At 68.2% G+C, this 57,671-nt stretch carries 50 protein-coding genes, 1 tRNA gene and 1 pseudogene (1 of these 52 cut by a window edge); 40 read left to right on the top strand and 12 right to left on the bottom strand.

Annotated features, from left to right (window positions below):
- From Aple_RS27365 to Aple_RS27330, 8 genes are all read left to right on the top strand, one after another.
- Window positions 1-180: the final stretch of a TIGR03960 family B12-binding radical SAM protein gene (locus Aple_RS27365; protein ID WP_155347583.1), read on the top strand. The gene continues 1,731 nt to the left of window position 1, outside the view; only the last 180 of its 1,911 coding nucleotides appear in the window; its start codon lies beyond the left edge, outside the window; the stop codon is at window positions 178-180.
- 159 nt (window positions 181-339) lie between these two features.
- A complete protein-coding gene (locus Aple_RS27360) occupies window positions 340-1,056 on the top strand; it encodes a TIGR03936 family radical SAM-associated protein (RefSeq protein ID WP_246264807.1) in 717 nt (238 codons plus the stop codon).
- A 103-nt stretch (window positions 1,057-1,159) separates the two neighbouring features.
- The gene (locus Aple_RS27355) at window positions 1,160-3,988 is read left to right on the top strand and encodes an Rne/Rng family ribonuclease (protein ID WP_155347581.1); all 2,829 of its coding nucleotides are present in this window, start codon (window positions 1,160-1,162) and stop codon (window positions 3,986-3,988) included.
- A 299-nt stretch (window positions 3,989-4,287) separates the two neighbouring features.
- Complete coding sequence (gene rplU / locus Aple_RS27350) at window positions 4,288-4,602, top strand: 50S ribosomal protein L21 (RefSeq protein WP_155347580.1); 315 nt, start codon at window positions 4,288-4,290, stop codon at window positions 4,600-4,602.
- A 6-nt stretch (window positions 4,603-4,608) separates the two neighbouring features.
- On the top strand, window positions 4,609-4,866 hold the full coding sequence (gene rpmA / locus Aple_RS27345) for a 50S ribosomal protein L27 (RefSeq protein WP_155347579.1): 258 nt from the start codon (window positions 4,609-4,611) through the stop codon (window positions 4,864-4,866).
- A 76-nt stretch (window positions 4,867-4,942) separates the two neighbouring features.
- Window positions 4,943-6,292, top strand: coding sequence for a GTPase ObgE (obgE, locus tag Aple_RS27340; protein WP_155347578.1), 1,350 nt, complete (start codon window positions 4,943-4,945; stop codon window positions 6,290-6,292).
- A gap of 43 nt (window positions 6,293-6,335) precedes the next feature.
- Window positions 6,336-7,424 (top strand): glutamate 5-kinase, encoded by a 1,089-nt coding sequence (gene proB / locus Aple_RS27335; RefSeq protein ID WP_218038528.1) that lies wholly within the window; start codon window positions 6,336-6,338, stop codon window positions 7,422-7,424.
- A gap of 15 nt (window positions 7,425-7,439) precedes the next feature.
- A complete protein-coding gene (locus tag Aple_RS27330) occupies window positions 7,440-8,687 on the top strand; it encodes a glutamate-5-semialdehyde dehydrogenase (RefSeq protein ID WP_155347576.1) in 1,248 nt (415 codons plus the stop codon).
- A gap of 8 nt (window positions 8,688-8,695) precedes the next feature.
- Here Aple_RS27330 and Aple_RS27325 read toward each other — a convergent pair whose 3' ends face one another.
- Window positions 8,696-9,346, bottom strand: a complete 651-nt coding sequence (locus Aple_RS27325; RefSeq protein WP_155347575.1) for a LuxR C-terminal-related transcriptional regulator — start codon at window positions 9,344-9,346, stop codon at window positions 8,696-8,698.
- 129 nt (window positions 9,347-9,475) lie between these two features.
- On the opposite strand from Aple_RS27325, the gene Aple_RS27320 reads away from it, so the two are divergent.
- The 9 genes from Aple_RS27320 (at window position 9,476) to Aple_RS27280 (ending at window position 19,520) form a co-directional block, all read left to right on the top strand.
- On the top strand, window positions 9,476-9,658 hold the full coding sequence (locus Aple_RS27320) for a hypothetical protein (RefSeq protein WP_155347574.1): 183 nt from the start codon (window positions 9,476-9,478) through the stop codon (window positions 9,656-9,658).
- On the top strand, window positions 9,655-10,098 hold the full coding sequence (locus Aple_RS27315) for a DoxX family protein (protein ID WP_155347573.1): 444 nt from the start codon (window positions 9,655-9,657) through the stop codon (window positions 10,096-10,098). Before Aple_RS27320 ends, Aple_RS27315 begins: the two co-directional genes overlap by 4 nt.
- A 53-nt stretch (window positions 10,099-10,151) precedes the next feature.
- A complete protein-coding gene (locus tag Aple_RS27310; protein ID WP_155347572.1) occupies window positions 10,152-11,987 on the top strand; it encodes a serine/threonine protein kinase in 1,836 nt (611 codons plus the stop codon).
- 81 nt (window positions 11,988-12,068) lie between these two features.
- Complete coding sequence (locus tag Aple_RS27305) at window positions 12,069-13,406, top strand: helix-turn-helix domain-containing protein (RefSeq protein WP_155347571.1); 1,338 nt, start codon at window positions 12,069-12,071, stop codon at window positions 13,404-13,406.
- A 157-nt stretch (window positions 13,407-13,563) separates the two neighbouring features.
- Window positions 13,564-14,139, top strand: coding sequence for a TIR domain-containing protein (locus Aple_RS27300; protein ID WP_170321682.1), 576 nt, complete (start codon window positions 13,564-13,566; stop codon window positions 14,137-14,139).
- Window positions 14,127-16,346, top strand: a complete 2,220-nt coding sequence (locus tag Aple_RS27295; protein ID WP_155347569.1) for a hypothetical protein — start codon at window positions 14,127-14,129, stop codon at window positions 16,344-16,346. The genes Aple_RS27300 and Aple_RS27295 overlap by 13 nt, the downstream gene beginning before the upstream one ends.
- Window positions 16,343-17,137, top strand: coding sequence for a hypothetical protein (locus tag Aple_RS27290; RefSeq protein WP_155347568.1), 795 nt, complete (start codon window positions 16,343-16,345; stop codon window positions 17,135-17,137). The genes Aple_RS27295 and Aple_RS27290 overlap by 4 nt, the downstream gene beginning before the upstream one ends.
- Window positions 17,138-17,152: 15 nt before the next feature.
- The gene (locus Aple_RS27285) at window positions 17,153-18,334 is read left to right on the top strand and encodes an OmpA family protein (protein WP_155347567.1); all 1,182 of its coding nucleotides are present in this window, start codon (window positions 17,153-17,155) and stop codon (window positions 18,332-18,334) included.
- Between the two features lie 4 nt (window positions 18,335-18,338).
- Entirely contained in the window at window positions 18,339-19,520 is a 1,182-nt protein-coding gene (locus Aple_RS27280) for a hypothetical protein (RefSeq protein ID WP_155347566.1), read from the top strand.
- Here Aple_RS27280 and Aple_RS27275 read toward each other — a convergent pair whose 3' ends face one another.
- On the bottom strand, window positions 19,521-20,540 hold the full coding sequence (locus Aple_RS27275) for a M48 family metallopeptidase (protein ID WP_155347565.1): 1,020 nt from the start codon (window positions 20,538-20,540) through the stop codon (window positions 19,521-19,523).
- A 76-nt stretch (window positions 20,541-20,616) separates the two neighbouring features.
- On the opposite strand from Aple_RS27275, the gene nadD reads away from it, so the two are divergent.
- The 12 genes from nadD (at window position 20,617) to Aple_RS27215 (ending at window position 33,862) form a co-directional block, all read left to right on the top strand.
- The gene (gene nadD, locus Aple_RS27270) at window positions 20,617-21,240 is read left to right on the top strand and encodes a nicotinate-nucleotide adenylyltransferase (RefSeq protein WP_246264806.1); all 624 of its coding nucleotides are present in this window, start codon (window positions 20,617-20,619) and stop codon (window positions 21,238-21,240) included.
- A gap of 123 nt (window positions 21,241-21,363) precedes the next feature.
- A complete protein-coding gene (rsfS, locus tag Aple_RS27265) occupies window positions 21,364-21,768 on the top strand; it encodes a ribosome silencing factor (RefSeq protein ID WP_155347563.1) in 405 nt (134 codons plus the stop codon).
- Window positions 21,765-22,385 (top strand): histidine phosphatase family protein, encoded by a 621-nt coding sequence (locus Aple_RS27260; protein ID WP_155347562.1) that lies wholly within the window; start codon window positions 21,765-21,767, stop codon window positions 22,383-22,385. Before rsfS ends, Aple_RS27260 begins: the two co-directional genes overlap by 4 nt.
- A gap of 277 nt (window positions 22,386-22,662) precedes the next feature.
- Complete coding sequence (locus Aple_RS27255) at window positions 22,663-24,363, top strand: ABC transporter ATP-binding protein (protein WP_246264805.1); 1,701 nt, start codon at window positions 22,663-22,665, stop codon at window positions 24,361-24,363.
- The gene (locus tag Aple_RS27250) at window positions 24,360-26,180 is read left to right on the top strand and encodes an ABC transporter ATP-binding protein (RefSeq protein WP_155347560.1); all 1,821 of its coding nucleotides are present in this window, start codon (window positions 24,360-24,362) and stop codon (window positions 26,178-26,180) included. The genes Aple_RS27255 and Aple_RS27250 overlap by 4 nt, the downstream gene beginning before the upstream one ends.
- 334 nt (window positions 26,181-26,514) lie before the next feature.
- Window positions 26,515-27,609 carry a carboxylate-amine ligase gene (locus Aple_RS27245; protein WP_155347559.1) on the top strand — a complete coding sequence of 365 codons (1,095 nt, stop codon included), beginning with the start codon at window positions 26,515-26,517 and terminating at the stop codon, window positions 27,607-27,609.
- A 218-nt stretch (window positions 27,610-27,827) separates the two neighbouring features.
- Window positions 27,828-29,018, top strand: coding sequence for a sensor histidine kinase (locus Aple_RS27240; protein WP_155347558.1), 1,191 nt, complete (start codon window positions 27,828-27,830; stop codon window positions 29,016-29,018).
- Window positions 29,019-29,431: 413 nt separating this feature from the next.
- Entirely contained in the window at window positions 29,432-30,067 is a 636-nt protein-coding gene (locus Aple_RS27235; protein ID WP_155347557.1) for a response regulator transcription factor, read from the top strand.
- A 354-nt stretch (window positions 30,068-30,421) separates the two neighbouring features.
- Window positions 30,422-30,775: a hypothetical protein gene (locus Aple_RS27230; protein ID WP_155347556.1), complete on the top strand. Its 354-nt coding sequence runs from the start codon at window positions 30,422-30,424 to the stop codon at window positions 30,773-30,775.
- Window positions 30,772-31,215 carry a hypothetical protein gene (locus Aple_RS27225; RefSeq protein WP_246264803.1) on the top strand — a complete coding sequence of 148 codons (444 nt, stop codon included), beginning with the start codon at window positions 30,772-30,774 and terminating at the stop codon, window positions 31,213-31,215. The genes Aple_RS27230 and Aple_RS27225 overlap by 4 nt, the downstream gene beginning before the upstream one ends.
- A gap of 190 nt (window positions 31,216-31,405) precedes the next feature.
- On the top strand, window positions 31,406-31,672 hold the full coding sequence (locus tag Aple_RS27220) for a hypothetical protein (protein WP_155347555.1): 267 nt from the start codon (window positions 31,406-31,408) through the stop codon (window positions 31,670-31,672).
- 438 nt (window positions 31,673-32,110) lie between these two features.
- Entirely contained in the window at window positions 32,111-33,862 is a 1,752-nt protein-coding gene (locus Aple_RS27215; RefSeq protein ID WP_170321681.1) for a right-handed parallel beta-helix repeat-containing protein, read from the top strand.
- A gap of 130 nt (window positions 33,863-33,992) precedes the next feature.
- Here Aple_RS27215 and Aple_RS27210 read toward each other — a convergent pair whose 3' ends face one another.
- The gene (locus Aple_RS27210) at window positions 33,993-35,252 is read right to left on the bottom strand and encodes an MFS transporter (RefSeq protein WP_155347553.1); all 1,260 of its coding nucleotides are present in this window, start codon (window positions 35,250-35,252) and stop codon (window positions 33,993-33,995) included.
- Window positions 35,222-36,343, bottom strand: a complete 1,122-nt coding sequence (locus Aple_RS27205; protein ID WP_155347552.1) for an ROK family protein — start codon at window positions 36,341-36,343, stop codon at window positions 35,222-35,224. The genes Aple_RS27210 and Aple_RS27205 overlap by 31 nt, the downstream gene beginning before the upstream one ends.
- A 373-nt stretch (window positions 36,344-36,716) precedes the next feature.
- Between Aple_RS27205 and Aple_RS27200 the strand changes: the two genes are divergently transcribed.
- The 8 genes from Aple_RS27200 (at window position 36,717) to yjfF (ending at window position 46,378) form a co-directional block, all read left to right on the top strand.
- The gene (locus tag Aple_RS27200) at window positions 36,717-38,075 is read left to right on the top strand and encodes a CynX/NimT family MFS transporter (protein WP_246264802.1); all 1,359 of its coding nucleotides are present in this window, start codon (window positions 36,717-36,719) and stop codon (window positions 38,073-38,075) included.
- Between the two features lie 252 nt (window positions 38,076-38,327).
- Window positions 38,328-39,365, top strand: a complete 1,038-nt coding sequence (locus Aple_RS27195; protein WP_155347551.1) for a LacI family DNA-binding transcriptional regulator — start codon at window positions 38,328-38,330, stop codon at window positions 39,363-39,365.
- Between the two features lie 141 nt (window positions 39,366-39,506).
- On the top strand, window positions 39,507-40,160 hold the full coding sequence (locus tag Aple_RS27190; RefSeq protein ID WP_155347550.1) for an L-ribulose-5-phosphate 4-epimerase: 654 nt from the start codon (window positions 39,507-39,509) through the stop codon (window positions 40,158-40,160).
- Window positions 40,157-41,638, top strand: a complete 1,482-nt coding sequence (gene araA, locus Aple_RS27185; RefSeq protein WP_155347549.1) for an L-arabinose isomerase — start codon at window positions 40,157-40,159, stop codon at window positions 41,636-41,638. The genes Aple_RS27190 and araA overlap by 4 nt, the downstream gene beginning before the upstream one ends.
- Window positions 41,639-41,659: 21 nt before the next feature.
- Window positions 41,660-42,643 (top strand): ABC transporter substrate-binding protein, encoded by a 984-nt coding sequence (locus Aple_RS27180; protein WP_155347548.1) that lies wholly within the window; start codon window positions 41,660-41,662, stop codon window positions 42,641-42,643.
- 59 nt (window positions 42,644-42,702) lie between these two features.
- Complete coding sequence (locus Aple_RS27175; protein ID WP_155347600.1) at window positions 42,703-44,202, top strand: sugar ABC transporter ATP-binding protein; 1,500 nt, start codon at window positions 42,703-42,705, stop codon at window positions 44,200-44,202.
- Window positions 44,199-45,233, top strand: a complete 1,035-nt coding sequence (locus Aple_RS27170) for an ABC transporter permease (protein WP_155347547.1) — start codon at window positions 44,199-44,201, stop codon at window positions 45,231-45,233. Before Aple_RS27175 ends, Aple_RS27170 begins: the two co-directional genes overlap by 4 nt.
- Window positions 45,230-46,378 (top strand): galactofuranose ABC transporter, permease protein YjfF, encoded by a 1,149-nt coding sequence (gene yjfF / locus Aple_RS27165; protein ID WP_246264801.1) that lies wholly within the window; start codon window positions 45,230-45,232, stop codon window positions 46,376-46,378. The genes Aple_RS27170 and yjfF overlap by 4 nt, the downstream gene beginning before the upstream one ends.
- On the opposite strand, the gene Aple_RS27160 is transcribed toward yjfF, so the two are convergent.
- From Aple_RS27160 to sigJ, 3 genes are read right to left on the bottom strand one after another with little or no spacing between them, the layout of a single operon-like run.
- On the bottom strand, window positions 46,329-47,513 hold the full coding sequence (locus Aple_RS27160) for an NAD(P)-binding protein (RefSeq protein ID WP_155347546.1): 1,185 nt from the start codon (window positions 47,511-47,513) through the stop codon (window positions 46,329-46,331). The two genes, yjfF and Aple_RS27160, sit on opposite strands and share 50 nt — an antisense overlap.
- Window positions 47,506-48,288 carry a DUF429 domain-containing protein gene (locus Aple_RS27155; RefSeq protein WP_155347545.1) on the bottom strand — a complete coding sequence of 261 codons (783 nt, stop codon included), beginning with the start codon at window positions 48,286-48,288 and terminating at the stop codon, window positions 47,506-47,508. The genes Aple_RS27160 and Aple_RS27155 overlap by 8 nt, the downstream gene beginning before the upstream one ends.
- A complete protein-coding gene (gene sigJ, locus Aple_RS27150; protein WP_155347544.1) occupies window positions 48,285-49,172 on the bottom strand; it encodes an RNA polymerase sigma factor SigJ in 888 nt (295 codons plus the stop codon). Before sigJ ends, Aple_RS27155 begins: the two co-directional genes overlap by 4 nt.
- Before the next feature lie 90 nt (window positions 49,173-49,262).
- On the opposite strand from sigJ, the gene Aple_RS27145 reads away from it, so the two are divergent.
- Window positions 49,263-49,335: transfer RNA gene (locus tag Aple_RS27145), tRNA-Ala, on the top strand.
- A gap of 152 nt (window positions 49,336-49,487) precedes the next feature.
- Here the strand turns inward: Aple_RS27145 and Aple_RS27140 are convergent.
- Window positions 49,488-50,549 (bottom strand): radical SAM protein, encoded by a 1,062-nt coding sequence (locus tag Aple_RS27140; protein WP_155347543.1) that lies wholly within the window; start codon window positions 50,547-50,549, stop codon window positions 49,488-49,490.
- Window positions 50,550-50,629: 80 nt separating this feature from the next.
- Between Aple_RS27140 and Aple_RS27135 the strand changes: the two genes are divergently transcribed.
- The gene (locus tag Aple_RS27135; protein ID WP_155347542.1) at window positions 50,630-50,797 is read left to right on the top strand and encodes a hypothetical protein; all 168 of its coding nucleotides are present in this window, start codon (window positions 50,630-50,632) and stop codon (window positions 50,795-50,797) included.
- A gap of 10 nt (window positions 50,798-50,807) precedes the next feature.
- Here the strand turns inward: Aple_RS27135 and Aple_RS27130 are convergent, their stop codons facing one another.
- The 4 genes and pseudogenes from Aple_RS27130 to Aple_RS27120 form a co-directional block, all read right to left on the bottom strand.
- Window positions 50,808-52,301: an alpha/beta hydrolase family protein gene (locus Aple_RS27130; protein ID WP_155347541.1), complete on the bottom strand. Its 1,494-nt coding sequence runs from the start codon at window positions 52,299-52,301 to the stop codon at window positions 50,808-50,810.
- A 481-nt stretch (window positions 52,302-52,782) separates the two neighbouring features.
- The gene (locus tag Aple_RS56380) at window positions 52,783-52,905 is read right to left on the bottom strand and encodes an ALQxL family class IV lanthipeptide (RefSeq protein ID WP_218038526.1); all 123 of its coding nucleotides are present in this window, start codon (window positions 52,903-52,905) and stop codon (window positions 52,783-52,785) included.
- Between the two features lie 81 nt (window positions 52,906-52,986).
- Entirely contained in the window at window positions 52,987-55,680 is a 2,694-nt protein-coding gene (gene lanL / locus Aple_RS27125) for a class IV lanthionine synthetase LanL (protein WP_281361620.1), read from the bottom strand.
- Between the two features lie 296 nt (window positions 55,681-55,976).
- A pseudogene (locus Aple_RS27120) lies at window positions 55,977-56,123 on the bottom strand (IS5/IS1182 family transposase); the annotation flags it as partial.
- 901 nt (window positions 56,124-57,024) lie between these two features.
- Here Aple_RS27120 and Aple_RS52215 point away from each other — a divergent pair.
- Window positions 57,025-57,671, top strand: a 647-nt coding sequence (locus Aple_RS52215) for an SCO6745 family protein (protein WP_373869638.1), incomplete at its 3' end; no start/stop codon positions are given.

Genomic DNA, 57,671 nt, shown 5'->3' with positions numbered 1-57,671 from the left:
CTCGACGCCGGCCTCGACCGGGAATGGCTCTGGCAGGACTGGCAGGACGCCGTCAACGACGTCGAGGTCGAGGACTGCCGCTGGACACCGTGTTACGACTGCGGCGTCTGCCCCACCATGGGGACCGAGATTCAGATCGGGCCCACGGGGCGGAAGTTGCTGCCGCTGACCGTCGTGTGAACGACGCGTGAGAGCGGCATATGCTGAGAGAAGAATTTCTGACTCGAAGAGTATCGATTCAACATCAATAACAGGGATTGACGAGACCGGAAGGACGACGGAGCACTGAAACCCGTTCCCGATGGGCCCCCGCCCGCGCCTGTGGTGCAGCGCCTTCGTGTGCGTTACGCCAAGCGTGGACGGCTGCGCTTCACCAGCCACCGCGACATCTCCCGCGCGCTCGAACGAGCGGTCCGGCGGGCGGGTATCCCGGTGGCGTACAGCGCGGGGTTCAGTCCACATCCGAAGATCTCTTACGCCGGAGCCGCCCCGACCGGGGTGGCGAGCGAGGCCGAATACCTGGAGATCGGGGTGAGCCGCGCGTGCGATCCGCTCCGGCTGCGCGCCGACCTGGACGCCTCGCTTCCGCCGGGCCTGGACGTGCTCGACGTTGTCGAGGCCCGCGCGGAGAGCCTGGCCGACCGGCTGGAGGGGTCGATGTGGGAGGTGCGGCTGACCGGGGTGGACCCGGCCGAGGCCGCATCGGCGGTGACGACGTTTCTGGCCGCCGCGCGTGTGGACGTGGAGCGCCTGACCAAGAAAGGCTTGCGTGCGTTCGACGCACGTCAGGCGGTCCAGACCCTCACCGTGGCGGAGAACGCGGATGGAACGGCAGGTCAGGAGCCGATTCAGTCGTGTGTCATACTTCGCATGGTCGTTCGGCACGAAACTCCTGCCGTCCGGCCCGATGACGTGCTCATGGGATTGCGTCTCGTGGCAGGCCTCGCGCCGCCGTCACCCCCCGCGGTGACCCGGCTGGCGCAGGGGCCGCTCGACGCGATCACCGGTGAGCCCGCCGACCCGCTCGAAGCCGACCGGGTTGGTGACCACCTATAGGACTTGCCGCCGCGGCCCCGTGAGGAGGCCAGGCGGACCGCGAGAGACGAATGCTCCCGCGCGGCGCGGAAACGCGCCCGGGAGCTGACGGGAGAGCGCCCGCATGCTCGACAACGAGCCCACTGTCGGCGATACGACAACAGAGACAACAGAACAGAACACCAACGAGACCAAGACCGTGCGCCGTCGCGCCAGCCGCCCCGCCGGGCCTCCGCCCGAGCCGGACGACATCCCGACGGCTCCGGCGATCCAGGCCGCCGCCGCCCAGGCGCTGGCCGGCCCTGCCGTGGGTACGGCTGTCGCCGAGAAGCCCAAGCGCACGCGGACGAGCAGGCGTGCGGCGGCCGAACCGGCGGAAACGACGGCATCGGCAGAAACGATGGCATCGGGAACGACGGCCGAGGTCGCCGAGAAGCCGAAGCGCGTCACCCGCCGCCGGACGAAGGCCGCCGATGTAGCCGAGGCCGCTGAGACGCAGGAAGCCGCCGTGGCCGATGTGGCTGTCTCGGCGGAGGAGCCGGTCAAGCCGGCCCGCCGTACCAGGACTCGCAAGAAGGCCGAGCCCGTCGAGGAGCCCGTGACTTCGGTCGAGGAGGCTGTCGTCGAGGCTGAGATCGACGCGGTCGTCGAGGCGGCGGCCGAAGCCCCGGTGAAGCGTCGCCGTACCCGGAAGAAGGACGACGACGGAGATCATCGTGGGGAACGATCCAGCGCGATGAGCGCCGCCGAGGCCCAGGTGGCCGCCGCGATGCTGCTGGCCATGCCCGCCGAGGAGCCGCTGGACGACGAGCCCGCCGGGGAGGACCTGGACGAGGATCTGTCCCCGCAGGCGCGGGTCGTGGCCGACCCATTCGGGCTGTCGGCCGCCCGGCAGGCCGATGTGCCGTCGGTGACCTTCCAGCCGCCCGCCGCCGTCTTCCAGCCACTGTTCCAGGCTCCTGACCCGTTCGCGGCCAAGCAGGTTCCGGTGAAGCAGGCGCCGGCCAAGCCCGCCGTACCGGCCGAACCGGTGGCGGAGCCGGAGCCGGTGACCGCCGAGGCCGAAGAGGCCGAGGAGAGCGACGAGGAGGCCGGCGAGGACGGTTCCCGCCGCCGGCGTCGCCGCCGAGGCGGCCGCGGCCGGGGCCGGGCCCGCGAGAACGACGAGGCGGGCGAGGACGAGAGCGGCGAGGAGGAGCCCGCCGAGGAGGAGGACGCGCAGGCCGCGCCCGCCGAGGAGGAGGGCGAGACGACCGGTTCCCGGCGTCGCCGCAGGCGGCGCAGGCGCGGGACCGACGACGCCGAGCCGATCAGCGACGATCCGCCGAACACGGTGGTCCGGATCCGCGCGCCGCGCGCCGGGCGGACCGCCCTGTCCACCACCACCTCCGCGGACGAGGTGCAGGGTTTCCGCGGCTCCACCCGCCTGGAGGCGAAGAAGCAGCGCCGCCGCGAGGGCCGCGAGATGGGCCGCCGCCGCCCGCCGATCATCACCGAGTCGGAGTTCCTGGCCCGGCGCGAGGCCGTCGAGCGGGTCATGGTGGTGCGCAGGCATGGCGGCCGCACCCAGATCGCCGTGCTCGAGGACGGCGTGCTGGTCGAGCACTACGTGGACCGCGAGGCCAGCCAGTCCTACGTCGGCAACGTGTATCTGGGCAAGGTGCAGAACGTGCTGCCGTCGATGGAGGCGGCGTTCGTGGACATCGGCAAGGGCCGCAACGCGGTGCTGTACGCCGGTGAGGTGAACTTCGACACCGCCGGCCTGGAAGGGCAGCCGCGCCGGATCGAGGCCGCGCTCAAGTCGGGCCAGCCGGTGCTGGTGCAGGTCACCAAGGACCCCATGGGCCACAAGGGCGCCCGCCTGACCTCGCAGATCAGCCTGCCGGGCCGCTACCTGGTCTACGTCCCCGACGGCTCCATGACCGGTATCTCGCGAAAGCTCCCGGACAAGGAGCGCACCCGGCTCAAGCAGATCCTGCGCAAGGTGATGCCGGAGAACGCGGGCGTGATCGTGCGCACCGCCGCGGAGGGCGCGTCCGAGGACGAGCTGGCCCGGGACGTGGCGCGGCTGTCGGCGCAGTGGGAGGCGATCCAGCGCAAGGCCAAGTCGGCCAGCCCGCCGGAGTTGCTGTCCGGCGAGCCCGACCTGACCGTGCGCGTGGTCCGGGACGTGTTCAACGAGGACTTCGCCTCGCTGGTGGTCTCCGGCGAGGAGGTCTGGGCGGACGTGGAGGACTATGTCAGCCACGTCGCCCCGCACCTGGCCGAGCGGCTGTCCCGCTGGGACGAGGCCGGCGACGTGTTCGCCGCCTACCGGGTGGACGAGCAGATCTCCAAGGCGATGGAGCGCAAGGTCTGGCTGCCGTCCGGCGGCTCGCTGGTGATCGACAGGACCGAGGCGATGACCGTCGTCGACGTCAACACCGGCAAGTTCACCGGCCACGGCGGCAACCTGGAGGAGACCGTCACCAGGAACAACCTGGAGGCGGCCGAGGAGATCGTGCGCCAGCTCCGGCTGCGGGACGTCGGCGGCATCATCGTCATCGACTTCATCGACATGGTGCTGGAGAGCAACCGCGACCTGGTGCTGCGGCGGCTGCTGGAGTGCCTGGCCCGGGACCGGACCAAGCACCAGGTGGCCGAGGTCACCTCGCTCGGCCTGGTGCAGATGACCCGCAAGCGGGTCGGTCAGGGCCTGCTCGAGGCGTTCTCCACGCCCTGCGACTGCTGTCACGGCCGCGGCCTGATCGTCTCGACCGAACCGGTCGAGGCCAAGCCGGAGCCGCGCGGCACGCAGGGCAAGATGGCCATCGAGAAGGCCGTCGCCGACAAGCTCGGTGGCGACGGCTCGGCGGTCGCCGCCGACGACGGCCGGGAGAGCGTGACCGACAGTTTCGACGAGGGCCAGCCACGTGGGCGGCGACGCTCCAGGCGGTCCAGATCGATGGATTAGTGCCGTATCAGGCCACGTTTGCCCTCTTTGGGGCACACCGACCGAGGTGGGACCTTGATCGTCGTGTCACCCCGAAGCAGGGCAAACACGATCGGTTACGGCACTAGACTGACTTCTCAGAGACTTCCTAGCTCCGGTGTTCCGCCCGGTTCGACCTCGGTCCCGTTAATCCGGTACTCTAGTCAATCGGTGCGCCTGGTGGCGTGCCTGGCTTCGCGCGCTCCCCTGGTCCGCCGGCAAATGTATCCAGCGACCGGGTGTCGGGGCGCAGCATCCAGTAGACAAGAAGGGTTTCCGCGGTGTACGCGATCGTTCGTTGCGGCGGCAGGCAGCAGAAGGTCTCCGTAGGAGACGTCATCGAAGTGGACACGGTCCCTGGTGAGATCGGTTCCACGTTTGCGCTGCCGGCGATTCTCGTCGTCAACGACGGCGATGTCACCACCGACCCGGCCGTGCTCGGCAAGTTCCAGGTGACCGCCGAGATTCTCGGCGAGACCAAGGGTCCCAAGATCCGCATCCTCAAGTACAAGAACAAGACCGGTTACAAGAAGCGCCAGGGGCACCGCCAGCGGTACACCCAGGTGAAGGTCACCGGCATCAACCCTGGGAAGTAGGGAGTCATGGCACACAAGAAGGGCGCCTCGTCCACCCGGAACGGCCGCGACTCCAACGCCCAGCGGCTCGGAGTCAAGCGTTTCGGCGGGCAGCTCGTGAACGCCGGTGAGATCATCATCCGGCAGCGCGGCACCCACCACCACCCCGGCGACAACGTCGGCCGCGGCGGCGACGACACGCTGTTCGCGCTGGTCGCGGGCCACGTGCAGTTCGGTCGCAAGCGCGGTCGCCGCGCAGTGAGCATCATCCCGGTCGCGGAGTAAATCCCGCGCAGTACCGGAGGGCGAGGCGGGTCGGTGAGTCCGATCCGCCTCGTTTCATTTCTAGGGGAAGCAGGCTATGGCTGATTTCGTCGATCACGTCATCGTGCACATCAAGGCGGGTGACGGCGGCAACGGCTGCGCTTCCATCCATCGGGAGAAGTTCAAGCCGCTGGGTGGCCCCGACGGGGGCAACGGCGGCCCGGGCGGCAACGTGATCCTTGAGGTGGACGCCAACACCTCGACGTTGCTGGAATACCACCACCGGCCGCACCGCAAGGCGGGCAACGGGAAGCAGGGCGCGGGTTCGAACCGGGACGGCGCGCGCGGCGAGGACGTGATCCTGCCGGTCCCCAACGGCACTGTGGTGAAAAATGCGGAAACGGGGGAGGTGCTGGTCGATCTGATCGGCGTCGGGACCCGGTATGTGGCCGCGCAGGGCGGTTTCGGAGGGCTCGGGAACGCGGCGCTGGCCACCTCCAAGCGCAAGGCGCCCGGGTTCGCGCTGCTGGGCGAGCCCGGCGATGTCGCCGACATCACCCTGGAGCTGAAGACCGTCGCGGACGTCGCGCTGGTCGGCTTCCCGAACGCGGGCAAATCCTCGCTGATCGCGGCGTTGTCGGCCGCCCGGCCGAAGATCGCCAACTATCCGTTCACGACGTTGATCCCGAACCTGGGCGTGGTCACGGCGGGTGAGGTCATCTACACGGTGGCCGACGTGCCCGGGCTCATTCCCGGCGCGTCCCAGGGCAAGGGGCTCGGCCACGAGTTCCTGCGGCACGTCGAGCGCTGCTCCACGATCGTGCACGTGCTGGACTGCGCGACCCTGGATCCCGGGCGTGACCCTGTCACTGACTTCGAGGTCATCGAGGCGGAGCTGGCGGCCTACGGTTCGCTGCAGGACCGGCCGCGCATGGTCGTGCTCAACAAGGTGGACGTGCCGGACGCGCGGGAGCTCGCCGATCTGGTCAAGCCGCTGCTGGCCGAGCGCGGCCTGCGGGTGTTCGAGATCTCCGCGGCGTCGCACGAAGGGCTCACCCCCTTGGCGTACGCGATGGGGGAGATGGTGGCGCGGGCCCGCGCCGAGAAGCCGGTCGAGGAGCCCACCCGGCTCGTCATCCGGCCCAAGCAGCTCGGCGAGACCGGGTTCACGCTGCGCCGGGTCAACGAGACCACCTTCCAGCTCACCGGCGAGAAGCCGGAACGCTGGATCCGGCAGACCGACTTCACCAACGACGAGGCCGTCGGCTACCTGGCCGACCGGCTGGAGCGGCTCGGCGTGGAGGAGGCGCTCATCGAGGCGGGCGCCGACGTAGGCGTGGAGGTCGTGATCGGCTCCATGGAGAACGGCTATATCTTCGACTGGCGGCCCTCCGAGGCCGCCCAGACCCGCATCGGCGGCCCCCGGGGCTCCGACAGCAGACTGTAGGGGGAGTCTCGTGGCCAGGGAACGGGTCCGCGACGCGGCACGCATGGTGGTCAAGGTGGGGTCCTCCTCGCTGACCACCCCGCAGGGCATGATCGATGTCGACCGGGTGGACGCCCTGGTCGACGTGCTCGCCGCCCGCCGCCAGTCGGGCACGCAGGTCGTCCTGGTCTCCTCCGGCGCGATCGCGGCCGGGCTCGGCCCGCTCGGCCTGCGGGCCAGGCCCAAGGACCTGGCCACCCAGCAGGCCGCCGCCTCGGTCGGCCAGGGCGTGCTGATCGCCCGCTACACCTCCTCCTTCGCGCGGTACGGCTTGCGCGTCGGCCAGGTCCTGCTCACCGCCGACGACATGATGCGCCGCTCGCACCACCGCAACGCCCAGCGCACCCTGGCCCGGCTGCTGGAACTCGGCATCGTGCCGGTGGTCAACGAGAACGACACGGTGGCCACCGACGAGATCAGGTTCGGCGACAACGACCGGCTCGCCGCCCTGGTCGCGCACCTGACCCACGCCGACGCCATGGTGCTGCTCTCCGACGTGGACGCGCTCTACGACGGCGATCCGCGCAAGGCCGGTTCGGCCAGGATCGCCGACGTGCGCGGCCCGGAGGACCTGGACGGGGTCGAGCTGGGCAGCGGCGGCAGCGTCGGTACGGGCGGCATGGTCACCAAGGTGCAGGCCGCCAAGATCGCCACCGGCGCGGGCGTCCCGGTGGTGCTCACCGCCGCAGCCCACGCCGCGCACGCCCTGGCCGGCGCGGACGTCGGCACCTACTTCCACCCGGGCGGGCGGCATCCGGGCACCCGCCTGCTCTGGCTGGCGCACGCCGCCACCGGCCGGGGACGGCTGCACCTGGACACCGGCGCGGTGGCCGCCGTCGTGGACCGCCGCATGTCGCTGCTGCCCGCCGGGGTGCTGAAGGTCGAGGGCGACTTCGCCGCCGGCGACCCGGTCGACCTGTACGGCCCGCACGGCCATCCGGTGGCCCGGGGCCTGGTCAACTTCGACGCCGGGGAGATCCCCGAGCTGCTCGGCCGTTCCACCCGCGAGCTGGCCAGCGCGCTCGGCCCGGAATACGAGCGCGAGCTGATCCACCGCGACGACATCGTCATACTCGAGCCGCACGTCCCTTGACGGAGGTATTCCGCGATGAGTGAGTTTCTGAAGGTCGCCCACGCGGCGAAGGACGCCGCCCAGCTGCTGGCTCCGCTGCCGCGCGCCCCGAAGGACCGCGCCCTGCGCGCCATCGCGGACGCCCTGGTGGCCAGGGCGTGGGAGATCGTCGCCGCGAACGCCGAGGATGTGGACAAGGCGCGCGAGGGTGGCACCTCGGAGGCGATGATCGACCGGCTGCGGCTGGACGTGGCCCGGGTGGAGAAGATCGCGGGTGCGGTCCGCGAGGTCGCCGATCTGCCGGATCCGGTGGGTGAGGTGGTGCGCGGGAGCACCCTGCCCAACGGGCTTGAGCTGCGCCAGGTGCGGGTGCCGCTGGGCGTGATCGGGATCATCTACGAGGGTCGCCCGAACGTGACCGTGGACGCGGCGGCGCTCTGCCTGAAGAGCGGCAACGCGGTGCTGCTGCGGGGGTCCTCCAGCGCCTACGCGTCCAACACGGTGCTGGTGCGGATCATGCAGGAGGCGCTGGCGGAGACCGAGGTGCCCGCCGGGGCCGTGCAGCTGGTGCCCGGTCTGACCCGGGATTCGGTCAAGGAGCTGATGCGGGCGCGCGGCCTGGTGGACGTGCTCATCCCGCGCGGCGGGGCGTCCTTGATCAACAGCGTGGTGGAGGAGTCCACGGTTCCGGTGATCGAGACCGGCGTCGGCACCTGTCACGTCTACGTGGACGCCGACGCCGACCAGGAGATGGCGCTGTCGATCCTGGTCAACGCCAAGGCGCAGCGCCCGTCGGTCTGCAACGCGGCCGAGACCTTCCTCGTGCACGCCGCCATCGCCGAGGAGTTCGTGCCCAAGGCGCTGTCCGCGCTGAAGAGCGCGGGCGTCACCGTGCACGGAGACCCGGCCATCGCCGCCTACAGCTCCGACGTGGTTCCGGCCACGGAAGACGACTTCTACGCCGAATACCTGTCCCTCGACATCGCCGCGGCCGTGGTCGCTTCCCTGGACGAGGCCGTGGCCCACATCCGCCGCTACGGCTCCGCGCACACCGACGCCATCATCACCCGCTCCCAGCCCGCCGCCCGCCGCTTCGTCGCCCTGGTCGACTCCGCGGCCGTCGCCGTCAACGCCTCCACCCGCTTCACCGACGGCGGCGAGTTCGGCTTCGGCGCCGAAATCGGCATCTCCACCCAGAAGCTCCACTCCCGGGGCCCGATGGGCCTGCCCGAACTCACCTCCACCAAGTGGATCTACACGGGCGACGGCCACATCAGGACGTAGCCGAAGCCTTAGACCCCTGCTGCGACCAGCCTGCGGGAGCCCAGGCCCGCGTCGCGAGCTAGCAGGGCCGCGTCCACTCTGCTGGCCGCCTCCAGCTTCGTGAGGACGTTGCTGACGTGGTTGCGTACCGTCTTGGGGGCCAGGTGGAGTTCGCGGGCGATCTCGGCGTTGGAGCGGCCGTCGGCGAGGCGCTCCAGGACCTCGTGTTCGCGTTGGGTCAGGCCGGGAAAGGGGCTGTTCGGGGTTCTGGTGGTCATCCGGGTCAGCACGCTGGCGGCCAGTCCGCGGCCGAACACCATGTGGCCGAGCGCCACCGAGCGGACCGCGGCGGCGATCTCGCCGGGGTGGGTGCCCTTCAGCAGGTAGCCCTGGGCGCCCGCGCGCAGCGCCGTGACCAGGTCGGCCTCGCCGTCGGACTGGCCAAGCGCGAGCACCCGTACGGCCGGGCAGCGGCGCTGGAGGTATTCCAGCGCGTCCAGCATGCCCAGATCGATGAGGACCACGTCAGGATGCAGGCGGACGGCGAGCCGGAGCGCGTCGAGGGCGTCACTGGCGGTCCCCAGCACCGTGATGCCGGTCTCGCGCTCCAGCGCGAAACGCATTCCCTCCGCGTACAGCGGATGCTGGTCCGCCACGACAGCGGTGATGGTGCCGCTCATTTCTCCTCCAACCGACGACGCTCTGATCACAGAGTGGCGCAGCGGTCTTGGGAACGACTTGGCGGTCACTAGCGCATCGGGGCGTGTCGCTCCCAGTGACGTTCTGTGGGGTCACCTTCACTTGTTGTTATGGATATTCTCATCGCGCTGGGTTTCGTGGCGGTGGTGCTGGTCGTGGCCGACCGGCTGTTGCTGCTGCTCGAGAGCCACGGCCATCTGAACTGGCGCAGGTCGGGCCGGAAGAAGCTACCCGCGGAGCCGGGCGTCGGCCTGGAGCACCTGCTCGAAGAACCGGTCAGGGAAGGCCGATGAAACGCGCCCTCTACGACATCGCGGCCCTGGTCGGCCGGCTCGCGCTCGGGGTCATCTTCATCGCGCACGGATGGGCCAAGTACAAGCGGGGCGTGGACGCGACCGCGCAGGGTTTCGCCGAATGGAACATCCCGGCGCCCCGGATCTCGGCCTGGTTCGCGATCGTCGCCGAGCTGGGCGGCGGGATCCTGCTTGTGCTGGGACTGCTGACCATGCTGGCGGGCGCGGCCCTGTTCGTGCTCATGGCGGGGGCGCTCATGTTCGTGCACGTCGGCCACGGCATCCTGCTGGCCAACGGCGGCTTCGAGCTGGTGCTGGCGCTCGGCGCGGTCGCGCTGCTGCTGGCGGTGGCGGGACCGGGCCGGATCAGCCTCGACTACCTGCTCTTCGGGCGTCGCCGGGAGGTCAAATCCGTGCCGTCCGTGCCGCAACCCGTCTGACACGGCGTGCCTCCCGCGAATTGTCGGGGGGGTCCACTAACGTGGGCCACCCTATGGGTGGACGTCTGGGGCGGGTCGGCCCGTACGCGCTGCTGGAGCGGCTGGGCCGCGGCGGCATGGGCGAGGTCTACCTCGCGGCCACCCGGCGCGGGGAGCAGGTGGCCCTGAAGATGCTCCGCGACCCGATCGAGGATGACGCGGAGGCCCGATTACGCCTCGACCGCGAGGTCCGTGCCCTGCGCCGGGTCGAGAGCCCCTATGTCGCCCAGGTTCTGGACGCCGATCTGTCCGGCGATCGGCCGTACCTGGTGATGGAGCACATCAAGGGGGAGACCCTGCTCGACGCGGTACGGCGTCGCGGGCCGCTGGCCCAGGCCGAGCTGGTCCTGGTCGCCCAGGGGCTGGCCACGGCGCTGGCCATCATCCACGCCGCCGGGGTGGTGCACCGGGACCTCAAGCCGGCCAACGTGCTGATCGGCGAGGAAGGCCCGGTCCTGATCGACTTCGGGATCGCCCAGGTGATGGACGCGACACGGGTCACCAGGACCGGCACCTTCCTCGGCACCCCCGGTTACGCGGCCCCCGAGCTGTTCGCCGACGAGGTCGTGGGGGAGCCCGCCGACGTGCACGCCTGGGCGGCGACGGTGGCGTTCGCCGCGACCGGGCGCCCCACGTTCGGGCGGGGCACGGTCGAGTCGCAGATGTACGCGATCCTGCACGGGCAGGCCGATCTCAAGGGTGTTCCGGCGGCGCTGTTGCCGCTGATCAGGGCGGCACTCAACCGGGAGCCAGCCAAGCGCCCGACCGCCGCGCTGCTCGCCGACCGCCTGCACCGCCTGGCCCGGGCGATCGCCCCCGCCGAGCCGGATCAACCGCAGGCCGAGGAGCCCCCCGAGGAGGAGCCACGGCGGGGTCTGCGCCTGTTCGGGAGGAAACCGAAGGACACCAAGAAGGCGTCAAGAGCACGCCAAGTCACGGTCGACGAGCCCCGGCAGCGCGGCGCGGAGGAGGTCGAACCGGCGGAGGACGATCGGAAGCGCACCGACGATCTTAAGAAGGCAGGCCGAACGGCCGGGGAAGCGAGCCGGAAGCCCCCGGCGGGTGGTGACGCGGGGCGGAATTCGCCTTCCTCGGAAGCAGGCCGGAAGTCCCCGGCGGGTGGGGAATCGGGGCGGAAGCCAGCTTCTGTGGAAGTGGGCCGGAAGTCTGGGGAACGAAAGTCTTCCGGGGAAACCGGCCGGAGTTCGTCCCCGGGTTCCGGGGAGAGGCGGAGAGCCTCGCGCGGTCAGGTGGCCGCGGAGGCGGAATCCGCGCTGGCCGCGGAGGCGGAATCCGCGCTGGCCGCAGAGGCGGTCGTCGGAGCGGGATCAGGGATTCCGACCGGAAACGCGGCGCTTGCCCTGCTGGCCACGTTCGCCGTGCCGTGTGTGGTGATCTCGGTCGTGTACCCGGTGGCCACTTTCGCGATCACCGGGGCGTTCGTGGTGCTGGCCAGGGCGTTGTGGAGTGGTCACTGGCTGGTGCGCAAGCGGCGTTCCGCGAAGGTCCGCAGCGTGCTCCGGGTGGTGTCGTTCCCGCTGACCCTGGCCGGATCGCTGATCGCCGCCCTGGCCTGGCCGGGAATTCCCGCCGGGCTGGCCGCGTTCGCGACGCTCTGGGCGACCGGGGGCGGCCGGCTGGCGCCCGACTGGTGGAATCAGCCGGTGCCGGTCACGGTCGCGGGCGTGGTGTTCGGCGTGGTGTGCGGCGCGATCATCGGCCGCGAGGTGGAACGCATCGGGGCCGAGTTGCCCGATCTTCGCAGGGAAGGACTGCGGGCACTCGCGGTTCTGGGCGGATTTGTGGCTTTGTGTGCGGTAGCCGTACGCGCTATATCGCTCTTTGTCTAAACTTGTAGCGTATTAGAAGCATAGCGGTTGCGGTAGGACATTTTTGAAGATGGTATACAGCCTGATATCGGGCCTGTTGTCATGGTGCGGAGAGGTATGGTGCCGTGCGTCTGTCGAAACCGACGGGCGATCGGACGCTTAGGATGTGATCCACGGATGGATTCTGAGACTTCCTTCGGCTCTACGGTTCGTCGCATCCGTAAGACCCACAAACTTTCGCTCACCGGGCTCGCCCGGCGGACCAACTACAGCGTCTCCCATCTCAGCAAGATAGAAAACGATAAAAGGGTGCCCAGCGTCGCATGCGCCCGCACATTAGACAACGTGCTCAACGCGTCCGGCGAGCTGGTCGCGCTGGCGAGGCCCCGGGCCAGCCGCGGCGTCACGATGGCCATCGCCCCGCAGGGCAGGGCGCAGGGCATGAGCATGGCGGTGGATGGGCACGGGCGCTTCCACGTCGTCAACCGTCGGGGTCTGGCGAACCTGTCCGCCACCGCCCTGCTCACCTGGCCCGTCCCGCCGCCCGAGTTGGTCGCGGCCGACGCGCCGCTGGACTTCTTCCGGGAGAGCTTCGCGGTGCAGCGCCGGCTGGGTCAGAGCAGCCATCCGGCCGTGGTGATCCAGGTGATGGTCGGGATGGACCACGGGCTGTGCGCGCTGGCCGCGAGCGCGCCTCCGCAACTGCGGCAGGAGGCCTACCGGCTGGCCGCTCGGTACGCCGAGTACATCGGCTGGATGGCGCAGGAACAAGGGGACGCCACCATGGCGGCCTGGTGGACCGAGCGGGCCCAAGGGCTCGCCGACGCCGGGGGAGACAACGATTTCGCCGCGCACGCCCTGGTCCGGCTCGCGGGCCTTGCCATGTACCGCAACGATCCGGACGAGACGATCGCCTTGGCCCAAGCGGCGGGCGAGATTGCGCGTAGTCCCAGGACCTGGTGGTTCGCCGCACAACGCGAGGCACAGGGGCATGCTCTCGCGCAGGACCAGGACGCCTGTCGGCGCGCGCTCGACCAGGCTACGGAGCTCCGCGAGGCGGCCCACGCCGAAGGCGCGGACGACCTCGCGCTGGGCAGCGTGACGATGCCCGATCCGCTAGCCTTCGCCACAGCCACCTGCCTCCTGGATCTGGTACGCCCAGACCAGGCGGCGGCCATCCTGGCGGCCGAACTAGAACGCGTACCAGCCCACGCGCTCCGCACCCGCGCGCGGTACGGCCTCAAGCTCGGACTCGCGCTGGCCATGAACGAGCAGATCGACTCTGCTTGTGAAACGGCCACTACGGCCCTCCAGCTGGCTCGATACCTTGGTTCCGCCACGATCCGGGTGGACGCGCGGCGACTCAACGCGGTATTGAACCGCAGGAGCTCGAATCCGCGGGTGCAGCACATCAGGCCATTACTGAAATCGGTTCTCTGACCGCTCACCCGCCTCGATGAGGGCGCAGGCAACCCCTTCCCGGAACTAGCACCCCCTGTCAGGGTGGAACGCGGGGATTTGCCGCATTCGACGACCTCGTCACATTTCACGCCAGGCGTGCTATTTACGCATGCGTGCTTTTAGGAGGAAACCACCTGTGATCGACATTTTTATCAATTATCGCAAGGACGACAGCGCAGCTTCGGCCGAGCTCATCGACAAGAGCATGTGCGACCGGTTCGGCGCTGATCGGGTATTCCGCGACTGCCGTTCCATGGAGCCGGGCGCCATGTTCACGAAAGAGCTGGAGATCGCCCTCCGGCAGAGCCGCGTCATGCTCTCCGTGATCGGGCCGCAATGGCTGAGTCTTGCCGACAGCAGCGGCCGTCCCAGGATCGAGAACCCGAAGGACATCCTGCGGTTGGAGCTCAAGCGGGCCTTCAACTGGCATATCACGGTCATCCCGGTGCTCGTCGGGGGAGCGAAGCTGCCTCGCATGGACGAGCTCCCGGACGACATCAAGGCCCTGAACACTCAGCAGTACGTCGAGATCCGCCACCGCTACGTCGAGAACGACACCAAACCGCTGATCGAGGCTGTGGCCCGACGACTGGGCGGCGGGAAACAGGCGAACGAGGCCACCGGCGGGTCAGACGCCACTCGGCAGATACGGGTCAAGGGCAACAGAAACATCATCGGAGATCACACAACCTACAACGAGTGGAACTCGTGACCAGCCCTGGGGAGGCGTCCGACCCGCAGGAGGGCCACCCCGATCCAGGTGGCGCGCCCGATCCGCCGAGACCCGACACTGAGGATCCCCACGGCCCCGGGGTCGCCGACGCCGTCGGCCAGATCCGCGGGCCGGCCGCCGATCCCCTGACAGAAGAAGACCAGGACGCTCATTTCCGCGAAGGCCGTGACGAGCGGCGCAACGCCAGTGTGTTCGACGTCCGGAGCAAACGCGGGGCCGTCGCGCCCAATGGCACCGCGATCTACAACGAGGTCAACTACCTGGGCGCCTCGGACGAGGTCCAAGTTCAGTCGGGCTTCTTCGACGAGCGAGTCGTCGAACAGGAGATGCACACGTACCAGCCGGGCGAGAACGACCGGGACGCGTCCGCCATGCTCCACGACTTGAACGTACTCCGCCTGTGCGCCGATCCGGGCGAAGGCCCGCGGACCACCGCGATCGTGCTGCTGGCCGAGATGTGCGCACCCGGGCGCATCGGCGTGATCACAGTCACGGGCTCCGGCTCGCTCGCCCTGCTCCCCGGCAAGTTCGGCTTCCTGCGGAGGTTCGACGGTTATCTGTTGGTGCTCAACGGCAGACCGCTGTCGGCCACCACGCTCGATGTGATCCGGACGGAGTTCTCCGCCGCTGGGGCTTTCCTGGTCGTGATCGACCGCTCGACCAGGGATCAACATGATCGGTACACCGTCCGGCACGTGCCCCCACCGCGCCTGCAGGTGCTCGCCGCCCATCTTCGGGCCCGTTTGGAAGACCACCGCGCCGAGTGCCGCCCCGAGGACGGTTCGTCGTGCACCGTGGTCCCGGATGACCAGGTTCGCGCCTGGCTGGACAACCCGGAGGTGGGCAAGCAGGCGACCGTCGTGGCGCATATGTGCGACGTGGTGGAACTGGCCAGGGAGCTCGCGGCGAACGTGCACACGGGGGAGGACGTCGCCCTTCTGGTGCGACGCTGGGACCAGCGCCTGTATCGGCTGGCCAGGAAGTTGCTGGACCAGGAGGACGAACCTGGCGAGGAACACCTGAAGCTCCGCAAGCAGGCGTTCCGGATCGCGTACGTGCTCTTCTTCGACCACACCTATGCCGATGTGTTCACCGTGGCCGAGATGCTCAGTCTGAAGATCTTGCCCAGGTTCGAGGTGCGGGATTCGGTGCCGCAGTACCTGATCACGGACGGCAGCCTGAGCAAGCTGATCCATCCGGAGATGTGCGCGCCGGAGGCCAGGACGCCGAACGGCAACGGCGATCATCCGCGCCGGGCCAGGATCGTCGACGAGAAGCTGGTGAGGACGCTGCTGGAGGTGGCTTGGCACGAGTACGACACCTTCCGCGATCCGCTGCTCGCCTGGCTTGTCGTCCTGCTCGGGCACAGCGGTTTCCGGATCCAGATCCGGGCCGCGCAGATCGCCGGGCTGCTGGCCACCTTCGACTTCGATCACGTGTACGCCACGTTGCTTCGGGTATGGGCGCGCGGCAACGTGGCGCACCGGTCGGCTGCCGCATTCGCCCTGGAGATCGCCCACTCCGACGACCGGCTCGCGTCGCGCGTCAAATCCCAGGTGCTGAGCTGGGCACACAGCCCCGACTGGCGGCTTAAGGACAGCGCCGCCCGCGCCTATGGCACCGCGATCGGCGCGGAGAACGTGGACGCGGCGATCGGCGCGCTCGAAGGGCTCGGCTGGGGCACGGCCCTGGTCGGCCGGAACTCGATCGCCTATTCGCTGGCCGCGCTGTTCGAGATCGCCCCGCACCGGGTGGCGGAGAAGGTGGCCGACTGGGCCCACAGCGACAGCGAGAGCCTGGCCGATCACGCGGTGCGTACTCTGCTGCTGATCGCCCGGTTCCAAGGGGGCGAGCCCGGCACGGAGGACTGGCCGACGCTCCTGGCCCTGACCAGTGACGGGAAGCCTCGCGAGCGGCTGGCCGGACTATGGCGGCGCGCGCTCGGCAGCCGGTTGGCCCGCCGGGCCTGGGAGTGCCTGCGCCTTTGGCTGCACTGCGCCGACCGGGACAAACACCTGGCCGACGTGCTCGAACCGGTGGTGCTGGCCGCGATGGCCGGTCCTCTGAATCGGCCCGCTCTGTTTTACATGCGGGTCTGGAGCAGCCAGCACGGCACCGCCGAATTCATCCCCCGGATTCACGCGCTGCTGCGGCAGCCCCCGGACCAAGGAGACACACTGTCGTGAGCATCTGGACCCGCCTGCGGCGATTCTTCGCCGCGCCCGATCAACCGTCTCACCTCGTGACATACGACCCGTCAGCGATGACCGGGACGGCCTCCGACCCGGTCATCCTGTCCAGCGCGGGCAACGTCTTCTCGTTCCACGTCATCCCGCACTTCATCTGGGCCGGACGGATGAGCATGGACCGGCTGAAGAACTTCAGCGACCAGTGGCAGGCCCAGGCGCGCAGCGATCTCCTGCGCCGGATCTGGCCGATCAGCCGGGACTTCCAGCCGATCGATCTGGCCGGAGTGGAGCTGAAGATCAACGAAAGTCTCGCGCCCTGGTGCTACGACACCGAGCACGGGGAGCTGAGGTGCACACCGTCGGTTCGGGTCCTCCTCGACCCGGCTGTCCGGGAGCGGGTGCTTCCCTTGGAGGGCCGGCGGCTCGAACTCGCCGTCGAACACAGTCTCGGCCTGCTGAAGGCGGGCCACGTGCGGGAGCGAGTCGAAGCCTGGCTGGAGGTCGTCCGGAGCCTGGAGCACCTCGCCACACTCGGGCCCGACGAACGGCGACTGCTCGCCCCGGCCGTGGCGGCGCTCGTCGACGGCGAATTCGCCCGGGTCATGCAGTCGCTGGCCGCCACCCGCGAACAGCGTTCGCTTGACCTGATCACGGTGCTGACGCAGGCCAGTGGAAACCACGGGCAGCTCGGGCTCTACGAGTTCGCCGACGCTTACGACAAGGCGGTCCGCAGCTTCTGCAAGCAGGCCGGTATCTCCTACGGCTCATTGGTCGACGACCGGACCTAGAACGGACCCAAGAACGTGAGATCTCACCGAAAAGCGGCTGTCGTCGTCCTGCTGTCGATCAGCTTGGCCGGATGCGAGGGGCCGAAGACGCGCGAGGCCTGCGACTGGATGAAGACGACCTCGCCCGTGGCCGGGGGAAGCTTTTACCTGATCGACGTGTCCGGATCCACCACGGCGGCCCAGCCGGGCGCGGCCGCACCGCTCTACCCGGCCGCGCTGAAACCCCTGGCCGAGCAGGACATCGCCGCCCGGGCCAACGTCTCGATCGGGAGCTTCAGCGGCACAGAGACGGGCTGGCGGGCCGCCGACGGCGTGCTGTCCACCGACTGGCTGACCGGAAACGACAACGAGGAAAACCAGGAGTCGCGCCGGAAGACCGCCCTCGGCTGCCTCACCGAACGATTCGCCGACACGGCCAAGACTCCGCCCGGGTCCCCGCAGAGCGACCCGCTCAAGGCGCTGAGCGTGGCCGGGGCCGGTCTGGCCGGACTGACCGGCCCCAAACGGCTGGCGATGGCCACCGACGGGCTGGTGACGATCGGCTGCGCCGACCTCACCTGGGCCGGATTCGGCACAGAAAGCGAGATCGACGAGATCGTCAAACTCTGCCTGGACCGTCATGAGATCACCCCGGGACTGCTCAGCGGCGTCCAGGTGACCCTGGTGGGCGTGGGCAGCCCAGGCTCCGGGCGGCCCTTCCCCACGGCCGCGCAGCAGGATTGGCTTAAACGGCTCTGGACCAAACTCTGCTTGGCCTTCGAGCCCGAGAAGTGTTCCGTCGATACGCCGGTGAACTCCGGCGATCAGCTCTCCGGTCCGCTGCCGCTCGCCGACCGGGAGGTCAACTTCGGCAACGATCGGCGCACTGTTTACAGCGTGCCCGCCGCGGCCCTCTTCGATCACGCCTCGGCGAAGATCAGGGATCCGTACGATCCTCGGCTGATCGGGCTGTCGGTCCGTATCCGGACGACCGAGGGAGCCCGTGTCGAGGTCCGCGGGTACGCGGACACCACTGGTCCGAGCCAGTACAACCAGCGGCTGTCCAAGTTCAGGGCCGAGGCGGTCCGTGACGTGCTGGCGGCCAACGGCGTACGAGGGATAACAGCCCGGGGCATCGGGGAGAGCGACGCTCCGTGCCGGGAGCGAGACGGGCTCGCCTGCAACCGCCGGGTCGACATCGTCGTGATCAAGGATTAGGCAGATGGCGGACACGAACCACCGCACAGTCAACGGGGCGGGCTACCGGTCGAACGCGGCCAAGCAGTGCGACCAGCTCCGGCTGGAGCCGATCAGCGGCCCCCGGACCCTGACGCCGGAGCAACTCGACGACCGGGAGGCGGCCCAGCTGGCGCAGGCCTTCCTGGCGGCCAACTCGGGGCTCGCGGGCGCGGGCCCGGCGATCGACGACACCTGCCGCCAGCTTCTGCGCCGACTGCGGGAAACGCAGGCGCGCATAGCCGAGCTGCGCAGGTACACCTGTTTCCGAGCGATCCACGTGGCCGCGGCCATGCGCGCGCTCGTCGTCGACGAGCGGACCAAGGGCCGCCCCGATCGCCTCCGCAGGGTGTTCCCGTCCTGGGTGCCCTTGGTGGTGTTGTTCCTGAGCGCACTCTTCGACGCGACCTTCGTCGGGAAGATGGCCCAGCGGGTGCTGGGCGTTGGCTCCGGCGACTGGGTCTACTGGGGTGCCTACCTGATCGGCGTGGGGCTATCCATCTGCCTGTACGTCTCCGGGATCATGCTCGCACGCACGCTGCGTGGTCCTGACGGCTTGGCCGGGATAGGGGCGAGGATCCGCCTGGCGGGGGCGGTGGTGGCCGCGCTCGCGGTGCTCATCATGCTGGGCCTGGTGGCGTACATCGCCGCGGCGTCGGGGTCGCAGCAGTTCCAGGATCTAGGTGACCTGAAATGGGCCTTCATCGCCCTGCTCGTCTTCCTCGGCCTGGCCGTGATCTCCACCGAGGTGCTCGCGCACGATCCGCACGCCGACGCTGACAGGCACACCCGGCGGCTCCGCAAGGCGGTCCTGAAGGAGCTCGGGAAGCTGGAGGCGAGTGCGCGGACCGCTCTGGACGGCTACGTCGAAAGCTGGCTGCTCCTGGACCGGATGGTCGGAACGGCGCGTTCCCAGGCCCATCACGTGGTCGAGCAGGCCTGCGTCGAGATCATGGAAGAGAGGTCGCGCCGGGGAGCCAGGGGCGGCCTGGAACTCCCACTGGCGCACCTCCAATGGCCTCGTGAGCGGGCACCCGCAGGTGATCGGCCCAGGCTCGATCTCGAGCTGGTGACCAGTCCGGCGGACACGTTCCGGTTATCTGATCCCAGGGACCTCGCTGACGAGCTGGCCGAGGAGATCGCGAAGGCGACCGCTCAGTTCGGATGATCAGTTTTCGCGGCGGGCGAAGCGGTTGAAGATGCGCTCGCCCGCGTTCACCGCGCCCTCGGCGACGTCGCGGAGCACGCCGATGAACGGGTCCTGGGACTGCGCCCACGACTCGCGGTAGGAGTTGGCGGCCGCCTTGACCTCCTCGGAGATCTTGGCGTTGGCGTCGTCCTCGCGGCGCGGGTAGTTTCCGGCCAGGATCGCGTCGTATTCGCCGCTCCGGCGCCAGCGGTCGAGCTCGGCCACCCGGGTGACCGCGAACGGGTGGGTGGTGCCGAGCAGGTTGAGGACCTTGAGCAGGCCGTCGCGGACGTCGCCGGCGGTGTCGTACTCCCTGGCCTGGTCCAGGAAGGCCTCGATGTTCATCTCGTGCAGGCGCGAGCCGCCCGCCAGCTTCATCAGGGCGCGGAGCGCGGCGTCGGGGTCCTGACCGGCGAGCAGGCCGCCACGGTCGGCGGACATCTCGGCCTTGCGCGCCCATTCCTCCAGGGCGGCGACGATCACCCGCAGGCCGATGTAGCCGAGCGGGATCCAGGCCACGCGGGTGGCGAGCTGGGTGAGGATCTGCAGCATCGTGCCGTAGACGGCGTGGCCGGAGAGGATGTGCGAGGTCTCGTGGCCGACGACGAAGCGGAGCTCCTCCTCGTCCATCAGGTCCAGCAGGCCGGTGGACACCACGATGAACGGCTCGTCGAAGCCGATCGCCATCGCGTAGGCCCGGGGGCTCTGCTGGACGTAGACCTCGGGGATGCGGTGCAGGTCGAGGATGTAGGCGCTGTCGCGACCCATGTCGTAGAGCGCGCGGAACTGGGTGTCGGACGTGCGAACCGCCGAGGCCAGGAACATCAGGCGCAGGCGGCGCTCGCTGAACAGCCCGGACATGCGCTTCAACACCGAGTCGAACCCGGACAGCGAGCGCATCGCGACCAGGGCGGACCGGTCCGCGGGATGTTCGTACGCGCGGGAGCTGATTCCGGGCAGCTGGACGCGGTTGCGATCGGGAGTGGTCATGCTGGGCATGCTACGTCGGTGTTTCCCCTGATGCGCATGAACCCGCTTTCAGGTCGGTCCCAGCCCGCGCGTTATGGTCCGTCCTATGAGGAACGGGGCCGCCATCAGGCGGCTGGGCATCATGGGCGGCACCTTCGACCCGATCCATCACGGGCACCTGGTGGCGGCGAGCGAGGTCGCCCACCATTTCGAGCTGGACGAGGTGGTCTTCGTCCCGACCGGGCAGCCCTGGCAGAAGGCCGACAAGACGGTCTCCGCCGCTGAGGACCGGTATCTGATGACGGTCATCGCGACCGCCTCCAACCCGCGCTTCTCGGTCAGCCGGGTGGACATCGACCGGCCAGGGCCGACCTTCACCATCGACACGTTGCGCGACATTCTCGGCATCTACGGGCCGGAGGTGGAGCTCTACTTCATCACCGGCGCCGACGCGCTGGCCCAGATTCTGAGCTGGCGGGACGTCGAGGAGCTCTTCACGATCGCCCATTTCGTCGGCTGCACCCGCCCGGGCCACACCCTGCACGACCCCGGCCTGCCCGAAGGCATGATCAGCCTCATCGAGATCCCGGCGCTGGCCATCTCCTCCTCCGAGTGCCGCGACCGGGTCGAGGCGGGACAGCCGATCTGGTATCTCGTGCCCGACGGCATCGTCCAATACATCGGCAAGCGCGGCCTCTACCACTCCGGAACTGTCGGTGGCGGGAAGTAGGGTCATGCCTCGACCGGGTACGGCCATGCGGCTAATAGGCTTGAAGAGCCGCCATCCGGTGGGCACCCTGGGGAGGGGATCCGAACCTGCCCCATCCCTGTCAATGGAGGACAGAACCGCATCGTGACCGCATCCGAGAGATCAATCCAGCTGGTCCAGGTCGCCGCCGAGGCCGCGGCCGACAAACTGGCCGACGACATCATCGCCTACGACGTCAGCGACCGCCTCGTCATCACCGACGCGTTCGTCGTCTGCTCGGCCGGCAACGACCGTCAGGTCCGCGCCATCGTGGACGAGATCGAGGAGCGCCTGCGGGTGGACGCCGCGGCCAAGCCGGTCCGCCGCGAGGGCGAGCGGGAGGGCCGCTGGGTCCTCCTCGACTACATCGACATCGTCGTGCACGTGCAGCACGAGGAGGAGCGCACCTTCTACGGGCTTGAGCGCCTCTGGAAGGACTGCCCCGCCATCGCCCTGCCCGAAAGTGTGACCAAGGTGGCGGCCCAGCGCGCCCGCGGGGCGGTTGAGTGACCAGAAGGATCGTCTGCCTCCGGCACGGGCAGACCCGCTGGAACGTCGAACACCGCTTTCAAGGCCACACCGACATCCCCCTGGACGAGGTCGGCGTGGCCCAGGCCGCGCGGGCGGCCTCGCTGCTGGCCGCCTTAAAACCCACGATGATCGTCTCCTCGGACCTGCAGCGCGCCCACCAGACCGCGCTTCCGCTGGCCCGCCTCACCGGGCTGACCGTCACCGTCGACAAGGAGCTCAGGGAGCGCGGCGGCGGCGACTGGGAGGGCCTCACCCGGGAGGAGATCCGCGCCGGCTGGCCCGCGGAGTTCAGGAGCTGGGAGGCGCCCAACGGGGAATCGGTCACCGATGTGGCCCACCGGGTCAACGCCGCGGTCCGCCGCTGGGCCGCGAGCCTGGCGGAGGACGGCCTCCTGGTGGTCGCCTCGCACGGCGCGGCCATCCGCCTGGGCATCGCTGCCCTGCTGAACCTCCCGGAGCCGCTGTGGCCCATTCTGGGCGGCTTGGGGAACTGTTCCTGGTCTGTCCTGGAGGAGTCTTCCCGGGGCTGGCGGCTGACCGAGCACAACGCGGGCACCTTGCCGACTCCGGTCAGCAGCGACGACATCCAGGCGTGATCGCCCGTTTCTTGGGCCGGACTATTAACTAGAAAGTCGTGATCTGGACAGCCGCGACGGTGAATCGCCTGGTCGGCGGCTATGCGGCTGTCTATGGGACGGGTTTCTGGTTAATAAATGCGGATTTGGTGTGGGCGCTTTGAGGTCCGCTGGAAAATCGGTTGAAGTGCATGCTTACGCTGGTAGGGGTCCCCAGCCGTGAGGAGTTGCTTGCCTGACGATGTCTGCAGACGGCGAACGATCTGGTCCTCAGTCAGTCTCTAACTCGCTTTGGCGGTTGAAGTCCTACCTTCGGCCGTACGTTGGCACCACGATTGTCGTGTGGGTCGCCGCGGTCGTGGGGATCGCGGCGGGGATCGTCGTCCCGCTGGTGAGCGCGCAGGTCATCGATGACGCGGTCGTTCGTCGTGATCTGGGGGCTTTGCTCGGTCTTGGGCTGCTGGCGCTGGCGCTCGGGGTCATCGAGGCGTTCCTGACGTTCCTGCGGCGCTGGTGCCAGGGGTCGGTGGTCTTCGGGGTGGAGACCGCGATCCGCAACGATCTCTACGCCCACCTGCAGCGGCTGCCGATGAGCTTCCACGACGAGTGGCAGTCGGGGCAGCTGCTCTCCCGGGCCACGACCGACTTATCCACGATCCGCAGGTTCTTCGGCTTCGGCGCGCTGTTCCTGGTCATGAACATCCTCCAGCTGATCACGGTCACCATCCTGCTGCTGCACATGTTCTGGCCGCTCGGCCTGCTGGTCGCCGGGTCGGCGCTGCCGATCGTGTACGTCTCGATCAAGTTCGAGCGCCGTTACATGGTGGTCTCCCGGCAGGTTCAGGACGAGCAGGGCGATCTCGCCACGACCGTTGAGGAGTCGGCGCTCGGGATCCGTACCATCAAGGCGTTCGGCCGGGGCCGCCACGTCTTCGACGGCTACGACGAGGTGGCCGTGAAGGTGCATCGCACGTCGATGACCAAGGTGCGGCTGGCCTCGCGGTTCTTCACCTTCCTTGAGGTGATCCCCAACGTCACGCTCGGGCTGGTGCTGCTGCTCGGGGCGACCGCGGTCGGCGGGGGCGCGCTGACCGTGGGCACGCTGGTGGCGTTCACCACGTTCGTCCTGCAACTGGTCTGGCCGGTGGCCTCGCTCGGCTACATCCTGGCCATGGCGCAGGAGGCGATGACCTCGGCCGACCGGGTGATGGAGGTGCTCGACACCCCGCCCTCGATCGTCGGGGGCGCCGCGGTGATCGATCGGCCGCGCGGGCATCTGCGGTTCGAAGGGGTGGAGTTCCGGTTCCCCGGCGCCGCCGAGCCCGTGCTGCGGGACGTCTCCCTTGACGTGCGGCCCGGGGAGACGGTGGCGATCGTCGGGGCCACCGGCTCGGGCAAGACCACGCTCACCGCGCTGGTGCCCCGGCTGGTCGACGTCACCGCCGGGCGGGTCACGATCGACGGGCAGGACGTGCGGGATCTCACGCTGCCCGCGCTGCGGTCGGTGGTCGCGACCGCGTTCGAGGAGCCGACGCTGTTCTCGATGAGCGTGCGGGAGAACATCACGCTGGGTCACGGCGACGCCGACGACGCCGAGGTCCGGGCGGCGCTGGAGATCGCCCAGGCCACGTTCGCGTACGAGCTGCCGTGGGGCCTGGACACCAGGATCGGCGAGCAGGGCATGTCGCTGTCCGGCGGGCAGCGGCAGCGGCTCGCGCTGGCCCGCGCGGTGCTCGGGCGGCCCAAGATTCTGGTGCTCGACGACACGCTGTCGGCGCTCGACGTGGAGACCGAAGCCCTGGTCGAGGAGGCGCTGCGGCGGGTGCTGGCGGACGCGACCGGTCTGGTGGTCGCGCATCGGGCCTCGACCGTGCTGCTGGCCGATCGGGTGGCGATGTTGCGGGACGGGACGATCGCGCACGTAGGCACCCATCAGGAGCTGCTCGGTGGGGTGCCGGAATATCGGGCGCTGCTGGCCGCGGAGGAGGTGTTGCGATGACGGTTCGGGAGTGGCGTGGGGTCGCCGCCGAAAACCAGGACGATATGCCGGAGCGGATCTCGCTGCTGTTGCGTGATCGGTCCCGGCGGCTGCTGGGCGACCTGATGCGGCCGCATCGCCGTGCCATCGCCGGGATGATCGCGGTCATCGTGCTGTCCAACGCCGCGGGGCTCGCCATTCCGTACCTGGTGAAGGTGGGCATCGACGACGGCATCCCGCCGATGGTGCGCGGGGAAGGGCCGCGCACGCTGGTCCTGATCGTGGCGGCGATTCTGGGTGCGGCGCTCGCGCAGGCGCTGACCCGGCAGGCGTTTCTCCGCACCTCCGGGCGGATCGGGCAGGACATCCTGCTGGAGTTGCGGCGGCGGGTCTTCGTGCACTTCCAGCGGCTGTCGTTGTCGTTTCACGAGAAGTACACCTCCGGGCGGGTGATCTCGCGGCTGACCTCGGATGTGGAGGCCATCGCCGAGTTGCTCGCGGCCGGGTTCGACGGGTTGGTGACGGCGGTGCTCACGCTGGTCGGGACCGCGGCGGTGCTGATGATCCTGGATGTGCAGCTGGGTCTGGTGGCGCTCGCGCCGTTGCCGGTGTTGCTGCTGATGACCCGGTGGTTCCGGCGCGCGTCCAGCGTCGCGTACAGGCGGACTCGGGAGACGGTCGCGCTGGTCATCGTGCATTTCGTCGAGTCGATGACCGGGATCAGGGCGGCTCAGACGTTCCGCCGTGAGCCGCGCAACCAGGAGATCTTCGAGGAGCTCAACGAGGACTACCGGGCTGCCAACCATCGCAGCATGCAGCTGGTCGCGATCTTCATGCCGGGGATCAAGCTGATCGGCAACGTGACGATCGCGCTGGTTCTGGTGTACGGCGGGTGGCTGGCCTTCCACGGTGAGGTCACGGCCGGGGTGATGGCGGCGTTTCTGCTGTACCTGCGGCAGTTCTACGAGCCGATGCAGGAGATTTCGCAGTTCTATAACGCGTTGCAGTCGGCGGGGGCGGCGCTGGAGAAGCTGTCCGGGGTGCTGGAGGAGCCGCCGGAGGTCGCCGAGCCCGCGCAGCCGATCCCGCTGACCGCCGCCCGGGGTGCGGTGCGTTTTGACGGGGTACGGTTCGCTTATCAGGCCGATATTCCCGTACTGCATCGCCTGGATCTGGATATTCCGGCTGGGCAGACGATTGCCGTGGTCGGGGCTACCGGGGCGGGCAAGACCACTTTGGCGAAGTTGATCTCCCGTTTCTACGACCCGGTCGCGGGCCGGGTGCTGCTGGACGACGTGGATCTGCGCGATCTTGACGAGGCCACGTTGCGGCAGGCGGTTGTCATGGTCACGCAGGAGAACTTCCTGTTCAGCGGGACGGTGGCGGACAACATCCGGTTCGGGCGGCCGGGTGCGCCGATGAGTGACGTGATCGCCGCGACTACGGCGATCGGGGCGCATGATTTCGTGTTGAGCCTGCCTGGGGGATACGACGCCGAAGTGGGCAAGCGTGGGGGGCGGATGTCGGCGGGGCAGCGGCAGTTGGTCGCCTTCGCGCGGGCCTTTCTCGCCGATCCGGCGGTGCTGATCCTTGACGAAGCCACGTCCAGTCTTGATGTGCCGAGCGAGCGGCTGGTGCAGCGGGCGTTGCGGACCATCCTGGCCGGGCGGACGGCGTTGATCATCGCGCACCGGCTCTCCACGGTGGAGATCGCCGATCGGGTTCTGGTCATCGACGACGGGCGGGTGGTCGAGGACGGGCCGCCCGATCAGCTGATCTCAGCGGCGGGGCGGTTCGCGGGGCTGCACAACGCGTGGTTGGACAGTCTTTCGTCTTAGATCTGGTATTGGCCCAGTTGCGCCGGGTGAACTCGGACTAGGCCGCCGGATGCCTTCTCGGAAGACCAAATTCCCAAATTTTCGTAAATCCGAAATATCGTGTTCACATGCGGAAGATTGGGGTGGAGCATCTTCCGGGGTTACGGCGGGTAGATGGCGGCGTCAGATGGGGCTGAATCCCATGCGAGAGGCTTGGTGTTGAACGGCTCTACTGCCCGTTTCCTCCGATAGATAGCCCCCACTCCTTTGAGTCGGGGGAAGTGTGAAATGTTTCGTTTGTCGGTTGAGGGAATTTGGGCGCTGTTATACCGGGACAAGTGGGTAAGTCCCCTTCATGACTCACAAGGTGGCACTAGGCGTCGAAGAGGAGTTCCACGTCGTCGATCTCGTGAGCCGGAGGCTGACCCCACAGGCGCACGTAGTGCTGGACGGGCTACCCGAGGCCGGATTCTCCGCCGAGTTGCAACGGGCCGTGGTGGAGACCAACAGCGAGCCCACCACCGACCTGGCCACGCTCCGCGCCGGCCTGGTCGATCTCCGGCGTCGCCTCATCGCGTCCGCCGAACCCCACGGGCTGGGCATCGCCAGTGCGGGGACCTCACCCTTGCACGGGGCCAGTGGTTTCGTGATCACCGCTGACGATCGGTATCAGTACCTGCACGACACCTATCAGTTCATCGCCAGGGAACAGCTCATCTGCGGAGCCCAGGTCCATGTGGACATCGACGATCGCGATCTGGCGGTTCTGGTGGCGCAGCGGGTCGAGCCGTGGCTGCCCGCGCTGCTCGCGTTGAGCGCCAGCTCGCCGTACTGGTTCGAGGCCGACAGCGGGTATGCGAGCAGTCGCGCGGTGGCCTGGCAGCGATGGCCGACGGCCGGCATGGTCGGGCCGTTCGCGGGGGCCGCCGAGTATGACCAGGCGGTCGCCGACCTGGTCACCTCCGGGGTCATCGACGACGCGGGCATGGTCTACTTCGATATCCGCCTGTCCGCGCACGTGCCCACCATGGAGTTGCGGATCTGCGACGCCTGCCCGCTGGTCGACGACGTCATCCTGCTCGCGGGCCTGTTCCGGGCTCTGGTCGTCAGGGAGACGGCCGCGATCCAGGCGGGTTCACCGCCGCGGGGCGACATCCGTCCTACTTTGCTCCGCGCGGGCCACTGGCGCGCGGCCCGATCCGGGCTGGAAGGCGACTTGATCTCTCCCGTGGACGGCAAACCGGTGCCCGCCCCCGGCTTGATCGAGTGGCTGCTGGAAGATCTCCGCCCAACCCTGGAACAACTCGACGACTGGCCGACCATCGCGGGCCTCGCCGCCGACGCCTTGGCCCGCGGCAGCTCAGCCGCCCGCCAACGCGCCGCCTTCAACAAACGAGGCCAACTCAGCGACGTAGTCGACCTCCTCCTCAAGGAAACCGCCGGAGACTGACCACCCCTGGCTCCCACACCTCGGAGTCCCAGCGTCTCCGCAGAGTCCCAGCGTCTTGGAGTCCCAGCGTTTCGGAGCCCCGAGAGTCTTGAGCCCTGAGCGTCTCGGAGTCCCAGCGTCTCGGCTAGGTCTCGGGATCAGCTTTCCCCCGTGGTTTCCGCGTGGTCTCCTCCAGGTGGAGGAGGTTTCTGTCGGGGGTGGAGTTTACGCTTCGTGGCGTGGCGTGGATCGAGCGCATCTTCGAGCCGGACTACATCCTGGTCCGGCTGGCGATTCTGCTCGCCGCACTGGTGGGCGATCTGCTCTGGATTGTGCCAGGAGTAGGCACGCGTGACTGGGTGCTCGCGCTCGTCGCGCTGGTGCTCAGTGCGGTCTGCCGCTGGTCGCAACTGTGGGCTCTGCTCATCCAGTCGGGCCTGCTCCTGCTCGCCGATGGGTATGCCTTCGCGGCTGCGCCCGTGCTCAAGGTGCTGGCCTGCGTGCTGCTGTTCGAGCTCGCCGTACGGGGGCGGGGGCGGCAGGTCGCGGCCGGGGCGACCGTGCTCGGGGTGGTCGTCTGCTTCAACCTGCTCGACAAGCTCCCCGCCACCATCGGCGCGGCCGGATTCCGCATGGTCATCGTGGTCGGCGTGCCGCTGCTCCTAGGCGGATATGTCCGGCTCGCCCGCGACGCCGCCCGGCGCGAACGAGACAGCGCCGCCGAACGCATCGCCGCCGCCCGCGCCGCCGAACGCACCGCCATCGCCAGGGAACTCCACGACCTGGTCGCCCACCACGTCTCCTCCATGGTCCTGCGCGTGGGCGTCGCCCGGCACGTGCTGTCCGCCGGAACCGATCCCCGCATCACCCAGGTCCTCGACGACCTGCACACCTCCAGCACCGCCGCCCTCGCCGACCTCCGCAAACTCGTCGGCGTCCTCCGCGACCCCGCCCCCTTCCCCACCACGGCGTTCGTCGACCCCGGCGGCCTCCCCGACGCCCTCACCGTCGTCATCGACCGAGCCAGAGCCACCGGCCTCCACGTCAAGGCCACCATCGACCCCTCCGCCACCCACCTGGACCCACTCCGCGGCACCACCGTCCTCCGCCTCACCCAGGAAGCCCTCGCCAACACGATCCGCCACGCCGGCCCCGCAGCCCAGGTAACCCTCAACCTCACCTTGGATACAGACAACTCAGTCCACATCCAAATCGAGGACGAAGGCCGCCCCCCACAAGAAAACCCCGAACCACCCACCGCCCGTGGAACCGGACCACACGAAGGCCACGGATTGATCGGAATGCGCGAACGAGTCGACTTACTGGGCGGCGCACTCTCCGTCGGCCCAGTAGGAAAAGGCTGGCGCCTCAGCGCCGTACTACCCGCCGAACAAAAGAACCCCCGAGAAAGACGGGAGGCCACAGTGTGATGTCGGTAACGCCGCACTGGCGTGAAAATTGGGACAAGCTGCCTGCCGATGCCGATGCCGATGTTGTACGACTACCTGGGGTTGTCATCCTCCGGTCAGAACGGCGCTGCCGCTCTTGGCGCCGGTGCGGCGAGAGCCACCACCTGTGTGAACGGCGCCGGATAACGGTAGGCGGTCCGGCGACTTGCCTTTTCTGTCGGGCGGGCCGGCGTGCTCGCCGTAGATCTCGCGGTGGACGCGGTGCGCCTTGCCATGGTGGGGCTTGGGGGCTGTGTGCTCAGCAGGAAGGGACTTAGCGTCGTGTCAGTTCGCCGACCAAGGGATTTCAGGGGGTGGCGCCCAGAGCGTGATCTGTGGGGATGGGTTGGTGACTTGGAATGGGTTGTCTGGGAGAGGAGACGGGAGGTTGAGGGGTGATTCGGGTTCTGCTTGTGGATGATCAGCATTTGGTGCGGATGGGGTTGCGGATGTTGTTTGATTCCGCGCCGGATATCGAGGTGGTGGGGGAGGCGGCGAACGGGTCCGATGCGGTGCGGCTCGTGGATGACACCGTGCCTGATGTGGTGCTGATGGATTTGCGGATGCCGGGCTTGGACGGGGTGGCCGCGACCAGGCGGATCATGTCGGCGAGGCCGTCCACGAGAATTCTCGCGCTCACCACATTCGACGACGACGATCATCTCTATCCGGTGCTCTCCGCTGGAGCCTGTGGCTTCCTCGTCAAGGACACCGCTCCCGCCGACCTCCTGGACGCCGTCCGCCGCGCCGCCGAAGGCGATCACGCCTTCAGCCCCAACGCCCTCGCCCGCCTCGTCGACCAGGCCCTGACCACCCGATCAACCACCTCTCCACCCCCGCTCCCTTTGACCCGCCGAGAACACCAAATCCTCGCCCTGATCGGCGAAGGCCTCTCCAACCCCGAAATAGCCGACCGCCTCAACGTCGGCGTCACCACCGTCAAAACCCACGTCTCCAGCGTCATGATCAAAACCGGCTGCCCCAACCGCATCCGTCTGGCCATCCTCGCCTCCCAACACAACCTGACCTAGCCAAGCCTTGGACCTCGCCCGCCTGGGCCGCCGACGGTTATGCAGGCCGAACGCTGAGGGCCGATGGTGGTGGCTGGATGGAGCCATGCAGGTTCGGGCCTGAGGGCTTGAGAGCGGTCATCAGGGAACCCAGGCGCGCGGCCACGTGGCTCGCGCCAGGCGGACACGCGGTTCCGGGTCGGCGGTCGGCGGTCACCCGTCTGGAGGGACAACTCCTCAGCGCCGTGGTGAAGGCGGTCGTGACGATTGCAAGCGGTGGCTGGATGGTCGCGGTCGGGTTCGGGGATGACCGGAAGTGGGGGCGGGTGGGGTGAGCGGTAGCCTGCTGGCCATGTCTGCTAGGGATGGTTGGCGGTGACCGGGGCCTACTCGGGGTGGGTTATCGGTGGGGCGTTGGTTTTGGCTTTGGGGTGTCTTGTCGCGGCTGCGCGTGATCGTCGTATGGGGATTGGGCTGCTGGTCGGGCTTGTGGTGCTGGAGATCGCTCTGGTCGTTCAGGCGGTGATGGCGTTTGCTCAGGTGGAGAAGGTGACTGAGCGGGCGACTTTCATTGGTTATCTGGTGGGGACGCTTGTTATTCCGCTGGCGGCGTTGTGGTGGGGGAAGGTGGAGCGTACTCGCTGGGGGCCTGGGGTTATCGCGGTTGGGGCGTTCACCGTCGCGGTCATGACCGGGCGGTTGCTGCAGATCTGGAATGGCGCCGCATGAATCGTGTCGGCGGGTCTGACGGGGCTAATCGGCATGCCGAAGGTGACGCCAAGGCGCCAACGCTGGGCGGTGGTCCTGGGCGGGTGTTGGTTGCGGTTTATGCGGTCTTCGCCATAGCCGCCACATCCCGGGCAGGGGTGCAGATCGCGACGCGATTCGCTGAGGCGCCGCTCGCCTACCTGCTGTCGGCGTTTGCGGCCCTTGTGTATATCGTGCTGACGGTCGCGCTGGCGAGAGGGCATCGGCGACTCGCGTTTCTTGCCTGCGGGATCGAACTGGCAGGCGTGCTGATCGTCGGAACGCTCAGCCTCCTGGATCCGGAGGCGTTCCCGCACGCGACCGTGTGGTCGGGATACGGCAGCGGTTACCTGTTCATCCCACTCGTATTGCCGATCATCGGGCTCGCCTGGTTGCTGAAACATCGAACCCGGCGCACCTGAGCTCCCGTAGATCCATCGCACCGTATACCCGGCAAGGGCTTGTGCTCGCCCTGCGATCCGCTGAGGGCCTCCATCGTCGCGGGACGGCCCTCGGGACTGGTAGAAGTCGATGATCGAGTGATCTTGATTTCGGTTCGGTGACGTGCCCGTTATGCCTGGTCAGCGGGCTCTACGTTCCTCGGCATGCCTGTTGAGTACCTGTCTGCTGAGCAAGAGGCCCGCGGCGGTCGACGTGCTGATGACGACGCCGCCGGCGACCGAGACGGGCGAGGTGGTCTCCGTGGTGGACGCGTGGTCGGCGATCGAGCAGGTCGTCCCGCGCGATCAGCTGGCCGAGGCGCTGGCCACGATCGCCGCGGTGGCCCCCGGACACCGACGGGGACGACGACGCGGAATGGCGGGCCGAGCCGGTCGCCCGCTACGGCACGGTGCGCGGCTTCATCCGCCTGTTGGTTGAGGTCATCGACTCGGCCTGCGGTACAAACGCGCAACGTGGTCAACGACCAGGTGATGGGGGTCGTGCCGGGCACGCTGTGCGACTCAGGCGGAGGTGATCGGCGCGTGCGCAGGTCCCAGCGAAGATCAATCCGGGCTCAAGGAGACCCTCTAAGCAGTCATATGTGCAGTAGTACGCGGTCAGCGTGCGTAGCAGGACATGTTTCCCCTCCATACGCGGCAGCACAATTCGGTGATGCACGGACCGGGTGGGTCTGTGCCATGGAGAGGAAACACCATGATGGCATCGATTCGGCTGCGGTCGGCAGGCTTTGTACACAGGGCGAGGGTGATCGGTCCGAGAAGGCGCGGAATGGTGGCGCTGTGGCGGGCGACGATTGTCGCGTCCAGCGTGGCAGGGGCGGCGGCGCTGGCCCCGGCGGCACCCGCTTTTGCAGCCGTGAGAACTTACATCGTCATCAACACCGACGACGCCGGGATCGGCACCTTACGCGACGCGATCACGCAGGCCAACGCCACCAAAGGTAAGGATGAAATCGTCTTCAGGATTCCGGGGGCGGGCCCGCACGTGATCGCCCTGGGACGCGCCAAGCTTCCGGCGATCACCGATCCCGTCACGATCGACGGCTACACCCAGTCCGGAGCGGTTCCCCCGAGCGCCATCGCGCCGGCGACGCTGCAGGTCGAGATCGACGCCTCGAATGTGGCCGGTGGGGTCGGACTCGAGGTGCGGACCGACGACAGTCTCATCACCGGGCTCGTGGTCAACGGCGCGCCGTCAGCCGGCGGCGCGCTCCACACCGACATTCAGATCACGGGTCACCGGAATCGGATCACCGCCTCGCACATCGGCACCGACGTCCCCGGCAGCACACCGGTTACCGCCGGTTACGGCGTCCAGATAGACGGCAACGACAACGTCATCGGCGGCTCGCCGACCACGCGCAATCTGATCTCAGGCTATTACGGCGTGCGTGTGACAGCGGGAAGCCGCAACCTGATCACAGGCAACCGGATCGGCACCGACGCCGCCGGATCTGGCGGTCTCGGCGCCGGCGTCGCAGTCAGGTGCGTCTCGATCGAGGAAGCCGACACCAACACCGTGAGCGACAATCTGATCTCAGATTGTGGCACCGGGGTGTATGTCTCGGGAGACCAGAACACGCTGCGGGGGAACCTGATCGGCACCGATGCCACTGGCACCAAGGCGATCGGCAACGGTGAGGGGATCTGGGTCCACGGAGGCGATGGCAACCAGATCGGCGGCACCGAGTCCAGTGACGGCAACACCGTCTCCGGCAACGACTGGTTCGGGATCGAACTCTCGCGGAACAACCTCGATCCGGCCGACGCGAATGTGATCCAGGGCAACAAGATCGGCGTCGATGTCTCCGGCGCGGTGGCGATGCCCAACGGCAGAGCCATCGGCTCCGGCAAGGGCATTGCGGTCTTCGTGGGCAACGACAACGTCATCGGCGGCACCGAACCCGGCGCGGCCAATGTGATCTCGGCCAACGCGGGAGACGGTATCGACATCCCATCGACCTCCTCCCGAACCCGCGTCCTGGGCAACCGGATCGGGACCGACCTGACCGGGACCGCCAACCTGGGCAACACCGAAAGCGGCATAGAAATCGGTGGCAGCGGCAACCAGGTGGGCGACGGCAGTGCCGCCGGCCTCAACGTCATCTCCCACAACGGCCATGACGGCGTAGAGATAACCGGCGGGACGCGCAACTCCATCCTGGTCAACTCGATCTTGCGCAACGGCGGACTCGGCATCGACCTCGCCCCGGACGGGCGCAACACCGACAATCCCGTGCTCGACCCACGCGACGCCGACGCCGGCGCCAACGACCTGCAGAACGCCCCGTCGCTCACCAGCGCCGTGCGGACACCCACCGCCACCACGGTCACCTGGACCCTCGACAGCCTGCCCCGGACCCAGATGCGCATCGAGTTCTACTGGAGCAGCGCCTGCGATCCGACCGGGTTCGGCGAGGGCCTTCTCTTCCTCCCCGGCGGCCTGACCACGGTCACCACCGGAGCAGCCGGCCACGCCGACGGCGCCGTTCAACTAGCCGCACTGCCGCCCTCCGGCGTGATCACCGCCACCGCTACCCCGCTCGCGACCGACGGCACCCCGACATCCACATCAGAGTTCTCTGAGTGCATGGCGATCCGGGGGTGAACCCGACCACGTCACAACGATCACGCCGGGACTCGGGCCGAACGTTGACCCAGGTTGTGTCTCCTGGCGGATCCTCGGTATCGAGACGGTGCCGGCGCTTTACGCCGCGTGGTTCCTGATCTAGTGCTGGTCAGTGCGGTGATTCCGTGGTTGTCCCGCCGATGGACCTCGCGCGCCGTGATGCCCGGGTGGTGGTGGCGGCCAGGACGGTGAGGGCGGGCAGGACCAGCAGGCCGAGGCGAAGGTCGGTGGTCTGGGCGAGCGCACCGGCGACGAGAGGACCGGTGATCTGGCCGATGCCGGCGACCGTGAGGATCTGGCCGAGTGCCTGGTCGGCGGTGCGGCCGCTGGCAGCGACGTGTAGTGAGGACGCGAGCGGGAAGGTGCCGCCGATCCCGATGCCGGTCACGGCGAGGCCGACCGTCACCAGCACCGGATTGTCGGCGGCAAGCATGACCGGCGTGCCGGCGAGGGCGGTGGCAAGCGACAGCCGGAGCACGGTCGTCGGCGGTAGCCGCCGAACCAGTCGGCTGGCGAGTACGCGGCCGGCGAGGTTTGCGGCGTAGAGGGCGCTCACGAGGGCGACCGCGGTATCTTGCGTGATGCCGACGACGTCGTGCAGGTAGCTGGCGGCCCAGAAACTGAGGGTGAACTCCAGGCCCACCACGGCGAAGATCGTGGTGAGGGTGCGCAGGTGTGAGTGTCGGTGCTGACCTGCAGGTTCGGCGTTGTGATGCTCGGTGGTGTCGACGCCCGTTCGTGGAGCTGAATCGGGTAAGCGCGTGGCCCGCACGGCGATTGCTGTGGCAATGACGAGGGCGAATGCGATCACGAAGGAGAATCGCCAGCCGAGCGCCGTGGCGGCGCAGGCGCTGACCACCGCCGGTGTGACGATTCCGGCGAGGCTGACGGCGACTTCCCCCTCGGTCATCGCCACGGCACGGTAGCGGTGATGCATATCGGCTAGCGCTGCCCAGACCCGGATGAGCGCTGCGGTGGCGAAGGCGCTGACTAAGAATGCGGCGGTCATTGTCAGTGGGAACACCTGGCCGTAGCCAAGCAGCAGACCGGTCACGGCGGCGCCGCTAAGGCCGACAACGATCGTGCGTCTTCGCGGCGCATGGGACCGGCTTGCCTGAATACCGGCCGCCATGCCGCCGATCGCGAAAGCGACCTGGTGTAGCGCACCGGCGAGGTAGGAGGTGTGTTCGGTCTGCCGCAGATACGGCAATACCGGTCCGAGTGCTGCGTTGAGGATGCCAAAGGCGAACAGGGCAGCGAACGCCACCCAGGTGGCAACGTCACGCTGGTAGCCCGGCTGCACATGCCCTTCGGCAGGAGCTCGATATCGGCGTCCGATCATGTCGTCACCGGTCCGCGGGTCGCCCACCGCGCGAGCATCTCGGCGTCCAGGACGCGGTCGAACACCGAGAGGCCTACGCCGACGAGCGGCGCGTTCTCCCCCGCGAGGGCCGCGACGACGCCGGGTGGCCGGTCTCGGTGCACCTTCATCAGACCGATGTGGACGGCACGCTCGAAGCCGGCAGGTGACGCATCCCGCACCTGCGCCGCCAGCCCGCCGAGGGTGACGAGATCCGGGTCCAGGGCATTGACCAGTCCAGCGATCCCGCGCCCCAGGTCGGCCGCCAGTGCCGTTCGAGTCTCGCGGGCCTCCGGTGACGGGTCAGGGTCGGTGAACAGACGGTGCAGCCACGCGCGGGAATCCGGCTCCGCACGGAGCTTGGCGCGAAGGGCGACCGCCGGCACGTCAAAGGCGGCGGCCCAGCAACCACGCGCGCCGCACGGACACATGACGCCGGGATCGCCGAACGGAAGATGCCCGAACTCGCCGTGCAGACCGCGAGCGCTGGGCGTGGGCCTGCCGTCCACGATGAAGGCGCCGCCGACACCGACTTCGACCACCACGTGCAGCAGGGTGTGCGGGTGCGGCGTGTGCAGGCGGGCTTCGGCCATCGCGGCCATGGTTGCGTCGTTGCCGACGACAACAGGGACGTCCGGGGTGGGCGCGACGCGGGCAACCTCCAGATCGTGCCAGCCGAGCATGGTGGCGTGCACGAGCCGGTTGTCGGCCGTGGGGCCTGGGACGGCCACGCCGATTCCGGCGACGCGGCCGTCAAGACTACGCATGAGGTTGCCGACCCGCGCCTGAAGCCGGGCGAGGAGCTTGCCGGGCGTCATGCCGCCGTGCTGACCGGTGGCGATGACCCTAACCGTCCCATCGAGGTCGCACGTCCCGAGCCGCCAGTCACCGTGTCTCACGTCCACGACGACGGCGACCGGTCCGGACGGGTGAGCGTGCACGGTAGTCGTCGGACGTCCGCGTCGATTCGATGTCGTACGACGTTCGCAGATCAACTCGGCGGCGGACAGCCGCTTGACGAGGTCTGACGTCGGGCCGCTTTCCAAGCCGAGCTGGCGGCCCAGCTGCGGCCGGGTGACTCGCGCCTCGCGCCGAAGCATGGCGAGCGCATCGGTTGCCGAGCGCCAATGTCGTGCCTGACCGGAACTCACATCCCCGAATATACTCGCTCCACGAGTATATTCGGGATAGTTGGCGGCGGGACATGGAGCCGCTACGCCCAAACGATCACGCGGAGTGAACAGAGGCAGAGACCGAGACGGGAATTCGGATCACACGATCATCGATCTTTACCGGTCCCGAGGGCCGGGACCGCCCGGATATGGGGCCACCTGGTCCGTTGTCGAAGAGCCTTGATTGCGGTGGCGGGTGCGTGAAGTGGACTACTCGGGAGTTCTTTGGTGTTTTCTCCCATTATGGGTGGGGTGGGTGGTGTAGTGGACTCATCCGATGATCTGGTGAGTGGAGGTTTTGGTGAGTGGGGTTGGGCGGGGGCGGTGGGTGGCCTGGCTGGTTGTGGTGGGGGTGGTGCTGGCCGCGCTCAATCTGAGGGCTGCGGTTACGAGTACGGGGGCCGTGCTGCACGAGATCAGTGCGGGCCTGGAGATGCCGGGGGCGTTGTCGGGGTTGCTCACGACGTTGCCGGTGGTGTGTTTCGCGGTGTTTGGAGCGGGGACGCCGTGGCTGGCCAGGCGGGTGGGGGAGCAGCGGCTGCTGGTGGTGGCGCTGGGGCTGATCGCGGTGGGGCTGCTGGCGCGGGCGGTGGTGGGGTCGGCGTGGCCGTTCCTGGCCTTGAGCGTGGTGGCGCTGGCGGGGATCGCGCTGGGGAACGTTCTCCTCCCGACGCTGATCAAGCGGCACTTTCCCGCCAAGACCGGCGTCATGATGACCGTCTACGCCACTTCGCTCGCCGTGGGGACGATGCTCGGGGCGGCGCTCACCCTGCCGATCGAGCGGGCGGCCGGCGGGAGTTGGCGGGTGGGGCTCGGAGTCTGGGCGTCGATGGCGTTGATCGCGGCGGTGCCATGGATCGCCGTCCTCCGCGATAACCCGAAACAGGACCACGAGGGCGCGTACGCGGGGCCCCGCACGCTGGTCCGCAGCCGGTTGGCCTGGGCGATAGCCGGATATTTCGGGACTCAGGGTCTCCTCGCCTACGTGCTGTTCGGCTGGCTCCTCCAGGTGCTCCTGGACGGTGGCTACACCGAGGATCAGGCGGGCCTGGTCCTCGGCGTGTTCACCGCGCTCTCCATCCCGAGTTCGCTTGTGATCCCGGCCCTGACCGCGAGGATGAGAAACGTCCGCAAACTCGTGGCCCTGTTCTGCACCCTGTACGCCGTGGGCTTCGCCGGGCTACTCACCGATCACGCGCTCTGGGGATCGGCGATCGTGGTCGGGATCGCGATGGGCGGTTTCCCGATGGCGCTGGCGCTGCTCCCGCTGCGCACCCGCACCGCCGAGGGCACAGCCGCGCTGTCGGGGTTCGCGCAGAGCGTCGGATATCTCATCGCCGGGGTCGGCCCCCTCATGATCGGCCTGCTCTACGACGCCACCGGCGGCTGGACGTGGCCGTTCGCCGTGCTGTTCGCCGTCGTCGCGGCCCAGCTGGCCACCGGCTGGTACGCGGGCGCCGACCGGGTCCTCGAAGACGAGATCCACGAGGAAGAGATCCACGAAAAAGAGATCCACGAAAAAGAGATTTACGAGGAAGAGATCCAGGCGCACGCCGTACCAGACGAAATCGGCGAGGAGCCGGACAAGGACCGGTCTCAGACAAAGGTGGCCACCCGAGGCGACCTGACCTCGCCTCGGGCGACCACAGATCAAGAGTAGGCCATCTCGCCTCAAACCGGTGAAGCGCCCCACCCTGCACCAGGTAAAAGCTCGGTCATAAGTTGAAGCTGTTAGCGCTATCAGCCGGTTTGGTCAAGCCATGGACCCCATAACGATCCGGTTTCAGCTGTGGGATCGTGGGTTCTTCGTGATAGGCAGTACCGAGGTATTGACAGAGCCAGTGTTATCGCAAACACTCGGAAATCTCCCCGCAACACACCTACGACCCAGCACAAGGACGGATCGCGGCCGATGATATCGAGCAACCCGACGGCTGACCCCCCGGCCGACCGCCCCAGGGCGGCGGTCATGGAGGACGTCGCCGGGCTCGCCGGAGTGTCGGCGATGACCGTCTCCCGCGTGCTCAACGCGCCGGAGAAGGTGCGGCCGGAGACCAGGGCGCGCGTGCTCGCGGCCGTCCAGGAACTCGGCTACCGCCCCAACTTCGCCGCCCGCTCCCTCGTCACCGGCCGGTCCGGCGTGCTCGGCGTGGTCAGCTTCGACACCACGCTGTACGGCCCGGCCTCCACCCTCTACGGTATCGAGCGCGCCGCCAGGCAGCACGACTACCTGGTGAGCATCGCCAGCCTGGAGGCTCTCACCCGCCGATCCATCGCCGAGGGCGTCGAACGCCTGCGCTCCCAGTCGGTGGACGGCGTCATCGTCATCGCCCCGCACGAGTCGGCCGCCGAGGGCCTGCGGCACCTGCCGAAGGACCTGCCGGTGGTGGACGTGGGCGGCGGTGAGGGCGTCCCGGTCCCGGTGGCCGCCGTCGACCAGCAGTCCGGGGCCGCGCGCGCCACCCGGCACCTGCTCAGCCTCGGACATCAGACGGTGTGGCACCTGTCCGGGCCCGCCAACTGGATCGACGCCAACGGCCGCGTGCGCGGCTGGCGGTCGGTGCTGGAGGCGGAGGGCCGCGCGATCCCGGAGCCGCTGGCCGGCGACTGGAGCGCGCAGTCCGGTTACGAGCACGGGCGACGGCTGGCCCGCGACCCCGAGGTCACGGCCGTGTTCGCCGCCAACGACCCGATGGCGCTCGGCCTGCTGCGCGCGCTGCGCGAAGCGGGCAAACGAGTGCCGGAAGACGTCAGCATCGTCGGGTTCGACGACGTTCCGGAGGCCGCGTACTACTGGCCGCCGCTGACCACGGTCAGGCAGAACTTCGGCGAGGTCGGCGGGCAGGCCCTGCAACTTCTCCTGGACCGCATCGCCGGGGTCGAGGGGGATGTCCGGCGGATGGTCGAGCCCGAGCTCGTCGTCCGCGAGTCCACCGCGCAACGCCTATAACCGCGCAATGCCTATAACCGCACAACGCCGATAAACGAAGTCGACTCGAACGACAGCACTCTGAACCACGAAGTAAGAGCCTCCTGGGTTCTCTGAGGTCCAAGATGTTAACGCAATCACGAACTATCGCTAGGTTGGGAAATGATCGAACTCCGGCAGGAACTGGCTGACCTGCACCGGTTACTCGTGACCGCCGGTCTTGTGGTCTGGACGGCGGGCAACGTGTCCGCCCGGGTCCCTGGGGCCGACCTTCTGCTGATCAAGCCGAGCGGCGTGCCGTACGAGGAGCTGACGGCCGAGTCGATGGTGTTGTGCGATCTGGAGGGGAAACCCGTACAGGACGGGTTGAAGCCCTCCAGCGATGTGTTCGCGCACGCGTACGTGTACCGGCAACGTCCGGATGTGTCCGGAGTCGTGCACACCCATTCCACGTACGCGACCGCCTGGGCCGCGCGCGGGGAGGCGATTCCGTGCGTGCTGACGGCGATGGCGGACGAGTTCGGCGGGGAGATCCCGGTCGGCCCGTTCGCGCTGATCGGCGGTGACGACATCGGCCGGGGCATCGTGGCGACGCTGGAGGGCCACCGTTCGCCCGCCGTACTGATGCGCAGCCACGGGGTCTTCACCATCGGCGGCACCCCGCGCGAGGCCGTCAAGGCCGCCGTGATGTGCGAGGACGTCGCCAGAACCGTGCACATCGCCCGCCAGCTCGGCACGCCCGAGGAGATCGCGCCGGCCGACGTCGACCGGCTGTACGACCGCTACCAGAACGTCTACGGGCAGGGAGTCCGATGAAGCACGTGTGGTTCCTCACCGGAAGCCAGGGGTTGTACGGCGAGGACACCCTGGCCCAGGTCGCCGACCAATCCCGGCGCATCGCCGAGACCTTGGACGGCTCCGGCCTCCCGGTCCGCATCGTCTGGCAGCCCGTGCTCACCGACGCCGGCGCCATCCGGCGGATCTGCCTGGACGCCAACGCCGACGACGACTGCGTCGGGGTGATCGCCTGGATGCACACCTTCTCGCCCGCCAAGATGTGGATCGCCGGCCTCGACGCGCTGCGCACCCCGCTGCTGCACCTGCACACCCAGGCCAACGTCGCGCTGCCCTGGCACTCCATCGACATGGACTTCATGAACCTGAACCAGGCCGCCCACGGCGACCGCGAGTTCGGCTACGTGCAGTCCCGCCTCGGCGTGCCCCGCAAGACGATCGCCGGGCACGTCACCGACCCGGCCGTGGTCGCCGGCACGGCCGCCTGGGCGCGGGCCGCGCTCGGCCTGGCCGAGATGCGCTCGCTCCGGCTGGCCCGCTTCGGCGACAACATGCGCAACGTCGCCGTGACCGAGGGCGACAAGGTCGAGGCGCAGCTGCGGTTCGGCGTCTCGGTCAACACCTACGGCGTGAACGACCTGGTCACGGCCGTGGACGCGGTCGCCGACGCCGAGGTGACGACGCTGGTCAAGGAGTATGCCGACAGTTACCAGGTGGCGCCCGCGCTGCTGGGGGAGCGCCTGGACTCGCTGCGCTACGCGGCCAGGATCGAGCTCGGCCTGCGCGGCTTCCTCACCGACGGCGGCTTCGGCGCGTTCACCACCAACTTCGAGGACCTCGGCGGCCTGCGCCAGCTGCCGGGCCTGGCCGTGCAGCGGCTGATGGCCGACGGGTACGGCTTCGGCGGCGAGGGCGACTGGAAGACCGCCCTGCTGGTCCGCACCCTGAAGGCGATGGCGGTGGGCCTCCCGGGCGGAACCTCGTTCATGGAGGACTACACCTACCACCTCGAACCAGGACAGGAACGCGTGCTGGGCGCGCACATGCTGGAGGTCTGCCCGAGCATCGCCTCCGCCGTACCGTCCTGCGAGATCCACCCGCTCGGCATCGGCGGCCGGGAAGACCCGGTGCGGCTCGTCTTCGACGCGGCGCCCGGGGACGCCGTCGTGGTCGGCCTGTCCGACATGGGAGACCGGTTCCGGCTGGTCGCCAACCGGGTGGAGCTGGTCGCGCCCACCGAGCCACTGCCGAAGCTGCCGGTGGCCCGCGCGGTGTGGAAGCCGCTGCCGGACTTCCGTACCTCCCTTGAGAGCTGGCTGATGGCCGGCGGCCCGCATCACACCGCGCTGTCGGCGGCGATCGGGCCCGAGGAGCTGACCGACCTCGCCGACATGGCGGGGACGGAGCTGTTGCTCATCGACGAGACCACCACGACCAGGCAGTTCACCAAGGAGATCCGCTGGAACCAGGCGTACTACCGCCTGGCCCAGGGCCTCTGACATCCCCCAAGGAGAACACTCATGTTGAAGAAACTGTCGGCGGCGCTGGCCGCCGGACTGCTGGCTTCCGTCCTCACCGCTTGCGGTGGCGGCGGCGCGGACACCGCGACCGGCGGGGACGCCGGATCCGACAAGATCGTCCTCGGCTTCTCCCAGGTCGGTTCGGAGAGCGGCTGGCGTGCCGCCAACACCAAGTCGGTCAAGGATTCGGCGGCCACGGCCGGGATCGACCTGAAGTTCTCCGACGCCCAGCAGAAGCAGGAGAACCAGATCGCCTCCATCCGCTCCTACATCCAGCAGAAGGTCGACGTGATCGCCTTCTCGCCGGTGGTCGTCACCGGCTGGGACGCGGTGCTCAAGGAGGCCCAGGCCGCCAAGATCCCGGTCATTCTGACCGACCGCGCGGTCGACTCCGACGCCTCCCTCTACGCCACCTTCATCGGCTCCGACTTCGTCAAGGAAGGCGAGGAGGTCGGCAAGTGGGCAGTGGAGGAGTTCAAGTCCGCGACCGGGCCGGTCAACATCGTGCAGTTGGAGGGCACGGTCGGCTCGGCGCCCGCGATCGACCGCAAGAAGGGCTTCGAGGCCACTATCGCGTCGAACCCCAACCTGAAGGTCATCGCCTCACAGAGCGGGGACTTCACCCGAGCTAAGGGCAAAGAGGTCATGCAGGCGCTGCTGCAGGCCAACCCGAAGATCGACCTGCTTTTCGCGCACAACGACGACATGGGCCTGGGCGCCATTGAGGCGATCAAGGCCGCCGGTCTCAAGCCGGGTGTCGACATCAAGATCGCCACTATCGACGCGGTCAAGGACGGCATGACCGCGCTGGCCGCCAACGAGATCAACTTCATCGCCGAGTGCAGCCCGCTCCTGGGCGATCAGCTGATGGAACTCACCAAGCAGGCCGCCGCCGGGCAGCCCATGGAGAAGCGCATCGTCACCAAGGAGACCACCTTCACCCCGAAGCAGGCCGCCGAGGTCCTGTCCACCCGCCAGTACTGACCCCTGTGCCGGGCGGCTTCGCGCCGCCCGGCCCCGAAGGAGGGCCCGCCGTGTTGCGAATGACGGGCATCACGAAAGACTTCCCGGGGGTACGGGCGCTGAACGGCGTCGACTTCCGGCTGCTCCCCGGCGAGGTGCACGCGCTGATGGGGGAGAACGGCGCCGGCAAGTCCACGCTCATCAAGGTGCTCACCGGGGTCCACTCCGCCGACTCCGGCGAGGTAAGCCTGGACGGCGCGCCGCTCACGATCGGCAGCCCCAAGCAGGCCCAGGCGGCCGGGATCAGCACCGTCTACCAGGAGGTCAACCTCTGCCCCAACCTCACGGTGGCCGAGAACGTGTTCATTGGGCGGGAACCGAGCCGGCTGGGCCGGATCCGCTGGAAGGAGACCCGGCGCCGGGCCGCCGAACTGCTGGCCCGCTTCCAGCTGGACATCGACCCGGCCGCGCCGCTGGCGTCCTATTCGCTGGCGGTGCAGCAGCTGGTGGCGATCGTCCGGGCAGTGGACATCTCGGCGAAGGTGCTCGTCCTGGACGAACCCACCTCCAGTCTGGACCGCGAAGAGGTGGAACGGCTGTTCACGGTCATGCGCCGGCTGCGGGACGACGGGGTGGCCGTGCTGTTCGTCTCGCATTTTCTCGACCAGGTGTTCGATATCTCGGATAGGATGACGGTGCTCCGCAACGGGCGGCTGGTCGGGGAGTTCGAGACGCGGGCGCTGAGCCGGGTAGAGCTGGTCGGGTATATGACGGGGCGGGTGCTGCGCACGCTGGAGGAGTTGCACGCGCCGCGGGAGGACGTGCGGGAGGCGATCGCCAGCCGGGAGCCGGTGCTGGCGGCGCGCGGGCTGGGGCGCAAGGGCGGGATCGCGCCGTTCGATCTGGATGTGCATCCGGGGGAGGTGGTGGGCTTCGCCGGGCTGCTGGGGTCCGGGCGGACCGAGGCGGCCAGGTTGATGTTCGGGGCCGACGGGGCCGACAGCGGGACGGTGGAGGTCGGCGGGTCGGTTTCGGCGCTGCGCACGCCTGGTGCGGCCATCGGGCGTGGTGTGGCGTTCTGCCCTGAGGATCGTAAGACCGAAGGGCTGGTCGGGGAGCTGACCGTAGGCGAGAACATCGTGCTGGCGCTGCAGGCGGCTCGGGGCTGGCTGCGGCCGCTGTCCGCCGCGCGGCGCGCCGAACTGGTCGGGAAGTACATCACGGCGCTCAGCATCAATCCGCCGGATCCCGATATTCCGGCTCGCAACCTCAGCGGGGGCAATCAGCAGAAGGTCCTGCTCGCCCGGTGGCTGATCACGCAGCCGCGGCTGCTCATCCTCGACGAGCCAACCCGGGGGGTCGACGTCGGGGCCAAGGCCGAGATCCAGAAGCTGGTCGTCTCGCTCGCCGGTGACGGCATGGGCGTGGTGTTCATCTCCGCCGAATTGGAGGAGGTCCTGCGCATCAGCCACAAAATCGAGGTGCTCCGGGATCGCGCCGTAATCGCGGAGATCGCCAACGAGACCGACGTCACCCCCGAACGGCTGCTGGAGATCATCGCCAACGGAGTCGCGCCATGACCACCATCACCAGACACCGCCTGTTCTGGCCGTCCGCGATCCTCGCCGTGATGCTGCTGGCCAACCTGATCTTCACGCCGACCTTCTTCCGGATCGAACTGAAGAACGGCCACCTGTACGGGAGCCTCATCGACATCCTCCTGTACGGCGCCCCGCTGATCCTCATCGCCCTCGGCATGACCATGGTCATCGCCACCGGGGGCATCGACCTGTCGGTCGGCGCGACCGTGGCGATCTCCGGCGCCCTCGCCTGCTCGATCATCGCCGACCAGTCGGATCAGGAGGCGGTCGGCGGGGTGCTGACCGCGGTCGCCCTCGCCCTCGGACTGTCCCTGGTCCTCGGCCTGTGGAATGGATTACTCGTCGCCCGCGTCGGCATCCAGCCCATCATCGCCACCTTGATTCTCATGGTCGCCGGCCGCGGCATAGCCCAGCTGATCACCGACGGCCAGATCATCACCATCAACAGTGCCCCCTACGAACTGATCGGTGGCGACTACCTGTTCGGCTTCCCGTTCGCCGTTCTCATCGCCGTCTTGGTCTTCACCGCAGCAGCCGTCCTCACCCGGAGAACCGCCCTCGGACTGCTGCTGGAGGCCGTCGGAGGCAATGCGGAGGCATCGCGTCTGGTGGGCATCCGGGCTCGGCGGTTGCTGGTGCTCGCGTACGTTTTCTCCGCGTTCTGTGCCGGGATCGCGGGACTGATGATCAGCTCGAACATTCGCGCGGCCGACGGCAACAACGCGGGCCTGTGGATCGAGCTGGACGCCATCCTCGCGGTGGTCATCGGGGGGACCTCCCTGATGGGAGGCCGCTTCTCACTCGCCGGGACGGTCCTCGGGGCCTTGATCATCCAGACCCTGTCGACCACGATCTACACCACCGGGGTTCCGCCTCAGGTGACGCTGGTGTTCAAGGCCGTGGTGGTGACTGCGGTGTGTTTGATCCAGTCTCCCGCGTTCCGGGCGAAGGCGTTCCGACGCCGACGACCATCTACTCCCGCTCCGGCTGAAGCGGAGGTGCCGGCATGAAACGTGGTCCGAGAGAAACCGAGCAGCCGATGGACCGCATCCGGAAACGAGACGAGGCCACGGTGGGCGATAACCTGCCGGGCGGTGAGCAGCGTGAAGTCGTGGCGATCGATGCCCGCGAGGACCGGGGCGGGGCTCCAGTGGGCGGCGGAGTCCGGGTGGGCGGGAGAGTCACCGCCATCTTCGAAGCCCGCCTGCGGAGAGAGTATCTGCCGGTCCTAGTGACCCTGGCGTTGTTCGTGGTGCTCTTCGGGACGGGTTCCGCGATCTATCCGGCCTTCGGATCGGGTCAGGTCATCATCGATCTGTTCATCGACAACGGCTTCCTGCTGGTCGCCGCGATCGGGATGACGTTCGTCATCCTCACCGGGGGGATCGATCTCTCGGTGGGCGCGGTGATCGCCTTGTCGGCGATGTTGTCGGCTTCGCTGGTCGAGCACGTGGGCTTGGCGAGCATTCCGATCGTGCTGGCGGTCGGCGCGACACTCGGCTTCCTGATGGGCTACATGATCCACCACTTCGAGATCCAGCCCTTCATCGCCACTCTGGCCGGAATGTTCCTCGCCCGAGGCCTCTGCTTCGTCATCAGCATCGACCAGATCTCGATCAAGCACCCCCTCTTCGCCGAATGGCCCCACATCCCCATCCCGCTCCCCGGGGACATGTTCATCAAGCCGACCGTCTTCGTGGCCATCGCCGTGCTGGGGCTCGCCTTCTGGACCCTGCACTACACCAGATTCGGCCGCGGGATCTACGCCATCGGCGGCAACGAACAGTCCGCGCTCCTGATGGGCCTCCCCGTGGCGCGCACCAAGATCGGCGCGTACGTGGTGAGCGGCACCTGCTCCGCGCTGGCGGGCATGCTCTTCGCCACGTACACGCTGTCCGGAACCGGCGTGCACGCGGTCGGCATGGAACTCGACGCGATCGCCGCCGTGGTCATCGGCGGCACCCTGCTGACCGGCGGCTCCGGCTACGTCCTCGGCACCCTGCTGGGCGTGCTCCTGCTCGGCTCCATCCAGACGCTGATCCGTTTCGAGGGCACCCTCAGCTCCTGGTGGATCAAGATCGTAACCGGAGCCCTGCTGTTCGTCTTCATCGTCCTGCAGCGGGCGATCTCCTCGAAGCGGTCCCCGGACGGCTGACCGAGGCCACCGCCCGCTCGGCGGCGATGAGCGCGCTGCGCATCGACACCTCACTGAGCAGGCCGGGGGCGGCGACACTGTCCCCGGCCAGCCAGACCCCGTCACCCCGCTCGATGGCCGGCCGATCCCGCCAGCTCACCCCCGGCAGATCCAGAGCCCCCGTTCGCCCGTTCGCGAGCGCCTCCCGCCGCCAGGTGACCCGATCCCGCCACCCCGGCAGACCGAGATCGGCCACCCGCTCCAGCCGTGCCAGCGTGTCGGCCTTCGACTCGCCGGGCCGCATCGGCATCTGCATCTGGACGAGGCTCTCCCCGTCCGGAGCCAACGACGGATCGGGGGACGAATAGCGCTCGAGGAAGCCGCCTTCGTCCAGGTCGGACAGGAGGAACAGGTCGCGCGGGTCCCGCCGTACCCCGAGGTCGAGAAGGACGGCGCGGCCGCTCTCCCAGCGCAGCGATTCGTCGGCGAGTAACCGGCGAGCGGCGTCGAGCGAGGTGGCGACGATGGTGGGTCCCGCGGGCAGCGTGTCCGCGTGGGTTCCGGTCTCGATGCGTACGCCCAGGTCGCGCGCGTGAGCCGCCATCCGGTCGACGACCCGGCCCCAGCCGCCCACGATGTACCGCGGCGCCGGGAACTGGGGCGCGGTGGCCCGCCTGAACCGCTCCCACACGAATGCCGCCGACAGCCGCCCCGGATCCGCGTCATAGGTGACGACTCCGAGTATTCCGGCCACCGCGTCGGTGGCGTCGGCCCCCAGCCGCCTGACCCCCCAGGAACGGAAGTCCTCATCCACCGGCGCGACCAGCCCGCGCCTGACGATCGCCGCGAGCAACGGCCGCGGAACCCGCGCCTTCAGCTTGCCCCGATGCCGGACCCGCGCCTTCCGCCCCTCTTTGAGCCCCAGCCGCCGGTACGGCTGCGCCAGCCCGCGCCGCGCCAGCCACTGGAACGGCTCCCCATCCGCGTAGAAGACGCGCGTCCCGTCATTCGCGATGTACGGCGCCGCGGACGACCGCGCCCGCCCGCCGAGCGTGTGGTGCCCCTCGTACAGGACGACCCGCGCGCGCTCTTCCGCACAGGCGATGGCCGCCGTCAGCCCGGCGAGCCCGCCTCCGATTACCGTGATTTCATCCATGCACCCCAGGACGTGGGCCATCCTCAGAACGTGACATCAGCTCATCCAGCGACGTGGTCGGAACCGCGATCCACCCCTCCGTACGGGCCGCCTCGGCCTGCCCGGGCGACGGCACCGTGACCAGACCCATCGCGGCCGCCCGCGCGGTGAGCGCGGCGACGACGGCGTCAGCGGCGTCATCCGAAGCCCGGCAGACTCCCTCAAACGCCCCCAGCTCCAGCCAAGGCGCGGCCCTGCCCAGCCCATCGACCAGCCGGTTCAGCTCACCCACATTCGCGGCCCGCTTGTAACCCGTGAACGGCAACCCCCACCGCTTGAGCGACGCGGCCGGATACACCTCGACCACCACCCCGCCCCCACGCCGGTCGACGACCTGGCCACGCCTCGCCAGCTCCGCCATCAGCCCAGCACACCGCATGGCGACATATCCGATACGGTCAGCCGCCACGCTCAACGGCCGCTGCCCCGTCAGCTCCCGCACCACCAGATCGGTGACCCGATTCGCCAGATCCCTGCGCCAAAGCCGCCCGACACCGCCCAGCGGCAAGGCGACCTCCCCACCCCGATGCGCGACGAGAAAGTCCACGAATCGATTCGGCCACCCGAGCGGACAGTCGACGCCGGCCTTCCCCGCGGCCAGGATCGCCTCAACCACGAGCGCGTCATCCGCCCGAGTCTCCACCCTGCTGACCCGCGCCCGGCCCTGCGACCACTCCACCCAGGCGACCGCCGTATCGACCGCCTCGGCCGCCAGATCAATCCCAACCGTGATCACACATGCGCCATCTTCTCGGGGTTCGCCATCAGATAGATGGTCTCGATCATCCCATCGACGACCAGCAACGACACCACCGTGAGCACCGCACGCTCTACCGAAACCACGATCGCCGGCGCGCCGTTCACATCCGAGATCTCCATCTCGTACGCAGCCCCCTCCGGAACTCCCGCATGCGCCAGGAACGACGCGACCCCCGCCTCCGAAGCGATCGCGACCAGGAACCGCGCCACCCGATCGGCCCCCACCACGACCCGCCGGGGCGCCCGAACCTTGCCCCCACTGTCCGACACCAAGGTCACATCCTTGGCCAGCAGCTCCATCAACCCGCGCAGATCCCCACCCGCGCACGCCCCGATGAACCGTTCGGTGACCTCCCGCCGCTCCCGCCGATCGACATCGAACCGCGGCCGCCGCTCCCGCACATGCTCTCGCGCCCGCCGCGCCAACTGCCGCACTGCGGGCTCCGCCCGCCCGATCGCCTCCCCGACCTCCGCGTGCGAGAACCCGAAGACCTCCCGCAACACGAACACCGCCCGCTCCAACGGCGACAAGGTCTCCAGCACCACCAACATCGCCACCTCCACACTCTCCGCCAGCTCGGCCCGCTCCGCGAGCTCCGGCCCCGTACTCACCGGCTCAGGCAGCCAATCCCCCACATACGACTCCCGCCGCACCTTCAACCGCCGCAACCGATCGATAGCCAGATTCGTCGTCACCCGCACCAGAAACGCCCGCGCATCCTCCACCTCCCCCTCCGCCACCGCAGCCCACCGCACCCACGCCTCCTGCACGATGTCCTCCGCATCGGCCGCGCTCCCCAGAATCCGGTACGCCACCCCAACCAAGATCTCCCGATGCTCCAGAAACGTCTCCACACCCATAAACCTCCAGACGCACGACGCCACCCCAACGTGACATCCCGACGGTTACCTCTTCACTCCCGAGGTCCGATACACTCAACACCACCGCAAGGGGCTATAGCGCAGCTGGTAGCGCACCTCCATGGCATGGAGGGGGTCTGGGGTTCGAATCCCCATAGCTCCACAGGCGAAATGAATGGCTCGTGGTTGTTGCCCCTTCGGGGCACCTGCCACGAGCCATTCGCCTTTCTGCACACGGGGGGACGACCCCCCGAACCCCCGATACGAGAGGGCTTCGCCCCCTCGCGCTCCCTGGTAAGGCCTCGCTTCGCTCGGTTACTGGCTTTTGTTCCTCGAACTGCTCGGCAGGGGGAATTCGGGGCGGCGGCTGATTCGTTCGCGGACGACGGTGGAGCCGAAGCGCTGGTCGATGAGGCGTGCTGCCTCGGCCCACTGCTTCATGGTCTTAGCCGGGCCCAAGGCGGTTGTGACGAAGGGATCGCTCCATCGCGCCTTCGCGCGCTTCCACAGCACGTCGGGGGGATCGGCGAGAATGTTTCCCACCGTTCCCTCGTAGATGGGCATCGCCCGCACCTCTCCGTCCGGTTCGATTTGCAGGACATTGAAGACGATGCCGCGGGCGATCAATTCGGGGTGCATTTGCAGGATACGGTTGTCGGTCGTGCCCACCATCACCGAGGCAGGTGCGAGGGCTCGCAGCCGCTGGGCGTGGGCCGGGTCGTTCAGCCGGTTGATCTGTTCCTCGGTGAGCAGCTCGTGCTCGTCGAATCGTGGGCGGCTTGCCAATCCCCCCGGTACGGCCGCCCCGAAGGCAATGAACTGAAGATGGCCGAACCGGGACGCGATGGCCTCGCAGAACAGCTCCATGTGCTGGAAATTGCTCTGCAGCAGGATGCAGTCGATGCCGAAGTTGAGGGGCGGTTGTCCGTTGGACTTTCGCTCCGCGCTGACCTCGTCGAGAATCGTCAGCGCCCGCATCGCGCGGGAGAATGAGCCTTGCCTGCCGCGAATGCGGTCATGCACCTCGGGGGTCGCACCGTCCACGCTGACCACGACCTTGTCGCAGACGTCGGCCAGCTTCCGGGCGGTGTCGTGATCCATCAGCCAGCCGCTGGTGTAGACGGCGACTTTCAGGCCGGCGTCAGCCATGCGTTCGATGACCTGGATCAGGTTCGGGATCAGCAGCGGCTCGCCTCCGGCGATCGCGACCCCTTCCGGCTGCATGGCGGCGATGGCCTCGGCGACGCGCAGCATGCCGCCCTCGCTCAATCGTCGTGCGGGCCGCCTGCCCGACTCCGAATAGCAGTGAACGCACCGGAGCGGGCATGCGTAGGTGATGTCCCAGATCACCTCGTCCGGCCCTTCGTGACTTGCCATTTCGTATCTCCTTTGAGCTGCAGTCGTTTTGATCGCTGGGCGTGCGTGCTACTGAGGCGCCTTGACCCTGGGGCTTCCCAATGGCCGACCAGGTCGGCGTAGAGCGGGGAGTTCCTCACCAGTTCGTCGTGCGTGCCGATCCTCGTGCCGGTGCCGTCGAACAGCAGGATGCGGATCGCGCGCCCACCGCGATCAGTCCGCACACCGTGTCGATCGTGGTGTCGCCCGGCGCAAGCCGCATGACGTGAAGGATTGTCCTCATGCCGGGGCTGCCTGCGTGGCGAGCGCGAGGTTGTCCCTCACAGGGCTGAGCAGGAAGTCCACGACCTCGTCGAGCAGCGCCCTGCCGCCCCGGCCGCTCAACGGGTAGTGCTCCCCGCCAGCTATCTCCCGGTAGATAAACCTGCGGTCTGCCGTCAGCCTCTGGGCCAGGGCGCGCGAGTGCTCCACAGGGATGACGTTGTCCTGCTCGCCGTGGATGACCATCAGGGGCGCCTGGATCTGGGGGCACAGGCGGAGCAGATCTCGTGGGCCAAGGTCGTCGTCGAGGTCGGTAGAGCCGCCCAGCCGGTCGAGGAGCGACCGCACCGCGGGCGAGCCGTCGGCGTACAGTCGGGAGCCGGACAGGAAGGGGCCGACCACCACGCAACTCGACCACATCAGTGGGTCCGCCGCAGCTGCCAGCAGGGCCAGGAACGCGCCGTACGATGCGCCGAACAGCATGGGCGCCGGGTGCCGCGGGTAGCGGCGCGCCGTGTTGACGGCGGCGAGGAGGTGGCGGATGTCGGCTAGATCGGGGCCGCCCCACTGATCCACGATGGCGGCTCGATGCGCGGCCCCGTAACCGGTGCTCCCGCGCTGGTTGGGCGCGATCACGCTGATTCCCGCCTGGGCAAAACGCTGGAGGGTGGGGTCGAAGCTCAGGTCCCAGGCGGCTTCGGGGCCGCCGTGCAACGCGATGAGCACATGTTTGGTTTGCCGCCAGTCCGGACCGTAGACGACGGCCTCCATCGTCCCGGCGGGCCCATCGAAGCGCTCAAGCCGGGCATCGCACCAGGGCAAGGTGTCCGGCGTGTCGTGTCCCTCCGCCCACTCCGCGGCGGTGCCGGACGGGTCGACGGCGAGCACGCCGGAAGGATGCGTGGGGGCGGAGTAGCTGAAGCGCAGCGCGCCCTCGGTCCAGGCGCTCGCGAACCCGATCACTCCTGGCGGAATTGGCTGCTCGCGCACCTTGTCGGTGCGCCGCTCGTGGATCAGCAGGCGGGAACGCGCTCCGTCGGTGACCTTCAGCGCGAGTCGATCCCCGGCCGGGTCGACGGCCAGCGGCAGCACGACACCCTCGATGTCGTTCAGTTCGCCCGGCAGGCGAGCATGCGCGTCACCGGGGGTGAGCCAGCCCAACTTCACGCCATCCGGGGTGTCGACCGCGACCAGCACGTCTCCCGTCGCGGGGGACGACAGCAGGACCGCGCCTACGTCGTGGGCGAACGGTGTCACCGCGTCGTTCGTCAGATCCAGTGCGACGGCTCGGCGTTCGCCGTCCACGATTTGATTGGCCGCGAGCTGGCGACCGTCAGGCGTGAGGCGGCACTCCTTCGTGATCATCCCCGGTAGGCCCACGACCGGCTCGAGGCCCTCGTCGGTGAGCCGCTGGATGACCGTGCGGCCGTCCGCGTAGGACACCAGCATGGCCGGCACGGCAGGATCGGGGCTCGGAAAGGCGCGCAACCCCTCGGCTCGCACCGTGGCCACCCGATGCTCGATGTGGCCGCCAGAATCGGACGGGGTTATGACGGTAACCTCATGGGTGCCGGATCCAGGCCGTAGCAGAACAATTCTTCCATCCTCCGCTGGAATCACCTGCGCCGGTACCACGACAGCGGCCGATGTATCGACCCGCCGGACGTCCGCGTGCCCTCGCTCGAACGACCATGCCTCAATGGCGGTCCGGCCGTCGCCGTCGATGGTCAGGCAGGCGGCATGTTCCCCCCGCGCGGAAAATCGGAAGCTGACTCGATAAACCATGTCCCCCGGCGCTACATTCACCACAATCCCCCCAATCTGGCTTTCGTCAATGGATTAGCCTGCTAGGCAAACGCCATCCCGCTCTATCCAGGCGGCCCGGCGAGATGCCGGCCCCTCCCCAAGCAGAGCCTCGAGAGAGACCGGCACGTATCATTTATCTGAAATCCGTCAGACGATCAAACGGAAATCAGAGAAATGTCGACCTCGACTAGATCGTCGAGCCCTGGTATGCACAGGTAATGATGAGACACGTCGCGAAGCACGGGTAAAGGCCCACGCCCGTGGGGTCTTCAGCCGGCAGCGTGTCCAACGCCATGATGTCGATCTCCATAAGAAATCACCTCCCTCCGTACTGAGGTTTGGTCTCCGTGCCACGGAAGCGTGCAACGGAGGGCTAAGGGAAAGCTGATGTTCACGACCCCAGGGAGAACGCCTCGGGTAGCCATGGCCGTGGACCACCGTGCCGCAGTCGAATGAGGAAGGCCAAAATTCCGGATAGGCCGTTACCGAAGTACGCGAAGCTATCGGTGCCGGACGCATCGGGAATCACCTGGCGGCCATCCCGGTGAAAACGCCGCAGATAGGCGGCTCGGACGAGCTCCTGCGCCCATTGGCGATAGCGCGGGGTTCCGGTGGCCTCGGCCATGTCGATCAGGAGCTCACCGCCGCCGGCCAGGCCGCAGCATTGGCCGAGCATCGTGGACCATTGGGATCGGCGGATCGCGGTGGCGGCCTGATCGAGCAGCGGGTAGAGGCTCTCGTCGCCGGTTTGGCGCCACATCTGGAGCAGGAAGGCTCCCACGCCGCTTGATCCGCTGCACCAACGGGTGTGCAGGGTTTTATCGCCGGGCTCGGCGCCCCAGTAGGCGGCGTCGTCCTTCATCTGCGCAGCCGACACGAGCGTGTCAGCCGCCTCCCCCGCCAGGTCGACGTAGGAGCTGTCGTCGAGTGCCCGTCCAGCGGCGAGCAGGAAGGCTCCGATCCCCGCCGCCCCATGGGCGAAGCCGTAGTGGACGACGCCGGCCAGGGAGGAGTTGAAATCCTGCGGGATCGGCCACAGGATCTGTCCGTCTCGATGTTCGGCTGCCGCCAGGAGAGCGTCGGCCGCCGTCCGCGTCCGGGCGAGGAACTCTTCGTTTCCGGTCTTCTCCCAGAATCGCAGCTGGGCGAGACCGGCCCCTGCGGTGCCGTGGCAGACGTCGGGGTTAGGCCAGGAAAGGGGCACGCGCAGCGCGAGGTCGGTCGCAACGTCGACCAATCGCTGGTCGTTGAGCAGTTGGCCCGCTTCCAGGAGCGCCCATGCCGTGCCCGACCGGCCGAATTGCAGGCCGGGGAGCAGGCGAGGCTCGCACGGCACGGCACGGCGGATCCAGTTCGCCGCGATGGCGACAGTCTCTCCTAGCGCCGTGCTCGGCCGAACCTCATAGGCACGAGTGAGCACGCCCAGCACCCCGGCGGCGCCGTGCTGCACGTTGAGCGGATCGGTCGTCCGGTCCATGGGCGTGGCCGGCCACAGTCGTGCCTCGTTCTCCGGCTCCATGGTCGCGATCAGATGATCGATCCCGTCGGCGATCAGCCCATCGATGGCCGCGTCGCTGATCTGCTCGGGTTTCGGAGAGACATCAAACGAAACGGCATGGGCTTCCTTCATGAGGTCGCGTGCGGCCGCCAGGCCGGGACGCCGCCCGGGGTCCTCATCCATGAGCCCGAGGATGACGACTGCCAGGCGACGCACGACTGGATTGCCGATCGACATGTGCGCCAGCCAGGCCCGCAGGCGCTCGTGCGTCGTACGCGCCTGCGGCCGCTCGGGCGCGAGCAACGGATCGACCCCGCTGGCCAGGTAGAACAGCGTCGCGCCCAGGCCGTACAGGTCGACCCTCTGGTCGGGGGCGGGGCCCAGACCTGTCACCGACAGCTGCTCGGGAGCGCCGTAGGCGGGAGTGAACGCCCGCACCGTGGTCTCGCCGGGGCGGGCGGCGAGTTCCACATCGATCAGGCGCAGGTCGCCTTCGGGTGTAACCATCAGATTGTCGGGAGTGAAATCCTGAAAGACCAGCCCGCGCCCGTGCACCGCCTCCAGCAGGTCGATCAGCTGCGAGGCCAGCCTGACCGCCTTACCGGTCGGAGGTCCCCAGGCGACGTCGTCGGCGAACCGCAGTTGGGTCCACACCAATTCCCGCAGGGTGACACCGGTGACCGCCTCCTGCACCAGGAACAGGTCCCCTTGTTGGTCGAACAGACCGACCAGGCGGGGCGTCATCGCCGACGTGCCCAGCGTCTCCAGCAAGGACGCCTCACGCCTAAGCGCGTCGCGGCCGTCCCTCCCGGTCATGTCGCCGCTCACGTGAGCTCTGGCCTGCTTGACGATCACCTGCTCGCCGGTCACCTGATCCGTGGCCCGGTAGACACCGCCCCTGAAGGAGTGCCTGACCGCAACGCTGACCGCGTACCGTCCATCCAGCAGGACTGTCGTGGGTGCGGCGGCTTGGCCGGTGGCGCCAGCCGGCGCGGACCGGAAGGGATCGCGTGGCGCCCAGGTCGGCGGAGTGAACCAAGCCTTACGCTGGTCGAGGACCGGCTCGCCCTCGGGGTTGACCAGCATCGCCTCATACGAGCCGTCGTTGCCGAGCATCGGCAGTCCGTGAAACGCGCCGAACCGATAGTGCACCAGGCTGCCCTCACGGTAACGCCGATCGGAAAGAATAGCGGGGCCCGGCAACCCCGCCGTCGACTCGTGCAGCTCATCGGCCAGCCGGCGCAGCCGCTCCTCGTCGCCCTGCGGGTATGCCGTGATGAACTTGCCGCCGCCACCTCGGTCGTAGCGCGCTGACGTCAACTGCCGCACGACGTCGAGGGTGTGCGCGAATTTGAATTCGCATCCATGTCGGACCAGCACGTCGGCGGCCCGGGCCAGTACGTGAGGCGCGGACAGGACCGTCGCCGACAGGTGCAGCTTCCATCCCTGGATGGCCTGCCGTCCCGACTGCCGACCGGGGCGCACATTGCACCAGAAGTCACCCGGCTCTACCCGCCAATCGACGGCTTCGTGGCGGCCGATAATGGCACGTACGCAATCCTCCAAAATCGTGTCTTCGACTGCCATGCTCTGTGCACGTGGTGTGGTCATATTTGTTCTTCCGTCGGTGATGAGATAACGACCCGACCGATTTGATCTACTCTTGCCATCGGCTTTTTTCGTCGGGGTCACACTGGTGGCTGCGGTCGCCGATGAGCTGAGCGGTAGCGTGGACGCGCATTAACGGCTCCCTTCGAGGCTGGTTGTGATCAGGCTGCGCAGGCCGGAAAAGGAAGCCGCGGCGGCGTGATGAGCTGCTGAAGCACTAGTTGTAATCGGCCGTTCATGGCCCGGTCTGCGTCGATTGGCACACTGAGTACTTTTCACCCTGAGTAGCGAGTGGTTTCGATGGCTTCCAGGGTGAGGATTGCCTGCACGATCGCGGTGGCCCGGTGCGGGCAGCAGCGGAGTTTGGCCAGGACTTTCCAGGTCTTCAGAGTCGCGACCGCGCGCTCGCCCATGGCCCGGAGTATTCATCGACCGCGATTGGTTCTCTGCAACACGCTGTACCACCTCTCTCCTGACGCCGAGTGACCGAATGTCGGCACCGCCACTTCACAGGCGGTGACATTCAGATCACGGGTCAGGTCACGGCGCTTGTTGCCATCTACGTGGTCAAGAAGCCGCAGATGGGGTAAGTGGGTCTCCTGATCGTCATCAGGAAACCCACTTGCAGATCACGGTTGCGGATTTACGAGAGTAGCGGCGCGCTACTCGGCCCCTGAGGCTGTGGGTCACGGCGCGCTTACGCGTTGCCGTAGTTCCTCTAGCTGGGCCGGCGTGTTCGAGTAGGAGACCGTTAGCTCCACGAACGACTGACCCTGGATGGTCGGAAGCGAGCGCTTCCTCCCCAGGGTCTTTTCGTCGTTTACACGGGGGGACGACCCCCCGAGCCCCCGATGTGGGGGGCACAGCCCCCCACGCCCCCTGGGGGTTGCTAGCGCGTTTGCCCTGTTTGACTGGGGCGATCATTGGGTGCACTTGACGCGGCTGGCAAGTTGATGGGCAGCCTGTCGCTTTTCTGACGTGCTCCGGGGCGGAGGCGCAGGTAAGGAGGCGAATCGATGCGTAGCTATCGCAGATGGCGCGATACCGATCACCTGCATCGGGCTATCGAAAGTGCTGGTGGTGTGGAGCAGGTTGAGGCTGAAGCTCAGTGTCTTCGGCAGGAGTCGCAGGGCCTGCGGCTCGCGGTGGTTCAAGATCGTTCGTGCGTGTCGGGTGAGAGTGGCCCTGAGATCAAGTCCTTGGCTTAAGTCTTTATCATTCCAGGCGGGCATCGTGATCACGGATCCCGCAGCTGTGCAGGAGGTCATTGACGGTTTGGGGGTTGCCGAATAATGTTCGGTCACCTTGGGTTGGAGGGCCGGGATGGCTTCGGTTGGGGTGGCGCGGCAGGCTTGGCGGCGGTTGGAGCCTTTGCATGCGATGGTCTACTTCGTGCCGGAGGCTCGGAGGCGGTATCGGGCCCTTGGGGTGGGCGATCCGCAGGTAGGGTATTTTGCGTCGCGAGTTGCGGCGATGGGGGCCGTTTCGGCTGAGGTGGTTATAGCTACATTTTTCAACTTTTGTCCGGATCTGGTGCGGCGGGGGATTCCGGAGGTCTGGGAGGTCGTCACTCCGGAGAAGCTGGTGGAGGCGCGGCTTGAGGCGGCGGGAGCGGCGTTGCGGCGGGTCGGAATCCATGAGTTTCCTGAGCTGGCGGAGACGTTGGAGCTGGCGAGCCGGGCCGCGGAGGAGGCGTGTGCGCATGTGCGGGGGCGGGCCTTGTTCGGGGCGCATGCGGCGTTGCCGTGGCCGGAGGATCCGTTGCTGCGGTTGTGGCACGCGCAGACGTTGCTTCGGGAGTATCGGGGGGATGGGCATGTCGCGGTGCTGGTGAGTGAAGGGGTCAGCGGGCTGGAGGCGCTGATTCTCTATGCGGCCACTGCGCCCGCGATGGTGTCGCTGCTCAAGGGGACGCGTGGGTGGTCGGATGAGGACTGGGCGGCGGGGGAAGAGGGGCTTCGGGCCAGGGG

Origin of the sequence: Acrocarpospora pleiomorpha, assembly GCF_009687885.1 — a bacterium.
Classification (GTDB): Bacteria; Actinomycetota; Actinomycetes; order Streptosporangiales; family Streptosporangiaceae; genus Acrocarpospora; species Acrocarpospora pleiomorpha.
This window is presented reverse-complemented; position numbering and strand designations above follow the sequence as displayed.

What these genes read in the sequence shown, in the direction of transcription:
- Aple_RS27320 (WP_155347574.1), top strand. Translation starts at nt 9,476, where the DNA reads ATGGATATTCTCATCGCGCTGGGTTTCGTGGCGGTGGTGCTGGTCGTG.
- Aple_RS27250 (WP_155347560.1), top strand. Translation starts at nt 24,360, where the DNA reads ATGACGGTTCGGGAGTGGCGTGGGGTCGCCGCCGAAAACCAGGACGAT.
- Aple_RS27190 (WP_155347550.1), top strand. Translation starts at nt 39,507, where the DNA reads ATGATCGAACTCCGGCAGGAACTGGCTGACCTGCACCGGTTACTCGTG.
- Aple_RS27325 (WP_155347575.1), bottom strand. Translation starts at nt 9,346, where the DNA reads ATGAGCGGCACCATCACCGCTGTCGTGGCGGACCAGCATCCGCTGTAC.
- araA (WP_155347549.1), top strand. Translation starts at nt 40,157, where the DNA reads ATGAAGCACGTGTGGTTCCTCACCGGAAGCCAGGGGTTGTACGGCGAG.
- Aple_RS27330 (WP_155347576.1), top strand. Translation starts at nt 7,440, where the DNA reads ATGAGTGAGTTTCTGAAGGTCGCCCACGCGGCGAAGGACGCCGCCCAG.
- rpmA (WP_155347579.1), top strand. Translation starts at nt 4,609, where the DNA reads ATGGCACACAAGAAGGGCGCCTCGTCCACCCGGAACGGCCGCGACTCC.
- lanL (WP_281361620.1), bottom strand. Translation starts at nt 55,680, where the DNA reads ATGGCAGTCGAAGACACGATTTTGGAGGATTGCGTACGTGCCATTATC.
- Aple_RS27170 (WP_155347547.1), top strand. Translation starts at nt 44,199, where the DNA reads ATGACCACCATCACCAGACACCGCCTGTTCTGGCCGTCCGCGATCCTC.
- yjfF (WP_246264801.1), top strand. Translation starts at nt 45,230, where the DNA reads ATGAAACGTGGTCCGAGAGAAACCGAGCAGCCGATGGACCGCATCCGG.
- Aple_RS27175 (WP_155347600.1), top strand. Translation starts at nt 42,703, where the DNA reads ATGACGGGCATCACGAAAGACTTCCCGGGGGTACGGGCGCTGAACGGC.
- Aple_RS27135 (WP_155347542.1), top strand. Translation starts at nt 50,630, where the DNA reads ATGGCCGACCAGGTCGGCGTAGAGCGGGGAGTTCCTCACCAGTTCGTC.
- Aple_RS27315 (WP_155347573.1), top strand. Translation starts at nt 9,655, where the DNA reads ATGAAACGCGCCCTCTACGACATCGCGGCCCTGGTCGGCCGGCTCGCG.
- Aple_RS27225 (WP_246264803.1), top strand. Translation starts at nt 30,772, where the DNA reads ATGAATCGTGTCGGCGGGTCTGACGGGGCTAATCGGCATGCCGAAGGT.
- Aple_RS27195 (WP_155347551.1), top strand. Translation starts at nt 38,328, where the DNA reads ATGATATCGAGCAACCCGACGGCTGACCCCCCGGCCGACCGCCCCAGG.
- proB (WP_218038528.1), top strand. Translation starts at nt 6,336, where the DNA reads ATGGTGGTCAAGGTGGGGTCCTCCTCGCTGACCACCCCGCAGGGCATG.
- Aple_RS27160 (WP_155347546.1), bottom strand. Translation starts at nt 47,513, where the DNA reads ATGGATGAAATCACGGTAATCGGAGGCGGGCTCGCCGGGCTGACGGCG.
- obgE (WP_155347578.1), top strand. Translation starts at nt 4,943, where the DNA reads ATGGCTGATTTCGTCGATCACGTCATCGTGCACATCAAGGCGGGTGAC.
- Aple_RS27245 (WP_155347559.1), top strand. Translation starts at nt 26,515, where the DNA reads ATGACTCACAAGGTGGCACTAGGCGTCGAAGAGGAGTTCCACGTCGTC.
- sigJ (WP_155347544.1), bottom strand. Translation starts at nt 49,172, where the DNA reads ATGGGTGTGGAGACGTTTCTGGAGCATCGGGAGATCTTGGTTGGGGTG.
- Aple_RS27280 (WP_155347566.1), top strand. Translation starts at nt 18,339, where the DNA reads ATGGCGGACACGAACCACCGCACAGTCAACGGGGCGGGCTACCGGTCG.
- Aple_RS56380 (WP_218038526.1), bottom strand. Translation starts at nt 52,905, where the DNA reads ATGGAGATCGACATCATGGCGTTGGACACGCTGCCGGCTGAAGACCCC.
- Aple_RS27275 (WP_155347565.1), bottom strand. Translation starts at nt 20,540, where the DNA reads ATGCCCAGCATGACCACTCCCGATCGCAACCGCGTCCAGCTGCCCGGA.
- Aple_RS27205 (WP_155347552.1), bottom strand. Translation starts at nt 36,343, where the DNA reads ATGCTTCGGCGCGAGGCGCGAGTCACCCGGCCGCAGCTGGGCCGCCAG.
- Aple_RS27305 (WP_155347571.1), top strand. Translation starts at nt 12,069, where the DNA reads ATGGTGCGGAGAGGTATGGTGCCGTGCGTCTGTCGAAACCGACGGGCG.
- nadD (WP_246264806.1), top strand. Translation starts at nt 20,617, where the DNA reads ATGAGGAACGGGGCCGCCATCAGGCGGCTGGGCATCATGGGCGGCACC.
- Aple_RS27310 (WP_155347572.1), top strand. Translation starts at nt 10,152, where the DNA reads ATGGGTGGACGTCTGGGGCGGGTCGGCCCGTACGCGCTGCTGGAGCGG.
- Aple_RS27180 (WP_155347548.1), top strand. Translation starts at nt 41,660, where the DNA reads ATGTTGAAGAAACTGTCGGCGGCGCTGGCCGCCGGACTGCTGGCTTCC.
- Aple_RS27355 (WP_155347581.1), top strand. Translation starts at nt 1,160, where the DNA reads ATGCTCGACAACGAGCCCACTGTCGGCGATACGACAACAGAGACAACA.
- Aple_RS27140 (WP_155347543.1), bottom strand. Translation starts at nt 50,549, where the DNA reads ATGGCAAGTCACGAAGGGCCGGACGAGGTGATCTGGGACATCACCTAC.